The sequence below is a fragment of the Arthrobacter ulcerisalmonis genome (assembly GCF_900609065.1).
GTDB classification, from domain to species: Bacteria; Actinomycetota; Actinomycetes; order Actinomycetales; family Micrococcaceae; genus Arthrobacter; species Arthrobacter ulcerisalmonis.
The window spans coordinates 111,279-168,949 of record NZ_UXAU01000020.1; the positions used below are offsets into that span (position 1 = coordinate 111,279).

Sequence of the window (57,671 nt, forward strand, 5' to 3'; positions counted from 1 at the left end):
GAAGGCTCCCCGATGTCTGAAACAACTGATCGCACGTTCCCGCTGCTTCCCATGCTCGGCCACACCAAAGGCAAGCGCAGTGCCGTGACCTGCGCCCTGAAGTGCGACAACGCCTGCGCCAACGACGTGTGCAACACCAGCTCCAACGCCTACTTCCGCGACATCGCCTCCGCGACCCTGTCCCGCCGCTCCGCCCTCGGATTGGGCGCCGCCGGTGCAGTCGCCGTCGTCCTCGGTTCCGCCGTGACGTCCGCAGAACCGGCCTCCGCCGCCGGACTGTCTGCCGCAGCCAAAGACGGCTACGGGAAGTCCAAGCTCAAGTTCAACGCCATTGCCTCGATCGATGCCAGCGTGGATGCTGTGACGGTCCCGAAGGGCTTCACCTGGCAGCCGGTGATCCGCTGGGGCGACCCAATTTTCAAGAACTCGCCTCGTTTCGATGCGAACAACCAGACTGCGGCGGCCCAGGAGGGGCAGTTCGGTTACAACAACGACTACACCGACATCCTGGAAATTCCCGGCAGCAAGGGCAGGCGCGCGGTGTTGTTCGCCAACCACGAATACACCAACGAGAACATCATGTTCCCGGCCACCATGCCGGCGGGCGACGTGCGGGCCGTGGGGGCAGCCGCGCACGGCCTCTCCGTCGTGGAACTCGAGCGCAAGAACAGCAACAAGCCGTGGAGCTACGTCCAGGGCGCACGGCTCAACCGCCGCTACCTGAACAACACCAAATATGAGCTGACCGGTCCGGTAGCGGGCTCGCCGCTGGTCCGGACCGTCCAGGATCCGGCCGGGCGCACCATCCTGGGGACCCTGGGCAACTGCTCGGGCGGGACCACGCCCTGGGGCACCATCCTCTCCGGTGAGGAAAACTTCAACGGCTACTTTGTGGCACCCGGAACCTCAGCCGGCGATGCGCGCTACGGGCTCAGCGCCAAGCCGACCGCCCGGCAGTGGGAGCTCGACGACCCGCGCTGGGACACCCGCAACGCAGGCTACGAAAACGAGGCCAACCGGTTCGGCTGGATCGTTGAGGTTGACCCGTTCGACCCCACCTCGACCCCGAAAAAGCACTCATCCTTGGGCCGGTTCAAGCACGAAAGCGCCAACGTCATCGTGGCCAAGTCCGGTCATGTGGTGGCCTACTCGGGCGACGACGAGCGCTTCGACTACCTTTACAAGTTCGTCTCTGCCCAGAAGTACCGGGAGGGCGATCGCAAGCACAACATGACGCTCCTGTCCGCAGGCAACCTTTACGTCGCGAAGTTCACGGGCAACTCACCGGCCGCCGAGATCACCGGTACGGGTGCGGTCCCGGCTGACGGATCGTTCGACGGCGTCGGCGAATGGCTGCCGCTGGTGGTGGATGGCAAGTCCGCCGTTCCCGGCATGAGCGTCGAAGAAGTCCTGGTCTACACCCGCCTGGCCGCCGACAAAGTGGGCCCCACCAAGATGGACCGCTGCGAAGACGTGGAACCGAGCCTCCGCACCGGCAAGGTCTACGTGGCCTGCACCAACAACTCGGACCGCGGCACCGGCACCAAGGAAGCCGCCACCGAGGTCAACCCGCGCAACCAAAACCGCGACGGCCACATCGTGGAGATCACCGAAACCGGCGACCAGACGTCCACGAAGTTCCAGTGGAACCTGCTGATGGTCTGCGGGGACCCAGCCCAGGGCGACGTCACCTACTTCTCCGGCTTCCCCGTGGACAAGGTGTCGCCGATTTCCTGCCCCGACAACCTGGCCTTCGACTCCGTGGGCAACCTGTGGATCTCAACGGATGGGGCGCCGTCGGGCATTGGCCGCGCGGACGGCCTGTTCAAGGTCACCCTGGACGGTAAGGAACGCGGCAGGGTGGAACAATTCCTCGCCGTCCCCCGCGAAGCCGAAACCTGCGGACCCATCGTGCACGACGACGAGGGCAGCGTTTTCGTCGCCGTGCAGCACCCGGGGGAGAACGGTTCGTTCGCGGCCCAGACGTCGTACTTCCCGGATTACGTGCGTGAAGGCGCCAAGCCGAAGCAGGGGCAGGCCCGGATTCCCCGTCCCGCCGTCATCCAGGTTTTCCGCGGCTAGCTGTACTGCTGGCCGACGCTCCCGGAGATCTGGTGGGCTCTCGCCCGCAGGATCTCCGGGAGGGATGGGCTCTTGCCTGCGGGTTCTCCGGGAGGGATGGGCTCTTGCCTGCGGGTTCTCCGGGAGGGTTGGCCGGGTGGGACACTGGAGTAGTGACTTCGCGCAACGAACCAGCCCCCCAACCTACGCCCGAATTGCCGCAGCTCAGTGCCATGGAAGCGGCGCGACGTGCCGTCGAAACGCTGCTCGACGGCGGTGTGCAGCACGTGGTGGTCAGCCCGGGTTCGCGGTCCGCACCGCTGGCATATGCGCTGGCGGAGGCGTCGACCGCGGGTCGGGTTGAGCTGATGGTCCGCATTGACGAGCGGGCCGCCGGGTTCACGGCGTTGGGCTTAGCCCTGGCAACGGGCTCCCCGACGGCGGTGCTCACCACGTCTGGGACCGCCGTCGGGAATCTCATCCCGGCCGTCATGGAGGCAAACCACGCCGCCGTGCCGTTGCTGGTGCTGTCCGCTGACCGGCCGGACGAATTGCGCGGAACGGGAGCCAACCAGACCACGGTGCAGACCGACCTCTTTGGCGACCATGTCCGGTTCGCCGCAGATATCGCTGCTGGTAGCGATCCCGAGCGGGCAATCCGGACTGGCCTGTCCGCCGCCACGGGAGCCCTCGCCACCATCCCGCCCGGGCCTGTCCAACTGAATCTCGCCTTCCGGGACCCGCTGGTACCCGGCACCGGCGACACCCTTCCCGAGCAGGCGGCCAGGCAAAGGTTCCGGATCGCCACGGAACCCCTGGTCATGAACCTGCCGGCCGCCTCGACGGGGCTTCCGGTCCGGCGGACGGTGGTGCTGGCCGGACACGACGCCGGTCCGGTCGCCGAGGCCTTCGCCCGGGCGCACGGCCTGCCGCTGCTGGCCGAGCCGTCGTCCAACGCGCGTTTCGGTCCCAACGCCGTGGGCCCGTACCGGCTGCTCCTGGAGCACTTCGGCGATCGCGCCGCCCAGCCGATCGAGCGGGTGATCCTCTTTGGCCGGGCGACCCTGACCCGTCCGGTGGCCTCACTCCTTGCGCGCGCCGAGATTCCGTCGGCCCTCTATGCGCCCGTTCCCGTGGCCTGGTTTGAACCGGGCCGGCGGACGGAGCTGGTACTGGAAAGCCTTGCAGACCTGGCGGATTTCGCCGGTCGAGGAGCGCCGGAGTGGCTCGATGCGTGGCTGCTTGCCGGGTCGGCAGCTCAACATGCCCTTGACGGCATACTTGCGGACACGGCGGCGGCCACCGGCCCATCCGTGGCGGCGCTGGTCTGGAAGCATGCCCGGGGACAACTCCTTCTGGGGTCCTCCAACGGCATCCGGGACGTGGACCTGGCTGGCGTGCCCGCGACGCAACCTGCAGCGACCGTCTTTGCGAACCGGGGACTTGCTGGCATCGACGGCACGATCTCTACCGCCACGGGAATCGCGATCGGCGCCGACCAGCCCACCACGGCGCTGATGGGCGATATCACTTTCCTGCACGACGCCGGTGGGCTCTTCCTGGGCCATGGCGAGGACCAGCCAAACCTGCGGATCGTGGTCCTCAACGATGCCGGCGGTGCCATTTTCGACCTCCTGGAGCACGGCCAAGTCTCGGCAGCGGGGACGTACGCGGGCGCCGTCGAACGGCTGTTCGGAACCCCGCACGCTGTCAACCTCGCGGCACTCGCGGCGGCGTACGGCGTCGAGCATTCCCTGGTCACCACGACGGCGGGGCTGGCGCAGGCTTTGGCGCGTCCCGTTTCGGGGCGGAGCATCATCGAGGTCCAAGCGGACCGCAGTGCCCTGCGCGCCCTCCATGCCAACATCTCCCAGGCCGTAGCCGTGGCGGCTGAAGGCGTACTGCCAGCGCGCTGAAATGGCTAAACGCAAAAAAGCGGGACTGCTATGACCGGCAGTCCCGCTTTTTCTTGTGACGAGGTTGTTAGAGCACCCGGCCCAGGAATTCCTTGGTGCGGGCGTGTTGGGGGTTGGCGATGATGGCGCGGGGGTCCCCCGATTCCACCACAACTCCGGCGTCCATGAAGGTCAACGTGTCGCCCACTTCGCGGGCGAAGCCGATCTCGTGGGTCACCACAATCATGGTCATGCCGGACTCGGCCAGGTCCTTCATCACGGTCAGCACTTCACCCACCAGTTCGGGGTCAAGCGCAGACGTTGGTTCGTCAAAGAGCATCAGTTCAGGCTCCATGGCCAATGCGCGGGCAATAGCTACTCGCTGCTGCTGGCCGCCGGAGAGCTGGGACGGGTAGTGCCCCGAGCGATCAGCCAAGCCCACCCGCTCCAACAGCTCAAGCGCTTGTTTCCGGGCAGCGGCCTTGTTGACGCCCTTGACTTGAACGGGTGCCTCCATGACGTTTTGCAGGGCGGTCTTGTGCGGGAAGAGGTTGAATCGCTGGAACACCATGCCGATTTCCCGGCGCTGGGCAGCGATCTCCTTGACCTTGCGGTCGTGCAGCCGACCGTTGACCTCACGGTAGCCGATCAGTTCGTCGCCCACGGTGATGCGGCCTGCACTGATGGTCTCCAGCAAGTTGACGCAGCGGAGCATGGTGGATTTACCGGAGCCGGAGGGGCCAATGACCACTGAGACTTCGCCGCGGCCAACGGTCAGGTCGATTCCGCGCAGCACATGGTGGTGGCCGAAGAACTTATGGAGACCCTCGATCCGGACAAGGGGCTCACGGTCAGCAACTGTCATTTTGTGGCTTCCTTGGGGAGGTCGTCGCCGGGACCAACAGCGGCGCGGTGGCCGGCCTTGGTTTTGTCCGGTTTGATAGCGGCCGGCGCCAGGTTGTCGACGCCACGGCCGTAGTAGGCCTCAATGTAGTGCTGGCCCACCATGAGGAGGCTGGTGATGACCAGGTACCAGATGGCGGCCACGATCAGCAGCGGAACAGGCAGGTAAATCCTGTTGGCCAGGGCGTTCGTGGCGAATGTCAGGTCCAAGGTGAAGGGAACTGCCAGGACCAGGGACGTGGTCTTGAGCATGCCGATCGTTTCGTTCCCTGTGGGGGGAACGATGATGCGCATGGCCTGGGGCAGGATGATCCGCCACATGATCTTGGTGTCACTCATTCCCAGGGCCTGTGCCGCTTCTGTCTGGCCTTTATCCACGGACTTCAGGCCAGCCCGGAAAATTTCGGCCAGGTAGGCAGATTCGTTCAGGCCAAGGCCCAGGATGGCCGCCACCAAGACCGTCACCACGGTGCTGGTATCGATACTGAACAGCTCTGGACCGAAAGGAACGCCAGCACTGATCTTCGGGTAGAGGACCGAAATCAGGCCCCAGAAGGCCAACTGGGTGTAGACGGGGGTGCCACGGAAAAACCACACCCACAGCCATGCCGTGTAGCGCAGCACGGGGTTTCCGGACTGGCGCATCACGGCAAGCACAATGGCCAGCACAATGGCGATCAGCATCGACGCGACCGTCAGGATCAGCGTCCAGCCCACCCCCTGCACCACTTTGACGTCCAGGATGTACGTCCCCACCACGTCCCAGCGGAAGTTGGGGTTGGTGAACATGCTCTGGATAAGCAGGAACAGGACACCAATAATGACGACGGCGCTGATCCAGCGGCCAGGGTGACGAACCGGTACTGCGTTGTTCAGCTCAGGCGCCGGGTTTCCTGCCGGAGGAGTCCCCGTGGCGGGCTGGCTCAAGATTGGGCCGCCGGGTTAACTTCAGACGTGGTGATGGCACCAGCCTCGTTGCCCCAGCCGGTCAGGATCTTTTTGTACGAACCGTCGTCCATCATCTTGGTCAGCGTCTTCTGGATCAGGGTGGCGAGTTCGGTGTCAGCCTTCGCCACGGCGATGCCCTGCGGCGCTCCGTCGTAGACATCGCCGAGCTTCTCGATCTGGCCGTTGGTCTGGGTCAGGGCGTAGCCAATGATGGGGGAGTCGGCGGCCATGGCGTCGATGCTGCCGTTGACCAGGCGGGTGGTAACGTCCGTCTGGTTTTTCAGCGTGACAATGTCGATTGCCTTCTTGCCGTCTGCAACACACTTGGCGGACCGCTCGGCCAAGTCCGGATCTTCCTGGACGGTGCCGGTCTGGACGCCCACGGACTTGCCGCAGACGTCGTCGAGGGAGAAGCTCTTCGGGTTACCCTTCTGGACAGCCCACTGGGTGCCTGCGTTGAAGTAGCTGACCATGTTGACGGCTTCAAGGCGCTCGGGGTTGATGGTGAAGGAAGAAATGCCAAGGTCGTACTTGGGGCCGAGCGCAGGCAGGATGCCGGTGAACTCAGCGGTCTGCACCTCCACCTTCAAGCCCAGCGTGGCGCCGATGGCCTTGGCAATGTCCACGTCGTAGCCAACGGGCGTCTGGCCGTCAGTGCCCAGGAACTCGGCAGGCGCGTAGGAGGTGTCTGAACCGACCGTCAGGGTGCCCTTGGCTTTGATCGACGCGGGGACCATCGCTGCAAGCGAGTCGTCCTTCTGGACGGTGGTGGGGTCAAAACTCGCGCTGGCACTGCCGGACGGGCCGGGGTTGGTGCTGCCCTGCTCGGAAGCGTTGGTGCAGGCCGTGAGGGTGAGGGCGCCGACGGCCAGGAGTGCTGCTGCCTTGGCGGTTACTTTGGCCGCGGCCAGGGACTTGAGCTGCATGTTTCTTACCTTTTGTTGCAGGAGTGTGCGGTACTAAATCGGTTCATAGTGTAGCGCCCATCTTGAGATGTACGTCACAGGAAACATCGATTCACTATTGGATAACTAAATCACAACCGATTTCAAGACCTCCTGAGAGCCGGTGTCTGTAATCCCGTATCTCCCCCATAAGGGGGTGCGGACGTCAGCGGTTAATCCCCAACGCCTCCAGCATCGGCCGGAACTTAGCCCAAGTCTCCGCAAGCTCCATCTCCGGCACGGAACCCTCCACGATGCCGCACCCGGCATACAAACGCACGGTGTCAGCGGATTCGATAACGGCCCCGCGCAGCGCAATGCCCCATTCGCCATTGCCTGCAGCGTCCAGCCAGCCCACCGGCCCGGCATATGGCCCACGGTCCATATGTTCGAGCTTGCGGATCAGGGCACCTGCAAGCTGGGTAGGTGTACCGCAGACGGCAGCAGTTGGGTGCAACGCGTTGATCAGCGCCAGGCACGTGGGCACATGGCCCTCCACTTCGGCGAGCTCAGCCTTCACATCGGACGCCAGGTGCCAGACGTTGGGAAGTTCCAGGATGAACGGCTCGTCATGGGCATTCATGGCCTCGGAGAACGGGGCCAGCTGGGTGGTCAGCGATTGGATAGCGATCTGATGCTCGTGCCGTTGCTTCTCGGACCCCGCCAAGACGCGCTCGGCAAAATCCATGGGCGAGCCGGGCATGCCCTCGGCGTCGCGTCGGTCAAGCGTCCCCGCCAGGACCCGTGCCTGCGCGGTTCGCCCCTCCACCTGGATGAGCATTTCCGGAGTAGAGCCCACCAGCCCGTCGACGCCGTATGTCCAGCATTCCCGGTAGCCACTTGCCAGCTGGCGCAGCACCTCTGCCGCGCTGACGCCATCGGGCAGTGTGGCCACCACATCGCGGGCCAGCACCAATTTTTCCAACGCGCCAGTCCGGATTTCGGCCACGCCAGCCGTCACGGCAGCCATCCAGTCGGGCTCGCTGAGGGACCCAGATTCCAGTTTCGGCTGCACCACAGGTTCGCTGCCGGACTCGTTGACGCGGACGACGCCGGCACCAGGCGCCGCGGCCACCGCACCAGCGGGAAGCTCAGCGCCGCCGCCCAGATCGGGCGCGACGGCACCCACCTGGCCCTCACTGAGCCAGCGCTGCAGGGCGGCGAGTGCGCCGGCCTCGGTGAGCGGGCCGTCGTCGAACGTTAATTGGGTGAGCCAGGCGCGGCCATCACGCACGCCCACCACGATCTCCGGCACGATCAACCGGGACCTGTGCGCGGAGGTTTTGGAGAAGGCGAAGGAGCCGAAAGCCATCGGCCCGGTGCCGGGGAGCTGGACGGCGTCGGCGACTTCAGCCTCAAGGACCACGTGCCGCCACCAGATGTCCGCCTCCAGGAAACGGTCGGGGCCGCTGGCGGTGAAGCGGGTGATTTCGCCGAAGCCCACCAGGCCAGCTTCGCGCCGGGTCCAGCAGAGGATGTCGTCCCGGACCAGAAATGACGGCAGCCCCGCTGTGAGGGTTTTTCCATCCAGGGGGACTGTCAGGGTGCGGAGCGTGCTCGTCATGATGAGACAACACTACTCCCGCGTGCCATGCCGCCTGACGGGACCCGCGAGCGGGCAGGAATTCGCGTTGGTCCGCAGCTGGCCGAAGATTTGAGACAATAGGAACGTGAACCGAGCATCCTTGGATAAGCGTCCGGACGAAGTAGCCACAATGTTTGACGATGTCGCACCTAAGTACGACGTCGTCAACGATGTCCTCTCCATGGGGCAGACCCGCCGTTGGCGGAAGATCGTGGTCGATGCGATGGAAGTCTCCAAGGGCCACCGCGTCCTGGATCTGGCCGCCGGAACCGGCACCTCCAGCGAGCCATATGCCGATGCCGGCATAGACGTCATTGCCTGCGATTTTTCCTTGGGCATGCTCAAAGTAGGCAAGCGCCGCCGCCCAGACATTAACTTTGTGGCAGGCGACGCCACCAACCTGCCCTTCGCAGACAACACCTTTGACGCCAGCACCATCTCCTTCGGGCTGCGCAACGTCAACGAGCCCCGCAAGGCATTGGCGGAGATGCTGCGCGTCACCAAGCCCGGCGGCCGCCTGGTCATCGCCGAATTCTCACAGCCTGTGGTGCCGCTCTGGCGCACCATGTATACGGAATACCTGATGCGCGCCTTGCCGGCCATTGCCGTGAAGGTCGCCTCCAACCCGGACGCCTACGTCTATCTGGCAGAATCCATCCGCGCCTGGCCGGACCAGGACCACCTCGCAGCTTGGCTGCAGGAATCAGGCTGGGAAAGCGTCACCTACCGGAACCTGACCGGTGGCATCGTCGCCGTCCATCGCGCCTCCAAGCCCGTTGATACCGCACCGGACTCCGCTGCCGCCGCCATCGCCGCGCACAAAGGCCCCGTGGCCAAGCTTCGCCGCAACATCGTTCGCTAAATCATGAACGTACTGATTGTCGGAGCCGGCCCCGCTGGATCCACTGCCGCCTACTACCTGGCTAAGGCCGGTATCGAGGTGACTGTCCTCGAAAAGACCAGTTTCCCGCGGGAGAAAGTCTGCGGGGACGGGCTGACGCCCCGTGCGGTCCGGGAGATCCAGCGTCTTGGCCTGCCGCACCCAGAATCGGATGGTTGGCGGCGCAACAAGGGACTGCGCCTCATCGCTGGCGGCAGGACCATCGAGCTCCCGTGGCCAGAGGTTTCCGATTTTCCGCAGTACGGATTGATCCGGACCCGGCTCGGTTTTGACGAGGAACTGGCCCGGCACGCACAGGGCGCCGGGGCGGAAATCCTGGAGCGGCACAGCGTCACCGAGGCCCTCCGCGACGAAACCGGCCGCGTGACCGGTGTCCGCGCAGCGCTCCTGGATGGGTCAGGACGCAAGACGGGCGAAACGCGCGACTTCCGGGCCGACGTCGTGCTTGCCGCGGACGGCAATTCCACCCGCACCGCCGTGTCCTTGGGGATGCACAAGCGCGACGACCGGCCGCTCGGCGTGGCCGTGCGCACCTACTTCACCAGCCCGCGCACCGACGATGACTGGATGGAGGGCTGGCTGGAACTTCCCGGCCGCGACGGCAACCTGCTGCCCGGCTACGGCTGGATTTTCGGCGTCGGCGATGGCACCTCGAACGTTGGCCTGGGCATCCTGAACTCGTCCAAGGAATTCGGCAAACTGGACTACAAGCAGGTCCTGCGCGAATGGACCGCCGGCATGCCCGCCGAATGGGGCTTCACGCCGGAAAACCAGGTGGGCGAGATTCGCGGCGCGGCGCTGCCCATGGGCTTCAACCGCACCCCGCACTATTCGCCCGGGCTGCTTTTGCTGGGTGACGCCGGCGGTATGGTGTCGCCCTTCAACGGCGAGGGCATCTCCTACGCCATGGAATCGGCCCGGTTCGCCGCGGAATTCATCATCGACGCGTCCTCGCGGTCGGCCTCCCTGGGCTCGGGGCTTGCCGGGACGTACGACGCCGATGCGCACCTTTCGCGGTACGCCGACCACGTGCGCGGGCAATGGGGGTCCCACTTCACGTTGGGGCGCGCCTTCGCCGCCCTGATCGGGAAACCGGCCATCATGAAGCTCGCGTTGCGGACCGGCATGCCCATCCCGATGCTGATGAAATTCGTGGTGCGGCTGCTCGCCAACCTGACGGATCCGGCAGCGAAGGGCTTCGAGGACCGGGTCATCCGGGTCTTGGAATCCCTGGTGCCCGCCACATCCAATACCCCCTCTGCTTCGAACCAGCGGTATTCGCAACAAAAAGTTAGGGTTAACCCGTGACCAACCCCGCAGACCACAGCTGGACGCATGCCGGACATGGCAGTTCCAACGTTGAGCCGTCCCTGAACACCAGCGCCATTGCCACCGGGCTGCAGCTCCCCGCTGGCTTTGCTGCGATCGCCGAAGACGCCGATCTGGGTCCAGCCATCACCAACAACCTGGCCAAGGTGGAGAAGAAGCTTCGCGAGGCCATCGCCAACTCGGACCCGCTGGCCGATGCTACCTCCCGTCACCTGGTTGAGGCCGGGGGCAAGCGCATCCGGCCGCTGCTGACGCTCCTGTGCGCGCACTTGGGCGACGCCTCACTGCCTGCCGTGGTGCAGTCTGCAGTGGTGGTCGAACTGACCCACCTGGCCACCCTGTATCACGACGACGTCATGGACTCAGCGCCCTTCCGCCGCGGCGCGCCCACAGCCCACGAGGTGTGGGGCAACTCCGTGGCGGTGTTGACCGGTGACCTCATCTTTGCCCGGGCGTCCATCCTGGTCTCCGAGCTGGGCTCCCGTGCGCTCGGCATCCAGGCCCGCACCTTCGAGCGGCTGTGCTTGGGCCAGCTGCATGAAACCGTTGGTCCGCGCCCCGATGAGGATCCAGTGGAGCATTACCTCTCGGTCATCGCGGACAAGACCGGTTCGCTGGTGGCGGCCTCAGGCCAGTTTGGTGCGATCTTCTCCGGCGCCGATGAGGCCTACGAGGAAGTCCTCGTGGAGTACGGCGAAAAGGTGGGAGTAGCCTTCCAGCTTGCGGACGATGTCATCGACGTGACCGGTGTGAAGGTGAAGTCCGGTAAGGCACCCGGTACAGACCTCCGCGAAGGAGTCCCAACACTGCCTGTCCTGTTCCTGCGCCGCGATGCAGCGGCAGGCGACCAGTCCGCCGTCGACCTTTTGAAGCTCATTGACGGCGACCTGACCTCTGACGAGGCCTTGGCCGCTGCTGTTGCCGGGCTGCGCGAGCACGCGGTGACCGCTGAGTCTTGGGTGGTGGCCCGAGGGTGGGCGGCCGAAGCCATCGCCGCGTTGGCGCCGTTGCCCGAGGGCGTGGTCAAGTCCTCGCTGGAAAACTTTGCCTTGGCCGTGGTGGACCGCGCCAGCTGATCATTTTTCGCGTAGTGGGCCCGGTTGCCGAGTGGCACCGGGCCTTTTGCGTTCCCGGGCTTCATTAAATGCGACGATTTCTTAAATGCGACAGCCCCGGTTCGGTGCAACACTACGAGCTGGTGGTGCGTGAACCGGGGCTGTCTCTCCGTTCGCATCAGATCCGCCGGAGGCGTTTAGCGGATCCGTGAATAGTCTATGACAACTTTGTCACAGCGCGCAAGATGCTTGTTACGGGGCGTGTCATCAAGGTCTGGCGCTGAGATTCCTCTGCTTTGAATCCGGCACCTGCCAACTCGCCGGCCAAAACTGGGGGACACGCCGTCGGGCCGGCCAAACCTGAGGAGTTTCAGCGCCGGGACCTGCCTAAAGCTGAGGAGTTCCAGTGCCGGGTTGTGCACATAGGGAGGTGCGGACCTGTCAGTTGCGGGTTGAAGCGCGTCTGCTGGAGGGGTGACGTTGAATCAGTTCTTAGGCCGGAGCGGCTCCGTCGCCCGCACCGCCACTGTTCGTCGGGCAGGATTCTCAGACCGGGACATCCGCAACGGCGTGTTGGCTGGCCGGATTGTGCGGCTGCGCCACGGGGTACTGGCACTGCAAGGAGCAGCTCCGGACCTGGTGGCAGCAGTTCTGGGCAACGGGCTGCTGACCTGCGCCTCAGCCGCAGCCTACCGGCGCCTGTGGGTCCTGTTTCCACCGACCAGACTTCATCTGTTGTGCCGGCATGCAGGTCCCGCGAATGCCGTCGTCCACAGGGAGTCGTGGGTTCAGGCCAGAGAGCCCATCCCTGTGGCCAGCACCGCGGATGTCCTCTTGCACGCGCTTCGATGCCTGCCCGCCGTCGAGGCCGCAGTGATGGTGGAGTGCGCAGTGAATCAGGGCGTGACCACGCTGGAGTACCTCCGGGCCAAGCTGCCGGGCAATCGCAACGGGGCTGCCCGGAGGGTCTTGGACCTGGTGGACGGCACCGCGGACTCACCCATTGAAGTGGTGGGCCGGTTGATGTTCAGGGCCAACGGCATCTTCACGGAAACCCAGGTGGACCTGCCGGGAATCGGCATTGTGGACTTCCTGCTGGAGGGTTTCCTGATCGTGGAGTTGGATGGCGCCACGCATCTGGAGCCGCGCCAGGTCCTGAAGGACCGGTCGCGGAACAACGCCAGCATTCTCAGTGGATACGCTGTGCTGCGCTACGGGTACGCGGACGTGGTGCACCACCCGGATCGGCTGCTCCGGGAGGTCCAGCAGGTGCTGCGAGGGAGGGTGATCCGCTGAGTCTCCCCACCTTTGGATCCCGCACCTGCCGACCGGCCGGACAAAACTGGGCGACACGCCGTCGGCAGCCCAAACTTGGGGAATTCCAGCGGAGCGGCGAGTGAGGAAAGAGAAGGGCTAGTCCTCGTCGTCCTGGAAAGCCCACTCGAACATGTCAAAGACGAACTCGGAGAAGGTGCCTTCTTCCGACTTCCACTGTGCCCGGGCATTGTTACGTCGGTAGACAATGGGGTCCGGGACGCCAAGATCGGCGGTGCGGAAGCCCCAGGTGAACTGTTCCTCTTCATCCTCGAGGAACATCAGGAAGCCCTCGTCATCCACCTCAAGCTCTTCCGGGTCCCAGAAGTAGTGGTAGGCCTCCATGAGGTCCTCGCAGCCGCCCAGCGCCAGGTAGAACTCGCGCAGGACCAAGGGGATCTCGAACTGGTGTTCAGCCAAGGCGGCATCCAGGTCCTCCGCGGGCAGGCCGTCAGCATCCTGCCATTCGTCCTCGAGATACTTTGGAACGAGCGCGCGGAACTTCTCGAGGAACATGTCAGTCATGCTCTAATCCTAGCTAATCGCCGCCCTGCCGTTTGCCGCCGCCGGCTGTCCTCCGCACCCATCCGTTGACTGCCAACGGTGCCGTCCAGGACCATCTCCACGCGGCCAGCCGGAAACCAAATACCAGGGCTGCCGTGATGCAGGCGGTCGCCCCGTTGAACGTTCCCGTCAGCCACAGAACTGTGGTCAGGGATGCTCCGGTGAACGCAGGCAGTGCGTAGAGGTCCCTGTTGTTGAAGAGCTGCGGCACCACATTGGCGGTGATGTCGCGGAGCAGCCCGCCGCCTACAGCCGTGGTGACGCCCAGCAGGATTGCCGAGAACGGGTTCATCCCCAGCGACAAGGCCTTCACTGTGCCAGTGATGCAGAACAATGCCAACCCGCCGGCATCGAACAAGACCAACAGCGAGGTGAAGCGCTGGACGCTGGAAAACAAGAAGTAGACCAGGACGGTTGCCAGCACCGGCGGCAACAAGTAGGCAGGGTTGGTGAACGCCGCCGGCACGGTGTTCAGGATGATGTCCCGGATCACGCCACCGCCCAGGGCCACCAGCGATGCCAGCAAAAGCGACCCCACAATGTCGAATTCCTTCCGCGCCGCCAGCAAGGACCCCGACACGGCGAAAAAGAAGACGCCGGCCAGGTCAAGCCAGACCGAAGCAACGTCGAAGGAGAATGTCATGCGGCATCCCGGGAATTCAAAGGAGGTGGACAGGGCGGCTCCAACGTTACGCTAGCCCCCATGAACACTCCGATCCTGATTGCCTGTGCCCATGGAACCTCCAGCGACGTCGGTGCCGCCGAGGTCAACGGCCTGCGCGCGGCGATGCTTGCCCTGCGCCCGGAGCTCGATATTCGCGAGGCGTACGTGGATGTGCAGCAGCCGGACTTGGTGGATGTGGTGGCCGGACTGCCCGACGGCGACCCCGCCGTGGTGGTCCCGCTCCTGCTCAGCGTGGGGTACCACACCAAAGTGGACATTGCGCGGGCTGTGGGCTCCCGGCCCCACAGCCTGGCGTCCGCGCCGCTGGGGCCAGATCCGAGGCTGGCCCAGGTCCTCGACGCGAGGCTGCGGGAGGCCGGCATCACCGAGCACGACGCCGTGGTGCTGGCCGCCGCCGGATCGTCCAACCCGGCTGCTGCAGTCAGCGTCCAAGAGATCGCGCGGCAGCTCAGGAAGCTGCTGCCCAACAAGGTGGTGGTGGCGTACGGGGCGGCGGAAAAACCCACCGTCCCGGAGGCTGTTGCAGCCCTCAGGACAGCACACCCGGGCAGCGCAGGAGGAGAGGGCTCCGGGCGGGTTATCATCGCTTCCTACCTCCTGGCCCACGGCTACTTCCACGACCAGCTGGCCAAGGCCGGTGCGGACGTGGTGGCCGAACCGTTGCTGCCCTCCGAGCTCGTGGCCCAGGTGGCGCTGGACCGCTACACCACAGCGATTGCGGGCCATCCGGTGGACGCGGCAGAACCTGCTGGGTCACCATCCCCTGCAGGACACGCGGCGGCGGCGAACACCACGCAACCGGTTTCGGAACCGGTGACGGGCAACCCCGAGGCACCCACCAGTCCAAGCCCGGCAGCAGCAGCTACCGGTTTGAAAGCGCGGCTGAAGCGGCTCGTGACGAAATATTTCCCTAGGTGACCTCGCGTTTCTCTGCCTTGTGACGCGAAAGTGGCGGCCCCTAAAGTCGAGCCATGACTGAAACAGCTCTAGCCGGAGCGTCTGCCGAGTCGGCCGGCTCATCGCGGCCGACCCGTCCCTCCCGCCCCGCCGCAAAGCCGCACGGACAGTGGAAAGTGGACGGCACCGCGCCGCTGAACCCCAACGAAACCTGGAAACAGGAAGATGACGGCCTCAACGTCCGTGAACGGATCGAGACCATCTACGCCCGGGACGGGTTCGACTCCATCCCCAGCCAGGACCTGCACGGCCGGTTCCGCTGGTGGGGTCTCTACACCCAGCGCAAGCCAGGGATCGACGGCGGTAAGACCGCAACGTTGGAACCGCACGAACTCGAAGACAAGTACTTCATGCTCCGGGTCAGGATCGACGGCGGCGCCCTCACTACCGAGCAACTGCGCGTCATCGGCCAGATCTCCGTCGACTTTGGCCGCGACTCCGCAGACCTCACCGACCGCCAGAACATCCAATTGCACTGGATCCGGGTGGAAGACATCCCCGAAATCTGGACCCGGCTCGAGGGTGTGGGCCTGTCCACCACCGAGGCTTGCGGCGACGTTCCGCGTGTCATCCTGGGCTCACCCGTGGCAGGCATCGCCAAGGACGAACTGATCGACCCCACCCCGCTCATCGCGGAGCTGGGCGAGCGGTTCATCGGCAACCCACTGCTGTCCAACCTGCCCCGCAAATACAAGACGGCTATCACCGGGCACCCCAGCCAGGACGTGGTCCACGAGATCAACGACTTCGCGCTGGTGGGCGTCAAGCACCCGGAACTAGGCATCGGCTATGACCTGTGGGCCGGTGGCGCGCTATCCACCAACCCGATGTTGGGCAAGCGACTCGGAGCCTTCGTTACCCCCGAACAAGCAGCGGACGTGTGGCTCGGCGTCACCAGTATCTTCCGTGACTACGGCTACCGGCGGATGCGGACCAAGGCCCGCCTCAAATTCCTGATGGCAGATTGGGGGCCGGCGAAGTTCCGCCAGATCCTCGAAGACGAATACCTGGGGTACCAGCTGGCAGACGGTCCTGCTGCGCCGAAACCCACCACGCCCGGTGACCACGTTGGCGTGCACGAGCAGAAGGACGGCAAGTTCTTCATCGGCGCCACCCCATTGGCAGGGCGGCTCTCCGGCGCGGCCCTGGTCCGGTTGGCTGACACCCTCGAAGCCCGTGGCTCGTTCCGACTGCGCACCACCCCGCACCAGAAGCTCGTGGTCCTGGACGTGGCGAAGGAGCAGGTGGAACCCCTGGTGGCGGAACTTGACGCCCTGGGCCTGTCCGCCCGACCCTCGGTCTTCCGCCGCGGCACGATCGCCTGCACCGGGATTGAGTATTGCAAGCTGGCCATTGTCGAAACCAAGCTGACGGCGGCTACCGCGGTTGCCGAACTGGAGCGCCGCCTCGCTGATCTTGCGCAATCCGGCGAGCTCCCGCAGGCCCTGTCCCTGCACATCAACGGCTGCCCCAACTCCTGCGCCAGGATCCAGACCGCCGACATTGGCCTCAAGGGCATGATGCTGCCAACGCCCGACGGCGATCCCACCCCGGGTTTCCAGGTCCACCTGGGTGGCGGGCTGGCGTCGAACAGCCGCGAAGAAGCCGGCCTGGGCCGCACCGTTCGGGGGCTCAAGGTTTACGTGGACGACCTGCCGGAGTACGTGGAGCGGGTGGTCCGCACCTTCGTGGCGCAACGCACCGAAGACCAGACCTTCGCGGAGTGGGCCCACGCCGCTGAAGAGGGGGCACTCCAGTGAGCACCCAGCCACGCACCAGCCTCGCACGCCCGGCCGAGGAACCCGGCACCCTGAGGTCCCATGACGAGTTGAAGGCCCTCGCCGAATCGGGCGCCGCCGAACTGGGCTGGGATGCCCCCGCTCGCGACGTCATCGCCTGGGTTGAACGGAACTTCAGCCTGTCCGCGGTGGCCGTGGCCTGCTCCATGGCCGACGCCGTCCTGCCGGCGTTGGTCGCGGACCAGCTTCCCGGCGTCGACGTCTTGTTCCTCGAAACGGGGTACCACTTTCCCGAAACCCACGCCACGCGAGCCGAGGTGGCAGCAAACCTCCGCGTGACCGTGGTGGACGTTCTGCCGGAGCACACCGTCGCCGAGCAGGACCAGCTGCTGGGCAAGGACCTCTTCGCCCGCGACCCCGCGCAATGCTGTGCCCTCCGCAAGGTGGCGCCGCTGCGCCGGACCCTGGCTGGCTACGAACTGTGGTTCACCGGCGTTCGCCGCGACGAATCTCCCACCCGCACCAACACGCCGTTGGTGACCTGGGACGAAGCCAACGGTTTGGTCAAGGTCAACCCGGTGGCCGCCTGGACTTTCGACCAACTGGTCCAGTACTCCGACGACAACCTCCTCCCGGTCAACCCGTTGCTGGCGCAGGGCTACCCATCGATCGGCTGCCAACCCTGCACCCGTAAGGTAGCGCCGGGCGATGACCCCCGCGCCGGCCGCTGGGCGGGAACCGACAAGACAGAATGCGGACTACACACATGAGCAATGTTGAGACTTTCGCGGCCGTCGACCCCGATGCCGCCCCCGCCCCTGCGCCGCACGGCATCCGTCCTTCGGACGATGCGCGCGGCTCCGACAGGCCCGATGCCACTCCCTGGGCGGCCTCGGGGCCGACGACTGAGGCTCGCGTGAGCTCCCCGGGTCGCCTTTCGTCGTTGGACACCCTTGAGTCCGAGGCGATTCACATCATCCGCGAGGTGGTGGCCGAGTTCGAGAAGCCAGCGCTGCTGTTCTCCGGCGGCAAGGATTCCGTGGTGATGCTGCACCTGGCCACCAAGGCGTTCTGGCCTGGCAAGGTGCCGTTCCCCGTGCTGCACGTGGACACGGGGCACAACTTTCCCGAGGTCTTGGCGTTCCGGGACCGGACGGTGGAGCGGCTGGGGCTTAAGCTCGTCGTCGGCAGTGTCCAGGAATTCATCGATTCCGGCGAGCTGACCGAGCGCGCCGACGGCACCCGCAACCCGTTGCAGACCGTCCCGCTGCTGGACGCCATCCAGCGCAACAAGTTCGACGCCGTTTTTGGTGGCGGCCGCCGGGACGAGGACAAGGCCCGGGCCAAGGAACGCATCCTGAGCCTCCGCGACGAGTTTGGCCAGTGGGACCCGCGCAACCAGCGCCCCGAACTGTGGAACCTCTACAACGGCCGCCACACCGTGGGCCAGCATGTCCGCGCGTTCCCCATCAGCAACTGGACCGAGCTGGACATCTGGCGCTACATCGAGCGCGAAAACATCGAACTGCCCGGACTCTACTACGCCCACGAACGCGAGGTGTACGCCCGCGACGGCATGTGGCGGGCGGTGGGCGAGGTGTCCCTGCCCCGCCCAGACGAAACAGTCATCACCAAGACGGTCCGTTACCGCACCGTGGGCGACATGTCCTGCACCGGCGCCGTGGAGTCCAACGCCTACACCGTGGCGGACGTGGTGGTTGAAGTTGCCGCCTCCACGCTCACCGAACGGGGCGCCACCCGCGCCGACGACAGGATTTCCGAGGCCGCCATGGAAGACCGCAAGAAAGACGGGTATTTCTAAATGAGCACCGACACACTGGCAGCTGATCTCGAAACAGCCCTGCCCACCACACTTTTCCGGTTCGCCACCGCGGGATCGGTCGACGACGGCAAGTCCACCTTGGTGGGCAGGCTACTGCACGATTCCAAGGCCATCCTCGCGGATCAGTTGGACGCTGTGGCCCGGACGTCCGCGGATCGCGGCTTCGGCGGCGCCGGTGCCACGGGCACGCAGGCGATCGACTTGGCGCTGTTGACCGACGGACTGCGGGCCGAGCGCGAGCAAGGCATCACCATTGATGTCGCGTACCGCTACTTCGCCACCGACCAGCGCAGCTTCATCCTGGCCGACTGCCCCGGGCATGTGCAGTACACCAAGAACACGGTGACGGGCGCGTCCACGGCGGATGCCGTCGTCGTGCTCATTGATGCCCGCAAGGGCGTCCTTGAGCAGACCCGCCGGCACCTGTCCGTGTTGGGGCTGCTGCGGGTGGCGCACGTGATTGTGGCCGTGAACAAGATCGACCTGGTGGACTTCAGTGAGAAGGTGTTCCGCGAGATCGAGGCTGACGTGCAGCAGGTGGGCCGCGAACTGGGGCTCGGCGCCGACGGTATTTCTGACCTGCTGGTCATCCCGGTTTCCGCGCTCAACGGCGACAACGTGGTGGACCGCTCCGACAGGACCCCGTGGTACTCAGGTCCGGCGCTGCTGGAAGTCCTCGAGACCCTGCCCGCGGCCGACGAGCTCGAAAGTCATCTGGAGAGTTTCCGTTTCCCCGTCCAGTTGGTGATCCGGCCGCAGGGTGCGTTGGCTCCCGACGCCGTGGCTGCCGGGCTGGATGTCGAGGCGCACCGCGATTACCGGGCCTATGCGGGCCAGATCACTGAGGGATCGGTCCAGCTGGGCGACCAGGTGTCGGTCCTTACCCCTGGCCAGGCGCCGCGCACCACCACCGTGATCGGGATTGATTTCGCTGGTGAGGCGTTGGCCGAGGCTGCTGCACCGCAGTCCGTGTCGCTGCGGCTGGCGGACGAATTCGACGTGGCCCGCGGGGACACCATCGCCGCAGCCGGCACCATCGGTGAGGCCTCCGCGGACCTCTATGCCTCGCTGTGCTGGCTCTCGCCCAAACCGTTGCGCGAAGGGGCAAAGGTGCTGGTCAAGCACGGCACCCGCACAGTGCAGGCGCTGGTCCGGAATGTCACGGGCAAGCTGGACCTGGCCACGTTCCAGGTGGCAGACGCGTCGTCACTGGAGCTGAACGACATTGGCCACGCGCAGCTGCGCCTGGCGGCTGCCCTGCCGTTGGAGACGTACCAGCGGCACCGCCGGACCGGGGCGTTCCTGGTGATCGACCCGCAGGACGGCAATACGCTCGCCGCCGGCCTGGTCCGCGATCACCCAGGCGATCACGAGGACGAGGGCTACTCGATCTGAGCGGCGTCATCCGGCTGCCGGGGGCGGCGTCATCTGGGGTGATTGTTGCCGTGAATGTGACGCCGAATGAACCCCGGTGACCCCACGTTGCTGCAGCGTTGAGCGGCCGGAGGCGGCTCTTTAGGGTGAAGCAATGACCACTTCGCAACCCCGTGAGAGCACACGCCCACGCCGGCGGACCATCGAAGCGCTGCTGGCTATCGGCCTGGTGCTGCTGATCGTGCTGGGCGCCGTGGTGGCCTCGGCAGTCAGCGGCGACCACAACGGTGAACCGGCAGGACTGACTCACACCACTAGGTAAGGACGGGCAGGATGCCAGTCGTACTGGAACATTTAGGCAAGAGCTTCGGCGACGGCGATCCCGTGTTGGACGACGTCAACGCGTCGATCGGCAAAGGCGAGTTTGTGGCGCTTCTCGGTGCGTCCGGCTGCGGCAAGTCCACCCTGCTGAACATCATCGCGGGACTGGAGCCGCCGTCGTCGGGCGCCCTGGAGGTACCCAGCGACGGCGCGGCATTCATGTTCCAGGACGCGGCCTTGTTCCCCTGGCTCAGCGCCCGGGCGAACGTGGAGCTGGCACTCAAACTCAGGGGCGTGGGGAAAGACGAGCGCCGCGCGAAGGCGCAGGAGCTCCTGGAACTCGTGCACCTGGGCGCGGCGGGGGACAAACGGCCGCACGAACTTTCGGGCGGCATGCGGCAGCGGGTCTCGCTGGCACGTTCCTTGGCGCAGGACCGGCAGCTGCTGCTGATGGATGAACCGTTTGCCGCACTGGACGCGATTACCCGCGACCTGTTGCATGACGAGCTGGAGCGGATCTGGAAGGAAACCGGGCGCACCATCGTGTTCGTGACGCACAACGTGCGGAAGGCGGTCCGGCTGGGGCAACGCGTCCTGCTGCTGTCCTCCCGGCCCGGCCGCGTGGTCCGCGAATGGCGGGTCACCCCTGAACAGCGCTCCGACGCCACCCTGGCCAGCGAATTGACCGGCGCCATCACCGCCCGACTGCGCGAGGAGATCCGCCGCCATGCCAAGTAACCCTGCACCTTCGGTCGGCGACAGCCCGGTAGACGTGGTGGAACGGAATCCCAGCGCCGCGACCCAAGGGACCCGCGGCCGCGACGACCTCCGCGAGTTGGAAGCCGGCCTGGATTCGTTGCAATCCGATAACCAGCGGGTGCACCGGATCGACTGGAGCAGAGTGTTGCTGCCCATCGTCGCGCTGGTGGTGTTGGTGCTGATCTGGCAGCTGTATGTGTGGATGGGCTTCAAACGCCGGGACCTGGTGCCCGGCCCCCTCGACGTGGCAGGCCAGATGGGGGCCCTGTGGAACGAGGGGCGGCTGCAGGAAGCGATGTGGACTTCACTGCAGCGCGGCGTCCTCGGCTTCCTGATCTCGGTGGCAATCGCCACGCCGATTGGGCTGCTGCTGGCCCAGGTAGCTTCGCTGCGTCGCGCGTTTGGGCCGCTGATTTCCGGGTTGCAGGTGCTCCCGTCGGTGGCCTGGGTGCCGGCGGCGATCATCTGGTTCGGCCTGACCGACGCCACCGTCTACTTCGTGGTGCTCATGGGCGCGATTCCCTCCATCATCAACGGGCTGATTTCCGGCGTGGACCAGATCCCGCCACAGTTCCGGCGGATGGGCACCGTCCTGGGGGCATCGCGGCTGCAAATGGCCCTGCAGGTGGTCCTGCCTGCAGCACTTCCCGGCTACCTTGGCGGCCTCAAACAGGGTTGGGCCTTTTCCTGGCGCTCGCTGATGGCTGCGGAGATCATCGCGGTGGGCGGCACGATCGGATTCGGCCTGGGCTCCATGCTGAACCAGGGCCGCGATCTTTCCGACATGACGTTGGTGATGTCGGCGATCCTGTTGATTCTCGCCGTAGGAATCCTGATTGAACTGCTGGTTTTCGGGCCGATCGAGAAGCGCCTGCTGCGCAACCGGGGTCTGCTCACAGGCAGCACCCGCTAGCTGCGTTATTTCGCTGATGCGTGGCTGTAGCTGCCCCGCATCAGCTGTTTAAGCCCGTCATTCCGGGCCTGGATGTGACGCCGCGTTACCCTGCATGAACGGGTGTTTCCGGGCCGTTGTTGTGGCCTGCGACGCCGCCCTACCGTTGGTCCATGGCAATTTCGGACATTTACCCCACCGCCCTGCGGCTCCTTGGCCGCCCGGTGCTGGTGGTGGGCGGCGGGCCTGTCGCGGCTCGCAGGGCCAAGGGCCTGCTCGACGCCGGGGCTCGGGTCACGGTGGTGGCTCCTGTTGCGTGCGACGCGCTGGGTCGGCTCTCCGCTGCTGGTCTCCTCACCTGGGAGCCGCGGAAATACGTCGGCTCAGATGTGGACGGCGCCTGGTTCATCCAGACTGCAACGGGCGATGCAGGCGTTGACGCGCAGGTAGCAGCGGATGCTGAGGCGCAGCGCATCTGGTGTGTGAACGCGTCCGATCACGAAGCTTCAGCGGCGTGGACGCCTGCCGTGGCTGAAGTGGATGACATCAAGATTGCCGTCAACGCCGGTGGGGATCCGCGTCGGGCCATGGCAGTCCGTGACGCCGTGGCCACCGCGTTGGAGACCGGCGACCTGCCGCTTCGGCGTCGGCGGCAACCAGTGGCGGGCGCCGCCGTCGTCCCGGGCTCGGTGGCGTTGGTGGGTGGTGGGCCGGGTGACGTTGGCCTCATTACCGTGCGGGGCCGCCGGCTCCTGGGCCAGGCCGACGTCGTGGTGGCAGACCGGCTTGGGCCGCGCGAGCTGCTGGCCGAGCTGGCCCCGGACGTGCGCGTCATCGAAGTTGGTAAAACCCCTGGACACCACCCCGTGCCGCAGGTTGAGATCAACCGCATTCTTGTCGAGGAGGCCCTGCGCGGCCAGCGTGTGGTGCGGCTGAAGGGCGGCGATCCCTACGTTCTGGGCCGGGGCGGTGAGGAAGCGGAATACTGCCGCCAGCACGGTGTGCCCGTGGAAGTGGTCTCTGGCGTGACGTCGGCGATCTCCGTGCCTGCGGCTGCCGGGATCCCTGTGACGCACCGTGGGCTGGCGCGGGGCTTCAGTGTGGTCACCGGTCACGACGAACTTGCCGAGGTCCCGGCCCGGGCGGACCACACCGTGGTGCTGCTGATGGGTGTGGGTCAGCTCCGGGCATCGGCAGCCGCCCTGGGCGCAGCGGGTCTGCCCGGCGACACTCCAGTTGGTATTGTGGAAAACGGCTACCTGCCGGAGCAGCGCGTCACGATTGGCACCTTGGATTCCATCGCGGACCAGGCCGATGCCGCCGGCGTCGCAAATCCTGCAGTCATTGTCATCGGTGACGTGGTGCGTGTGAGCCCCTTCGCGCCCGCGCATTTCCGCACCGCTGACTACAGCACCACCTGTCCCAACCACCCCCGAGTCCTCACCACCTAGCCCCCTTCCCCAACTAGGTAGCAGTTGTTGTCGTTTTGACCGCTCAAAACGACAACAAGTGCGAGTCAGTTGGGTGGGAACGAACAAAAGGAACACCGTCGTGTCATCAAGCACCCCCGTAGGTTCTGCTGAGCGTCCGTTGCGCGTCGCCGTCGTGGGCTCCGGCCCGGCTGGCGTGTATGCCGCGGACATCCTCACCAAGAGCGAGGCCGTCAAGAGCGGCGAGCTGACCGTCAGCATCGACCTCTTCGACCGCTACCCGGCACCGTATGGCCTGATCCGCTACGGCGTCGCCCCGGACCACCCCCGCATCAAGGGCATCGTCAACGCCCTGCACAAGGTCCTGGACCGCGGCGACATCCGCTTCTTCGGCAACGTGGACTACGGCACCGACATCTCCATTGATGACCTCCGCACCCACTACGACGCCGTCATCTTCGCCACCGGCGCCATCAAGGACGCTGACCTCAACATCCCCGGCATCGAACTCGCAGGCTCCTTCGGCGGTGCCGACTTCGTCTCCTGGTATGACGGGCACCCGGACGTGTCCCGCGAATGGCCGCTGGAGGCAACTGAGATCGCAGTGATCGGTAACGGCAACGTGGCCCTGGATGTGGCGCGTGTCCTCTCCAAGCACGCCGATGACCTCCTGGTTTCCGAGATTCCGGACAATGTCTACGCCGGGCTGAAGGCCTCGCCGGTCACCGATGTGCACGTGTTTGGCCGCCGAGGTCCCGCGCAGGTCAAGTTCACCCCGTTGGAGCTGCGCGAGCTGAGCCACTCCAAGGACGTGGACATCATCCTTTACGCCGAGGACTTCGAGTTCGATGAGGAATCGGACCGGCAGATCCAGACCAACAACCAGACCAAGACCATGGTTGCTACGCTCACCAACTGGATCGCCGAGCAGCCCGAGGATCTTTCCGAGCTCACGGCGTCGCGCCGCCTGCACCTGCACTTCCTGCACAGCCCGGTGGAGATCGTTGAGGACGCTGCGGCCCCCGGCAAGGTGGCCGGCATGCGCTTTGAACGCACCGAACTGGACGGCACCGGCAACGCCCGCGGCACCGGCGAGTTTGTGGACTACCCCGTCCAGGCCGTGTACCGCTCCATCGGCTACTTCGGGTCCGCCCTGCCGGACATCGAATTCGACCACAAGAAGGGCGTTGTGGTGAACGACGGCGGCCGCGTCCTGGATGCCCACGGCACCCATGTGCCGGGCATCTACGCCACGGGCTGGATCAAGCGCGGACCTGTTGGCCTGATCGGCCACACCAAGGGCGATGCGCTGGAGACCGTGACGTATCTGCTGGAAGACCGCGAAAACTTGCCGGTGGCAGCGGTCCCAGAGGCGGACGCCGTCGTCGAACTCCTGGATGCCCGCGGCGTCCAGTTCACCAGCTGGGAAGGGTGGCTGGCGTTGAACGCCCACGAACTGGCGCTCGGCGCAGCGGCCACGGAGGCCGGCGGCTCACACGGCGTTGAGGTCCAGCGCGAACGCATCAAGGTGGTGCCGCGCGAGGACATGGTGTCCATCTCCCGCGAAGGGGTCACCGCGCAGGTCTAGCAGCACATGAGCGACGGGGTCACGAAAGTGGCCCCGTCGCTGTTTAAGCCGGCAACGTACCCCCGCTGGGCATGAAGAGGAGGGCTGTGGTCGAACACGATCGTAAGTAGGCTTACTATAGAAGGGGAAGATCTTACGGCTGGGGCCTAGGTACGCAGCCGACGTCCTTCCGCCAACAGTCCGACGTTAGGAATGCACATCATGGCAGGAAACCTCATTGCCCGGTCCGTTCACGATCTCACCGCAGCAGCCTGGTTTGGCGGTTCCCTGATGGGTGCCATCGGCCTGAACGGGGCCACCGCGGAAGCCAAGGACCCGGCCGAGCGCACCCGGCTGTCGAGTGCAGGCTGGCTCAAGTGGGCTCCGGTTGCTGCCGGCGCCTTGGGCACCCACCTGGTCGCAGACCTGGCCATCGCGTGGGAAAACAAGGGCAGGATCGCCAAGCAGCATGGCGTCGCCAGCAACACGGTCATCAAGACGACGGTCACGGTAGTAGGTGCCGCCGCGACGCTGTACTCGGGCCTGCTCGGCCAGAAGGTGGACAAGCTCGCCAGCGAAGGCGCGGAGGGCGCCACGGAGCCCTCGCCTGACGCTTCCGAAGAACTGAAGTCTGCTCAGCAGCAGCTCAAGATCCTGCAGTGGACCATCCCGGCCTTCGCGGCTGCGGTCATCGTCCTTGGTGCTCAGCAGGGCGAGATGCAGCGGCCCAAGAACATCCTGGCTGGCCTGCACCGCTAGCCTCACTCGCCCCTGACCAGGGGGGAACGGTCGACGGCGGCCCCGCACCTTTTTCGAAACGGGGGGGGGCCGCCGTCGTGCGTGCGGGAGTGCGGCTACTTTGCCGGCGTATCCGCGGTTGGCTGGTGGTCGGCGTTGTCCGAGGTCCAGACCTTGATGATGGTCCACGCGACGGCGGTGATGGGGACAGCCAAGACGGCACCCACGATGCCTGCCAAGAGGGTGCCAGCGGTGAGGGCCAGCAGGATGACCAGCGCGTGCAACTGCAGGGACTTGCCCATGACCACCGGCTGCAGGAGGTTGCCCTCGAGCTGGTTGACGGCCACCACCACGGCCACGACGATCAGCGCCACCACCGGGCCGTTGGCCACCAGCGCCACCAGCGCGGCGAGGATGCCCGCCATGGTGGCGCCAACAATCGGGATGAACGCGCCGATGAAGACCACCATGGCCAGGGGGAGGGCCAGCGGAACCTGCAGGACCAGCAACGCAGCGCCGATCCCCACCGTGTCTACCAGCGCCACGATGGCCGTGCCGCGGACGTAGCCGCCCAGGACTTCCTGGCTGCGGGTACCAACACGGCGGAGGCGGCTGGCGCGCTCGCCCTTGAAGGGGCTGATCAGGAAGCTCCAGATCCGCTGGCCGTCTTTGAGGAAGAAGAACAGGATGACCACCAGGAGGACGGCGCCGGTCAGGAACTCTGTCACCACCGACAGCCCGGTGATGGCGCCGGAGCGGGCCTGGCTGCTGGTGGCAAAGTCCACGATCGCCTGCCGGGCCGCGTCGATTTGTGCCGCGTCGATGGGGAGCGGCCCGTTCAGGAGGAACTCCTGGAGCTGGTCAACACCCGAACTCGCCTGCTCCACCAGGTCATCCCATTGGCTCCGGACGGAGAAGTAGATGACGGTGAACACCCCGCCCAGGATAACCAGGATTGCCACGAAGGCGGTGATGGTGGCCAGCGCATCGTTCACGCCGCGACGCTTGAGGACGTTCACGAACGGGCTGATCGCGGCGGCCAGGATCAAGGCGATCAGCATGGGAATCACCAGCAGCTTGACTTGCAGGAGCGCCAACACAGCCACCACTGAGACGGCCAAAATCAGCAGGGTCTGGGCGGCCCGGATGCCCACGCGGCCGTACCCGTCACCCCAGAGCTGCTGGGGGGTTTTACTGCCATTTTCTGGGACGGCGGCAAGTCCGTGCTCGGAACAGGCGTTGCGGCGATGGCGGGAGAACAGTGCCATCGGGTGGCTCCTCAAGGTCAACGGAAACCACCGGGGCGTGGTGGGCGAGCAGGACTGGGTCAGCTAGTAAGCCTACTGACCGGCGCGCCCCCGGCGAAACGGGTCGTTCAGCCAGCCAACCAGGCAGCGCAGGACGCCAGATTGTGGTTCACGGTCTGGACCGCGGACTCGGCATCGCCACGTTCAATGGCATCGACCAGAAGGCCATGGCCTTCGGGGGAGAGCCCCGCAAAACCGGGGCGGTGGATTTGTTGGAGCAGGTCACGGTGGAACTCCGCACCAAAGCTGGCATACAGCTCGTGCAGCAGGGGATTGCCGGAGGCTTGTGCCACACGCTCGTGGAAGCCCCAGTCGGCGGCAGCGTAAGACTCCACATCGCCGTTCTGCCACGACTCATCCCTGTGGCGAAGGAGTGTCCGGAGGGCTTCGATGTCTTCCGGGGTAGCCCGGGTGGCCGCCAGCCGGGCCGCTTGGGTGTCGATGCCCAACCGGACTTCGAGGATGTGCTGCTCCGAGTAGTCCAGGTACATGCGCCGGGCTGCCCCGGAGATTTCGCTGGTGGCCCTGACGTAGGTACCGTCGCCGCGGCGAACTTCCAGGATGCCGCTGTGGGCGAGGGCCTTGATGGCCTCCCGGAGGGTGCCACGGGAAATGCCCAGCAGTTCCGTCAGCTCGGGTTCGGCGGGGATGCGGTGGTTCAGCGGCCATTCGCCGGACTGGACCATGGCCCGAAGCTTGTCCATGGCCTCGGCGGCGAGGGGCTGGCGGGGAGAGGGGGTCAGCGCCATGGCCTACGCCTGCTTTCGAGTGATGAGGTGGCCCACCGCAATTTGGGCGAGCGCCACGGCCAGCAACAGGGCAAGCGGCAGGGTCCAGTCCCCGGTGGCGCTGTGGAGAAGTCCCATGCCGAATGGACCCATGGTGGCAATCAGGTAACCCGTCGATTGGGCAAGGGTGGAGAGCGCGGTGGTCTCGGCGGTGGAGGAGCCACTCTTGCTGATCAGCACCATGACCAGCGGGAAGATCCCCAACCCGAAGCCGCACAGCACGGCGGAGATCACGGCAAGTTCAATCGGAAGGACCAGCAGTCCGGCGATTCCCGCGGTCATGGCGGCGCAGGCGGCGTAGAACGCTGGCCGCAGCATGCCGGGCCGGGCGCCGATGGCGATCAGGATCATGCCTGCGGGCACCGATACCAACTGCATGAGCCCAAAGAGGAGTCCGCCGTCCACCGCACTCATCCCTTTAGTGGTGAGGAGGTACGGAAACCAGCTCAGCAGCGAGTAGGCAAGCAGGGACTGTAGCGAGAAGATGGCGGTGAGGAGCAGGCCCTTCCGGGTGCGCAGGAGCGGCCAGGGTGAGATGCGGGCCGTGCTGGTGGCGGGCTTGTTCCGGTGTGCGTGCAACGCCACCGGCAGGAAGCCCAGGAACGCTGCGGCCGCCATGAAGCCAATGGTTCCCACTGCTGCCGACGGCGAACCCATGGCCTGAGCCAGCGGCACCACTGCCACTGCCGTGACCGTAGCCCCCGTGGTCATGGTCACCGTATAGACGCCGGTCATCAGTGAGGTTTTGTCCGCGAAATGCTCGCGGATGAAGGACGGCATGGAGACGTTGCAGATAGCCAGCCCCGACATCCCCACGACGCTTCCCGCCACCAGCATGCCCGTAGCCGGGATGCCGCGCAGCAACAAGCCGCCGGCCAGCAGCGCCAGCGAGAGCAGGATCGCCTTTTCCACGCCCAACCGTCCGGTCAGCCAGGATGTTCCCGCGCCGGCCACGGCGAAGCACAGCGTGGGAATGGAAGGGATGATAGCTGCCACCAAGGCCCCGTAGCCCAGGACGTCCTGCAGGTCGTGGAGGAGTGCCGACGCGCCGGTGATGCCGGCGCGCAGGTTCAGGCCGATCAAGACCAGTGCAATGACGGCGAAGACGACGGCGGACCGCGGCTTGGGGGCCGCGGAAGGCGTTGCGTGTGGGCTGGCGACGGTCGTCTTGGGGGCAGGGGTGGTGGCTGGCATGGTTCCATCTAAACATTAGACGTTTGATGTTTCAGCATTCTGTGGCGAACCTCTCCGGTTCATGTCCAGGGCATAGACTGCCATGCACTGGCTGGCACGTCCCGGCTGGGCAGAAGCGTGAAAGGACGGCAGTGAAGGCAAGCGAAGGACTCGAGGTCGAGAAGAAGTACGACGTCGGCAAGGACGCCCAGGTGCCGCATCTGACGGACATCGAGGTGGTTGCCCGGGTGGGCGAACCGCACACGGCAACGCTCACCGCCGTTTACTTCGATACCGCCGCGCAGGAGCTGGCCGGCCGCAAGATCACCCTCCGGCGCCGCACCGGTGGCGCCGACGCGGGCTGGCACCTGAAACTTCCGCCGGCAGCAGCGGCCGGTTCCGAGCCCGCCGCCCGGCGTGAGCTGCATGCCCCGCTGGGCCAGGAAGGGGTGGTACCTGACGCGCTTCTGACGTACGTGCAGGTGTACCTCCGGGGCGCCGCCGTAGCCCCCGTGGTGCGGCTCGAAACGGTCCGGACTACCTACCCGCTCTACGCTGCGGACGGTCAGCACCTGGCCGACCTGGCCGACGATCACGTGAGCTCGGAGCGTCTGGGCACGGCGCTCGCTGCCGAGGCAACAAATCATTCCGACGCATCCCTGCAATGGCGCGAATGGGAGCTGGAACTGGTGCACGGCGAACCCAGCCTCTTCGCAGCGGCCGAGGAGGTCCTCGAAGCGGCGGGAGCAACGCCGTCGGCCCATGCCTCCAAGCTGGGCCGCGCTTTGGGTTCGGGGCCCACGTCTGCCCGCCGTCGCGCCCCCGGCACCGCGTCCCTGCTTGCGGGCAAGAAGGCCCCGGCCGCCGCGGTGGTGACCTTATATGTGGCCGAACACGTTGACCATATCCTTGCGCTGGACCCGGCGGTTCGTCTCGCCGAGCCGGATGCGGTGCACGACCTGCGCTCGGCCACGCGGCGGCTGCGGTCCGTGCTGACCGCCTACCGCTCCCTGTACTCTGCGGTGCGGGTGCGGCGGTTGTTGGCAGAGCTGAAGTGGCTCGGCGGCGAACTGGGCGCCCCTCGGGACGCGGAGGTGATGGCGGCGATCCTGCGCGGACCCCTCGCAGCCTTGCCGGACGACGCCGGCTCGCAAGCCGTGCGCCGGCGGGTCCACCGGCACACAGAGGCAGTTTTTACTGCCGGCTACCGGGAATTGCTCGCTGCGCTGGTGTCGGGGCGCTACTTCAGGCTGCTGGATGAACTGGAGAGTTTCCGCACCGATCCGCCGCTACGGGCCGTTGCCGTCGTGTCGGGCCGGAAGGCGACCGGTAAGGCGATAGAGAAGTCGGCGGCTCGGCTGCGCAGGTCGCATCGGGCAGCCGCTACTTCTCGAAAGGGACCGGAGCGGGACGAGGCGTTGCACCAGGTCCGTAAGGACGCCAAACGGCTGCGGCACGTGGCAGAGTCCGCTGTGCCGGTCCACGGGAAGCGGGCAGCCAAGGTAGGGAAAGCAGCGCAACGCCAGCAGGCACACCTGGGCGAGTTCAACGATGCCGTCCTGGCGAGCGGATTGCTGGCGAGCCTGCGCCAAGCCAATGACCAGCCCCAGGTGGTGGCCGCGTTCGACGCCTTGGTCGAGGAACAGGCGGCGTTGATGGTTGCTGCCCTCGCCAAGTACCGCAGGGCGAGGAAGAAGTCCCGGCACCTGCTGGGCAGGGGAATCATCTAAGGTTCGTGGGAACGGCGTCGAAGAGCGCTTCCAGGCCCAGTTCCACCACCGGCACGCCCGGCATGACAGACAGGGCCGCGAGATAGCCCGACGGCGCCGCAACAGGAAACGCGGTCAGGCCATCAATGCGGGGCTGCCCTGGGCTGTGGGCGCGCAGCAGCGCGACGCCCGGTTGGACCTGCTCCAGGTGTACGTCTGCGGGCGGCACGGCCAGTCCCAGCCCTGCCGCCTTGAGGATCGCTTCCTTGGCCACCCAGAGACGGATGCGGGCCGGGACATCGTCCGCTGGCAGGTTCTCGCGTTCCGTTGCTGAGGCAACGTACTGGTCAAAGCCGTTGAAGACAGTTGCTGGGATTTGCTCGATATCCGCCCCCACCGGCATCTGGGCTGGTCCGGCAGCCGCCAACACCGTTCCGTAGCTTCGCGACAGGCTGAGGCTCAGGCCCGCGATGGCTGGTTTTCCATGCTCGGTGCTCCCGCAGCCGACGCAGAGCCGCGCGACACTGAGGTGCTGGGCGTCCGCGGCTGTCCTGCCCAAGCATCGGGCCGCAAGTAGCCTGAACAGGGCATGCGATGCAGCGTAGTCCAGCCGGTCGCCCGGGCGGGTGAACCGTTCGGTGGCTTGGTCCTCGGCAGGGGAGAGGAAGGCGCCCAACCCGCCAGCAGGGGCGCAGGCCTGCTGAATATCACGGGCCGACGCGCTGATGAACACAGCGTGTGGTGCGGCCGGATCGAAAACGCCGTGAGCCGAACCAGTCCCCGCGCCGACGGCGGGAGGGGCAGCCAGGCCGCCTTCCGTCGTCGTGCTTGGGCGGCTCATCGCCGGCTGATGCGACGGTATTGTGCGATGGCCAGCGGCGCGAAGACAGCGATGATGGCCACGCTGCAGAGCACCGAGTAGAGGATGGCGTTGTCTGCAGCCCAGCCGCCCGGCACGCCGAAGCCCGCCGGTGCGGTGTTACCGAAGAGTTCACGGGCCGAGGTGGCCACAGCGGTCACCGGGTTCCACTCGGCGATGGTCCGCAGCGGTCCCGGCAGCGTATCCACGGACACGAACGCGCCGGAAATAAACGTCACGGGGAACAGCCACACCAAACCGAGGCTCTGGGCAACTTCCACGCTCCGGGCTGTCAGCGCAATGACGGCGCCGATCCAGGACACGGCAAAAGCGAATAACAGCAGTAGGCCCAGGGCGGCCAAAGCCGGCCCCACGCCGCCGGTGATGCGCCAGCCGATCGCCAGCCCACACACCATGGTGGCCACAATGGACAGCACGCTGGTGCCCAGGTCGGAGGAGGTCCGGCCCAAGATCACGGCCACCCGGGACATGGGCAAGGACCGGAACCTGTCGATCAGCCCCAGCTGCAGGTCTTTGGCCAGGTACACGGCCGTGAAGGACGCGTTGAAGGTCAAGGTCTGTGCCAGGATCCCGCCGATCAGAAAGCTGCGGTACTGGTCCCCGCCCAGGGTTCCGCCGAACACGAAGCCCAGCAGGAGGACAAACATGATGGGCTGGACCAGGCCGGTGACCAAGGCGCCGGGGGTGCGCAGGACGTTGAGGAGGTTGCGCCGGGCAATGACGGAGCTGTCGCGGGCGGCAGCGGTGAGGACGCTCATGCGGGCACCTCAGCGTTCCGGTGGCGCGGGCCAGCAGAGGAGGCAGTGCCGGAATCTGGGCCTGAAGGGGCGTCAGATCCGGACTCTGGTTTCGCTTCCGAGTCAGTGTCGGCGCGTTCGGCGGCATGGCCGGTCAGCTGCAGGAAAACATCGTCAAGGGTGGGCCGGCGCAGTGAGGCTTCCTCGACAGGCAGGCCGCGTTCGTCCAGGTCGGAAAGGATGCGTACCAGGGTGCGGTGTCCCTGCGGGGCGGCGATGGACACGCCCAGGTTCTGCGGATCAATCTCGGGCCGGACGCTGGGCCCGGCGGCCGCAGCGAGCACGGCTGCAGCGGCGGGAAGGTCAGCGGCGTGGCGCATCACGACGCCGATGCGTTCCGTACCGGCGCCCTGCTTCAGTTCAGTGGCCGTTCCCTCAGCAATGACCTTGCCGTGGTTGATGACGGCGATGTGGTCTGCCAGCCGGTCCGCTTCTTCAAGATATTGGGTGGTCAGGAGCACCGTGGTGCCGTCCGCGACGAGCCGTGACACGACATCCCAGGTGTCCAGCCGGCCGCGCGGATCGAGTCCGGTGGTGGGTTCATCCAGTACCACCACCTTGGGCCGCGCCACAATAGCGCCGGCCAAGTCCAAGCGCCGCCGCATGCCGCCGGAGAATGTTCCGGACCGTTTATTGGCGACGTCGGTGAGCCGGAAGTTTTCCAGCAGCTCCGTGGCGCGTGCCGCAGCAGTCTTGCGGTTCATGCCGTAGAGCCGGCCCACCATATGCAGGTTCTCGTAGGCGGTGAGCTTCTCGTCCACGGCCGCGTACTGGCCGGACAAGCCGAGGTTCCGGCGCACCATCGCGGGTGCTGCCAGCACCGAGTGCCCAGCGACCCGGGCGTCCCCACCGTCAGGTGCCAGCAGGGTAGTGAGGATCTTGACGGTGGTGGTTTTGCCGGAGCCATTGGGTCCCAGCAGGCCCAGGACGGTTCCCTCAGCTGCATGCAGGGAGAGCCCGTCCAGGGCGGTGAAGCTGCCGAAGGTCTTGGTGACGTTCTCGATCCGGATCACTGCGAAGCGGCGAGTTCGGCAACCTTGCGCGGCGCCATGTCGGTCCAGGTCCGGGCCACGTAGTCCAGGCAGGCCTCGCGGTTGTCCGGTCCAAACATGGCGACCCAGCCCTGCGGCACGGCCGCGAATTCCGGCCAGAGGGAGTGCTGCTGAAAGTCATTGACCAGTACGGAGAACGTTGCGGATTTGTCATCGAAGGGGTTCGTCATGGCGACCTTTCCTGTCGGTTCTGTCGTAGGAGGAAGCGCTCCCTTTGCACCAGGAGCATCAGAAGTTATTCGGCTCCGGAGCCTAAGCGGATGGTTACCGCGGGCATGATTGTGCTGAGAGCTTTGTCACTGAGTAGCTGTGAGTGCCGCTCCGGCACGGGGATGTCCGTGATGGTCCCGGTGACGTAGGGTGCCCAGGACGAGCTGCCCGGAGTTCCGGCCGGCACCTGTTCGGTGGCCCGGAAGAAGAGCAAGTCACCGTGGAATACCTGCGGGCCTTCATTCCGGATCGGCTGGGCCAGTGCAGGGAAGTTCTGGGCCATGGCCGCAACGGAATCGGCGGGAACCGTCCCCAGCGGGTTGTGGTTTTCGCGCAGGATTTCCTGGGCCCGGTGGATGTCCACCGTGGCCAGGTCTTCGCCGGCGAGATCGTAGCCTTGTGCTTCAAGGTAACTGGCCCACAGCTGCGCCCCGCTGCCTACACCCGCGTTGTTCTCCTGGCCCTCCGGGAACGCATCCAAGATGGCGAGGAACGCCACCTCCTGGCCCGTCTCCTGGAGCCTGGTGGCGATGCGGTGGGACAGGTAGCCGCCAAAGGACCACCCCAGCAGGTGATAGGGACCCTCGGGTTGAACAGAGCGGATCTGCCCGATGTAGTCATCCGCCAGTTCGGTCAGCGACTGCGCCTCCACCGGGTGCGTGTGGCCGGGCTCCATGCCGGGCATCTGCAGCCCGATCAACGGCCGTTCCGGGTCCAGCGCGCCCAGCATTGAGGCGAAACCCCAGCCAATGCCCGACGCCGGGTGGACGGCAAACAGCGGCGCCTTGCTGCCGGCGCTCCGTAGTGGCAGCAGCTGCCGCAGGTTGTCCGCGACGCTTTCGGCCGCACCTTTTGCGGCCTCGTGCAGCAGTCCGGTCACCGTGGGTGCCCGGAAGAGCGACTGCACCTGGAGGTCGGTGCCCAAGGCGGCGTTGACCTGCGCAATCAGTGGTTGCGCCAGGAAGGAGTGGCCACCGAGTTCGAAGAACGACTCATCCACGCCGGCCCGCTCGAGCGACAACACGCTGGCAAAGATGCCGGCCACGGTGTTCTCCTGCGGCGTCCGCGGTGCCAAGCCAGCCGTCCTGCTGGCTGCCCCAGGATCAGGCAACGCGCCGAGGTCCACCTTGCCGTGCGGCGTCAGCGGAATCTCCGGAACGAGGATGACAGCTGCCGGCACCATGTAGTCGGGCACCAGAGACCGCACATGGCTCCGGACGGCGTCGGGCATCCCGTCATCTTGCTGGTCCGCGGGGTTCGCCGGGACCACGTAGCCCACCAGTCGGGTGGCGTCGCCAGTGCCCACGGCGCGGACCACCGCAGCCTGGACGCCGGGAGCGCTACGCAGGGCAGACTCCACCTCGCCGAGCTCCACCCTGAAACCACGGATCTTCAGCTGGCCGTCGTTGCGACCGGCAAAAACGAGCCTGCCGTCCGCGGCGCGGTACACCACATCCCCGGTCCGGTACATGCGTTCGCCGGCGCCGTGGAAGGGATCGGGCACAAAGCGTTCAGCGGTCAGGTCCGGCCGGCCGCGATAGCCACGCGCCAATTGGGCCCCAGCCAGATACAGCTCGCCAGCGGCACCGGGCAGCACGTGCTGCAGCCGGTCATCAAGGACGTAGAGCCGGGTCCTCGGCGTGGGCCGGCCCAATTCGGGGCCGTCACTCTCAGCCACCAAGGCCACCACGGTGTCAACGGTGGCCTCGGTGGGCCCGTAGAGATTCCAGGCCCGCACCCCGGGGAGGGCGCGCACATCAGTCCAGAGGTCGACGTCGAACGCCTCACCCCCCAGCGCAAGGCTGAAGGCGTCCGCACCCGGGGCGTGGCCGGCCAGCAGCTCGGCGAAAGCAGGTTCGGTCAGGAGCTGCCGCAGGTATCCCGGCGTGGTTTCCCACGCGCCGATGCCATGCTCCGCGAAGTAGCTGGCCAGTCCGTGCGCGTCGCGCCGCAGGTCATCGGAGATGAGGTGCAGCTCGTGCCCGGCCACCAGCCAAAGGATGGGATCCCAGGACGCGTCGAAGCCAACGCCGGTGGTGTGGGCCACCTTGCGGCGCGATATGCCTGCCAGCAGCGTCTCCCTGTGGGCGGCCAGCAACGCGGCGAGGGCGCCGTGGCTGACCTCCACACCTTTGGGCCGCCCCGTGGAGCCGGAGGTGAACATGATGGAGGCCAGCTCACGGGGATCCCAGAGTGTGGCGGCGGGCTGGGCTGGAAGGTCACTGGCAAGCAGGTCTTCCAGGAGCAGGATCTGGGGCGTGAGGGCCACACCGTCCAGGACTTCGGTCAGCCGCTCCACCATCGCCGCGCAGGTCAGGACCACGGGCGGTGCCGCGTCTTCCAGGATGGCGGCCACCCGTTGGTCAGGGTACTCGGCGTCAATCGGGTTGTATGCCGCACCTGCACGAAGCACACCCAGCAGGGCTTGGACGGTGCCGGCCGAGCGGGGAAGCAGCACGGAGACCACCTGGCCTGCAGTGTCGGCGTCGGTGAGCCCGGCTGCCACCTTGCCCGCGGACTCGGCAAGCGCAGCGAAGGTGAGGGCTCCGCCGTCGGCCACCACAGCGGTGGCGTCAGGGTGCTCGCGGACGGTCGCGTCGAATACTGCCAGAATATCGGGGTCTTCGGTGGTTGTCTCGACAGCCTGGGAGAGGCTGCCAGCGGTCGTGGCGGCGAGTGCTCGCGTGTCTGCGGCCGTCAGGAGGGGAAGATCGGACACGGCCGTGTCTGGCGAGTTCGTGGCCAGGCGGAGGAGCCGGCCCAGGCCATCAACCAGCCGCTGGGCGGTGCCGTCCAAAAACATGGCTGAGTTGTAGTCGAGGGTGCCCAGAAGGGCGCCATCGGCGTCCGGACGGAAGGTGAAGGACAGATCGAACTTGGCTTCCCCGGACCCAGTTTCCGGTTCGGGGACCACGCTGACGCCGGGGAGTTGCGGAACGGTGGGCATCTCGCTGTCAACGGTCAGCATGGTCTGGAACAGCGGGTGCCGGCCCAGTTCACGGCTGGGCGCCAACGCCTCCACGAGCCGCTCAAACGGAACGTCGTCGTGATCAAACGCGGCCAGGATGCTGGCGCGGGACCTGCTGATGAGGGTGCGCAGGCTCGGATTGCCCTCGGCGCTGACCCGTAGCGGCAGGGTATTGACGAAGAAGCCCACCAACGGGGCCAACAGCGGATCGGTCCGGCCCGAGGTGGGCGACCCGATCACCAGATCGTCACCGGCTCCGGCGCGCTGCAGGAACGCAGCCAGCCCGGCGTGCAGGGCCATGAACACGCTGGCGTTCGACGCCGACGCCACCTTGGTCAGGCTGGTCACCGTCTCCGCGGGGATGCTGAAGGAGACTTGCCGGCCGGGTTGGCGAGAGTCGCGGGGACGCCGCTGGTCGGCCGGGAGCGTCAGTTCTGCCGGGATCCCGGCCAAGGCGTGCTGCCAGTGCTCCAGCTTGCCGGCCATGGTGGGGCCGGCCAGCTGTTCGCGCTGCCAAGAGCTGAAATCGGCGTACTGCAGGGGCAAGTCCGCTGCGGCTGCGCCGGAATCCATGGCAGCGTTGCCTTCCGGGGCAACACCGCTTTCGAGGGCTGTGCCTCTTTCCAGGGCAGCGCTGTAGGCGGTGGACAGGTCGTGGACCAGCGGCGCAAGGGACGCGCCGTCGCTGGCGATGTGGTGCATGACCAGGTGCAGGACCCACTCGCCGCTGACGGGTGCGTCTGACGTGGTGTCCCCAGCGACGGCACCTCCAGTGGCACCGACCAGCCGGATCAGGTGGGCTCGCAGGGGCAGGTCGGAGCGGACATCGAAGCCACGCCCGGCCTGGGCCGCCACCATCTCGCGGACAGCCGCTTCCGAGTCGGCGCTGGCCAGCGACAGGCGCATCGCACCGGAGTGCTCGCCTGTGGCTGGCTCGCTGGCCGCGGAATCGAACACCGCGTTGCCAGCCACGTCACCAGCCAGGACGACCTGTTCGGGGACGCCGTCCGTTTCCGGGTAGACGGTCCGCAGGACCTGGTGTCGACGGAACAATTCCGCGACAGCTGTAGACAGCGCAGCCTCGTCCAAGACGCCGGTGAGCCGGACAGCCAGCGAAATGTTGTAGTCGGCCGCGCCGGGGTCCAGACGGTTGAGGAACCACATCCTGGACTGCGCAAACGACAGCTCAAGCCGATCGGGGCGCTCGTTTTCGCGGTCCACCAGCCAAGCACTGAGGGGCACCGGCTGCCAGTCCGACGACGGCACGTCGGCTCCGGAACTGCCGGAACCCGCCGCCGTCGTGCGTTCTGCAGTGGTTGTGCCGACCCCGCCAGTCGAGGCCGATCCGGCTGCGCCGACCCCGGCAGCCGTGTCCGTTCCAGCCACGGCTACACCAGCCGGACGGACCGTCGCCAGCAGCCCAGCAGGGGTGGGGGAATCGAAGAGCGCGCGCAGGGGTACCCCGGCGCCGAAGGCCTCGCGGATCCGGCCCATGATGTCGATAGCCAGCAGGGAGTGGCCGCCGAGCGCGAAGAAATCGTCGGCCATGGACACGTTGTCGGCATTGAGGACCGCGGCGAAAATGTCCGCCATGGCGTGCTCGTCAGGTGTCGACGGTGCCGCGCCGGAGCCGGTTCCACTGGCGGTGGGGGCGGGCAGGGCTTTACGGTCAAGCTTGCCGTGCGAGGTCAACGGAATCTCCGGGATGGCCATGATGATGGCCGGGACCATGTAGTCCGGCAGGCGTTGGGCAGCCACTGCGCGAACGTCGTCAGGGCTGGCTGTGCCGGTGAAGTAGGCCACCAGGCGCTGGGCGGGGTCGCCGTCGGGCAGGACCACTGCGCGATCCACGGCGGGGTGCGCGGAGAGTGCTGCCTCCACCTCGCCGAGTTCGATCCGGAAGCCGCGGACCTTGACCTGCTCGTCGTTGCGGGAGATGAACTCGAGCGTGCCTTCGGCGGTCCGGCGGTCCGGCGGACCAGGTCCCCGGTCCGGTACATGCGGCTACCGTCGGCAGCGAACGGGTTGGCGACAAAGCGGGACGCGGTCTCGCCGGGGCGTTGATCGTAGCCTTGCGCCATGCCTGCGCCGGCCAGGTACAGCTCACCGGGGATGCCTGCAGGCACCAGCGCCAGGTGCTGATCCAGGACCAGCGTGTCGGTGTTGCCGATGCCGCGGCCAATGGTCGGCGCACCCGCGCCGATTTTCGCCGTGACGGAATCAACGGTGAACTCCGTGGGTCCGTAAAAGTTATGCGCGTCCACCCCGGGCGTGGTTGCCAACTGCTCCCACAGCATGGGGTCCACGGCCTCGCCGCCCAGCAGCAACAGCAACGGGGAACGGTCGACGCCGGAACTTACCCCTGCGAGCAGGCCCAGCTGGAGCAGTTGGCTGGCGTAGGAGGGGGTGGTTTCTAGGACGTCGATGGAGTGCTGGCTGCAGTAGCCGATCAGGGCCTCGGCGTCGCTGCGGACCGGCTCTGGCACCAGGTGCAGCTCAGCGCCAGCCACGAGCCAGAGCATGGGATCCCAGGCTGCATCGAACCCGAGCCCGGCAATGTGGGCCACCGCAACGGCCGAGCCGTTGGCGGCTTCGAAACGCGGTGCGTACAGGGTGCGGTGGTGGTGGGCGTACAGGTTTGCCAAGGCGCCATGCTGGACGGCTACGCCCTTCGGTCGGCCGGTGGAGCCTGACGTGAAGAGGACGTAAGCGAGATCTTCGGGGCTGGGAGCGCGCCCAGCCAGCTCCTCTGCTGACACGCCGGACCCGGCAGCGAGCAGTGCGTCGATGTCAGTCTGGACGGGCTGGCATACTGGGGTGCCTTGGTTTCCCGGGGCGCGCGGGGTGCCTTGGTTTCCCGGGGTGCCGACGGCGGCGTCCCCGGCTTCCCCGAGCGTAAACCCGGGTGCTGCGATCACCACGGCTGGGCCGCCGTCGTGCAAAATCATGGCGATCCGCTCGGCGGGGTACGCCAGATCTACCGGGATGTAGACGGCGCCGGCAGCGAGGACAGCGAGGGCGGCGGTGGCCACGTCAGCGGATCGGGGGAGGGCCACGGCCACGCGGTCGCCTGGCTGAACGCCCACGGCCACCAGGCCCTTGGCTACCGACGTCACCCGGTCCTGAAGCTGCGCGAACGTGAGCTCGGAGAGGGGCCCGGCGGTGTCCACCACGGCGCGCCGGTTGGGCTGCCGGGCAGCGGTGTCGGCGAACGCTGCCAGCACTGACGGCTGCGGCTCGGAGGTGCAGGTGCCCTGGCTTTGCGCCAGGACCTTGGCGTACTGCTCTGGGCTTTGGATCTGCAACCGGTCCAGGGTGATGGCCGGATCAGCAGCAAACTGTGCCGCCACGGCCTCGAAGCCAGCAGCAAGTTGCTGGGCGGTAGCGAGCGTGAACAGCGCAGGGTCAAACATGAGGGAACCGGTGAGGCCGTCGGCCTGCTCGTTAAAGTCGAGCAGCAGATCGAACTTGGCGCCGGCGCTTTCCTGCCCCTGGTCCGCGGTGGCTTCCAGGCCGTCCATCGAAAGCCGCGCGGTGGCGGTGTTTTGCAGGGTCAGCATGACCTGGAACAGCGGGTGCCGGTGCTGCGACCGGGTGGGGTTCAGCTCCTCCACCACGCGCTCAAACGGCGCGTCCTGGTTGGCATAGGCGTGCAGGTTGGTGTATCTGACGCTCTCCACCAACTCCCCGGCCGTGGGGTTGCCGGAGGTGTTGGTCCGCAGCACCAGGGTGTTCACGAAGAAGCCCACGAGCTCTTCCAGTTGCGTGTCAGTCCGGCCCGCAACGGGCGTGCCCACCGGAATGTCGACGCCGGCGCCCGACTTGGTCAGCAACGCTGCCAGCGCCGCCTGCAGCACCATGAAGAGGCTGGCCTTGTGCGTCCTGGCCAGCGCGTTCAACCGTTCTGCGGTGTCCGCGCCGAGGGCGATGGGGACGGACGACGGCGACTGGCCGCCGTCGTGTGTTCCCGCACCTGGTGCCACTCCGAGCGCCGCGGCAGGGGTGCCGCGGACGTAGTCGAAGGGGAGTTGGAGTTCTTCGGGGGCGCCGCGGAGTTCGCGCGCCCAGAAATCGAGCTGTCGGGAAATGGGGCTTTCGGCGTCGTGTTCAGAGCCCAGTTCTGTGCGCTGCCACAGCGTGTAGTCAGCGTATTGGATGGGGAGGGCCGGAAGATCTGCCGCCTGACCTGCGGAAATGCGGTTGTACGCGGTGGAGAGATCGTGGGCGAGCGGCGCCAGCGACCAGCCGTCGGCCGCGATGTGGTGCAGCGTGATGGCCAGGACGTGGTGGTCTGGAGCCAATTGGAACAGGACGGCTCGGAGCGGCAGTTCCTGGCTGAGGTCGAAGCCACGTCCGGTTTCTGCGGCCAAGGCTGCGGGCAGGTGGTCGGCGGAGCAGAGGACAGCGGTCATGGCCGGTGCACCAGCATCGACGGACAATACCTGCTGCGTCGGTTCGCTGCCCACCAGCGGGAACAGGGTCCGGAGCGATTCGTGCCGGGCGCTGACCTGGCCAAGTGCGCCCTCCAGTGCGGCCACGTTGAGGGTTCCGCGGAGGTCGAGGACCACGGGGATGTTGTAGGCGCCGGATTCGGGGTTGAACCGGTTGAGGAACCAGAGCCGGCGCTGCGCGAAGGAGAGCGGGAGCACAGCCGGCCGGTCGGCGGGGAGGAGTGGGCTGGCGCCGGCGGTGCCCAGCTCCAGGGTTTCGGCTAACGCTGCCACAGTAGGCTTTTCGAAGACGGTCCGGAACGCCGGGGCGGTGCCCGTGCGGTCCCGGAGCAGGGCCACCAACCGGGTGGCCAGCAGGGAATGTCCGCCGAGGTCAAAGAAGTCGTCCTCGACCCCTACGACCTGCAGGCCCAAGACGTCTTTGAACGCCTGGGCCACCATCGCTTCGCGCTCGTTCCGCGGTTCGGTGGCTGTGGTTTCCTGTTCCGGCACGGGGAGAGCACGGGCATCCAACTTGCCATTGGGGGTGAGCGGAATTGCCGGGATTTGCGTGATGCTGGTGGGGATCATGTAGTCAGGCAGGTGCCGGCGGGATTGCCGCCGGAGTTCGCCCGTGTCCAGGGCTGCTTGATCGTGGCCATCCGTCGATGGTGCCTGTGTGACGTAGCCCAAAAGCTGGTCGTAGCCCGCGCGGTTGCGCCCCACCGTGATGGCAGCATGTTCCACCCCTGGAAGGGACAGCAAGACCTCCTCGATCTCTGCCAACTCCACCCGGAAACCCCGGATCTTGACCTGGGCGTCGAGCCGGCCGCGGAACTCAAGGGTTCCGTCGCCTTGGCGGCGGACAATGTCTCCCGTCCGGTACATCCGCGAGCCGTCCAAGGCGAACGGGTCGGCCACGAACCGCTCGGCGCTGAGGCCGGGCTGGGCAAGGTAGCCGCGGGCCAGGTTGACGCCTGCCACGTAGAGCTCTCCCACGGCGTTGTCCGGGACGGGGTTGAGGCCTGAGTCCAGGATGTAGTGCCGGGTGTTGGCCACCGATCCGCCCAAGGTTGGTTCGGTGCCGGGTTCCATGACGGCGGTCAACGAATCAACAGTGGTTTCGGTGGGGCCATAGAAGTTGTAAGCCACCAGGCCGTCGCGGCCGGCAAGCTCGTTCCAGAGCAGCGGGTCCACAGCTTCGCCACCCAAGGCAACCACCGAGGGGTGCTGCTCCTGGTCGAAGAGGCCACCGGCCACCAGCACCTTGGCGAACGACGGCGTGGTCTCAATTGAGTCGATACCCTCGCCTGACAGGTAGGCGCTGAGGGCCTCGGGGTCGCGGCGGGTCTGGTTGTCCACCATGTGCAGTTCGTGGCCACCGATCAGCCAGAGGATGGGATCCCAGGAAGCGTCAAAAGACAGCCCGGCAGTATGCGCCACCCGGAGTTTCCTGCCGAGGCGGTTTTCGGCTGGCAGGAAGATGGCGTCCCGGTGGGACGTGTAGAGGTTGAGGAGTGCCAGGTGTTCCACTCCCACGCCCTTGGGCCGGCCGGTGGAGCCGGACGTGAAGATCACGTAGGCCAGATCCTGCTGGCCGGCGGCCGGGAGCGGTGCGGACGGGTCCTTGCCTGCCAGGCAAGCCTGCATGAGCGCGGAGTCCAGTACGGTCACCGGCACGTCGGTGCTGATTTCTTGGTGCCTCGCGTCGGCGCCGGACGCACCGGTAGATGCTCCGGGGGAGGTTCCCGTGGACGTTTCGCTTGAGGCTTGGCTTGTCGCGTCGGTGAATGCTCCCATGAACGCTCCGGTGGTGAGGAGTCGGACCGGGGCGGCGTCTTCCAGCATGCCCTCCACCCGGCCTGCTGGATAGTCAGGGTCCAGGGGAAGGTAGGCGGCACCGCACTTTAGGACCGCCAAGAGAGCCACGGGGAGCAGCACGCCGCGGTCCAGCCGGACAGCAACAGTGTGGCCGGGCCCAGCGCCGTGGCTGGTCAGGAACCGGGCCAACTGATTCGACTGGGCCTCCAGTTCGGCGAAGGTGAGGGTCCCGTCGTCGGCCACCACAGCGGTGCTCAACGGCCGGGCAGCGGCGTTGGCCTGGAATTCCTCAACAATCGTGTGGCCCGGCAGCGTCTGGTTGGCTGCCTCGCCGGCCGCCAGCAGGATCAGTTCCTCGGCGTCGGTGGTGACCGTCAGGTCGGCCAGGAGCGCCGATGGGCGGGTGGCTACCCCCGCGAGCAGGCGCACGAAGCGGTGCAGGTGCTCTGTCAGCTCGACCTCGGTGTAGAGGGCGGCATTGGCCTCGAACTGGACCGTGGGCAGGCTGCGCTGAGAATCGACGCCGGCGCCTTCGCCGAGGCCGTGGACCACCATCGAGAGATCATCGATGGGGCCGGTGGACAGGATGGTCAGGGTGCCTTGGGCTGGGCCAAAGGTGATCTGGTCCAAGACTGGGAGGATGTTGACCGACGGTCCCAAATAGCTGCCCTGGGTGGGCAGGTCTTCGTAGCGGAACCTCTGGTGGACAAGGGCGCCTCGAAGACTGCGACCCACCGCTGCGACAGTGTCCTGCACCGTCGCGCTGGGGTCCACACCGTGCCGGACGGGAACGATATTGGACAGCATGGACGGCGTTGACTTGGCCAGGTTGCCGCGTCGGGCAGTGACAGGCAGGGCCACGGAGACATCGCGCTCGCCGGTAATCCGGTGCAGGTACAGTGCGGCAGCCGTCACCACCAAGGCGGGGGCGGTGGCTGCCGCGGATGTTAACGCTGATGCGGCGGCTTCGGGGAGCGCCTGGGCCACGCGCACCAGCGAGCTTGCTGCGCCGTCGGGCCGGCCAGCCAAGCCGGTAGCTGGGGCGGCGTCGGCCAGGGTTTCAGTCCAGTAGGCCCGGTCAGCTTCGGCAGCAGCAGAGTCCGGGTAGGCGCCCTCGCCGGCCAGGAGTTCCTGGAGCGGGCCGAAAGCCTGGGGTGGTTCGGCGGCCGGTGTTCCGGCGTCGGACGCTTTGGCAGCCAAAAGGCTGTTGTACAGCTCGGCGACGCGGCGCAGCACCAGCACGGCAGAGTAGCCGTCCAGCAAAAGGTGATGGACCCGCTGGTAGAAGTAGTGTCGCTCAGGAGTCAACCTGATCAATTCGGTGTGGAGGAGCTGATCCGTGGCGGTGTCACGGGGGAGCGCCAGGTCGGTATCCATCAGAGATCGGGCCTGGGTCTCCGGGTCAGCGGCCGCGGACAGGTCCGTGACTTCGAGGGCTGCCGGCTGGGGGCGGGCGACTTGGTAGGGGCCATCGGCGTCTGCGGCGAATGCCATGGACAGCGCGTCCGTTCCGGCTACCGCCTGGGCCAAGGCTGAGCGGAGAACAGCCTCATCCAACGGGCCCACGATCTCGATGAACTGGGCGATCTGGAACATCGGATTTTCCGGCGCCAGTTGCTGCGCGTACCAAATGCCCCGCTGTGCCGGCGTCAGCGGCAGCCGGGCAGCGGCGTCGTGGTCGGCGGAAGTCAGGGAATCGTGGGACATGATCCTTCTCAGGGTTGGGTGGCCTCAGGGCGCGCGGATGCACGGTAGGCCGAGGTGAGCCAGCAGGGTGGCGTCGGCGGAGGTGCCCAAAGGACACGACGGGGGTGCCCGGAGGGCATGGAAGTCCCGCGGGCCGGACGTACGTCTCAGCCCGCGGGGATCAGCGGGAGGTTACTGGAACTGCCCGAACTGGAACGGGCCAACGTTGCCCAAGTTCACCAGCGGGCCGTTGATGAGCGGTCCATTGATCAGGCCACCGCTGAGGAGGCTGTTGTTGGAAACGCCGTTGCCCAGGAGTCCGTTGAGTAGGGAGACGTTGCTGGCGGGGGCGGGCTGACTGATGGCGGTGCTTGCCTGCGTGGGTGCGGCAGCCTGGGCCGGCAACGATGTTGCAGCGAATGCACCCAAGGCCAGCATGGATGCGGCGGCGGTGCGGGTTACGGTCTTGGCAGTCTTGTTCACGGTTATCTCCAGTTAGGTAGCAATAGTTTCCACAATGCGTTCGTCACAGGAGATTCGGACCCAAACTGTATCCGGATTGGCGAAGCAGGCTACCTTCCCTGCCGCGCCGTCAATCGGGAGACGGAGAGCGCCAGCCATAGTTGGACGCGGTCGCTGGTCAGGGCCGGGTCGTACCCGGTCAGTTCGGTGATCTGCCCGAGGCGGTAACGCACAGTGTTCCGGTGCAGGGTGAGGTCCTCTGCCACGGCTGCCACTGAGCCGTTGTTGGTGAGGTAGCTTTCCAGCGTTGCCACCAGTTCGGCGCCGTGCGCGGCGTCAAAGCTGCGGAGCGGGTGCAAGGCCTCGTGCGCCATGTCGGCCAGTGGAACGTCTTCGCTGGCGAGCAGGAGTGAGGTGAGGCTCAGCCGTTCGGGTTCGTTGACGGGCAGGCCGTGGCTGACCGCATCGCGCGCCTCAAAGTAGCTCCACCGCAGTCCGTTCGGCTTGGTGTAGGCACCGCCGATGCCGATGGTCGCGTGGATCCCGGCCTCGGCGAGGTGGGTGCTGAGGCGTCGTGCCAGCGCTGGTGCCGTCCCGCCGTCGTCGTTGATGACCAGCATCAGGTCCCGGCCCACGACGGCGGCCACCGCCTTGTCGAGTTCCGGCGGCACCGCACTGCGGACCAGCGCCTTGTGGTGGGCTTCGGAACTGGCCAGCAGCACCACGTTCTTGCGGGTGCTGTTCACCCCTACGCTGGCAAGCCGCCGCTGGGCCTCACTGGTTTCCAGGGACCCCTGGATGACGTCTTCCAGCACCTGCCCGCAGAGCGCCCGCTGGGCCTGCCGCTGCTTGACCATGTTGTTCAGTTCCACGCTGATCAGGTTCTGCGCGTAGCCAATAATGCCGTTGTCTTCAAAGGGTTGCCGCACCCACAGAGTGCAGGCGTCCCGCCGCCCGGTGGGAATGGGATAGGCGGACCACAGATCGGCGGTAGGGGGAGAGTTGGTGCTGTTGTAGAGCTGCGCCGTGAACTGGCTCAAGGCGATGTCTGTGCGCAGCATGCCGCCGAGATGCTTGAGGAGTTCCGCCACTCCGCCGCCGGTGAGCAGTGCCTTGGCGAGTACCTGATGGCCGGCAATGAGGCGCTCGAGCTTGGTGTAATGATCGGCCGAGTGGGCGTCCGCCACCAGTTTGCCGATCGCAATGAACGGCGTTTCATAGGGTACCTGCACCACCGGTAGGCCCCACCGGTTCGCCTCCGCTAAGAGGGCAGCAGGCACTGCTTCATGCGACAGCCCGGTGCCGAAGCCGATACCCACCGCACCTGCGCGCTGGACTTGGCGGGCAAATCGGCGCTGCTCGGGCGCGGAACGCAGCCGCAGACCCGTGGTCAGCACTAGTTCGCCGCCGTCGAGAAAGCGCTGTGGATCCTCGAGTTCGGTGACGGCCACCCAGCTGATGTCCTGGTTTAGGGTGCTCTTGGCCGCGCCAACGTTCGTCAGTTTCAGCGAATCCACGCCCACCAGGGCAGCAAGGGAGATGGCCATGGAGCAAGGATAGCCAAGCACTAGGCAACCGCACTAAAAATAGTCAAAGACGGTGTGCAGGTGGCCATTCACGAGCTAGGGGTCCTGGCATAGGCTCAAGGCAGTTCACCCTGCCGCCAGCGGTCCCACCGCCGGCCCCTAGGAAAGTGGTTGCACACCGTGGTCCAAACCTTGCAGAACTTCATCAACGGCGAATTCGTCACTCCGGCAGGCACCGATCTGCTGGACATCGTCAATCCCACCAATGGCGAGGTGGTGGCGCAGTCTCCAGTGTCCGTTGACTCTGACGTGGATGCGGCCATGGCGGCGGCAAAAGCAGCCTTCCCCGCCTGGAAGCGGGTCACCCCAGGGCAGCGCCAGCTCATGCTGCTCAAGCTCGCCGACGCCATCGAAGCCAACAGTGACGAACTTGTCGAGGCCCAGCACCGGAACACCGGCCAGGTCCGCTCGCTGATTGCCGCGGAGGAAGTTGCCGCCGGCGCAGACCAGATGCGCTTCTTCGCCGGTGCTGCCCGCATTATGGAGGGCAAGTCTGCTGGCGAGTATTTCGAGGGCCATACCTCCTACGTCCGCCGCGAACCCATTGGCGTGGTGGCCCAGGTGGCACCGTGGAACTACCCGTTCCTGATGGCCATCTGGAAGATCGGCCCTGCGCTCGCCGCCGGCAACACGATCGTGCTCAAGCCGTCCGACACCACGCCCGAGTCCACCCTGGTCTTGGCTCGAATTGCCGGCGACATCCTGCCGGCAGGTGTACTCAACGTGGTCTTGGGGACAGGGGCCACAGGTTCCCTGATGGTGGAGCACAAGGTTCCCGGTCTGGTCTCCATCACAGGCTCGGTCCGGGCTGGTATTGCCGTGGCCACCGGCGCTGCCAAGGGCCTCAAGCGTGCGCACCTGGAACTTGGCGGCAAGGCGCCCGCCATCGTGTTCAAGGACGCAGACATCGCCAAGAGCGCAGCGGCCATCGCCGAGTTCGCCTTCTTCAACGCCGGCCAGGACTGCACCGCCATTACCCGGGTGCTGGTCCAGGATGAAGTGCACGACGACGTCGTGGCCGCCATGGTGGCGCACACCAAGACCCTGCACACCGGCTCGCAAAACGACGAAGACAACTACTTCGGCCCGCTGAACAACGTCAACCACTTCAACGCCGTGAGCTCCGTGGTGGAACACCTGCCCGCCAACTGCAAGATTGAAACCGGTGGGCACCGTGTTGGCGACAAGGGCTTCTTCTTCGAGCCGACCATCATCACCGGCGCCAAGCAGACCGATGACGTGGTCCAGCAGGAAACGTTCGGCCCGGTTATCACTGTGCAGCGCTTCAACACCGAGGAAGAAGCGCTGGAAATGGCCAACGATGTGGACTACGCCCTCGCAGCCAGCATCTGGACCACCGATCACGGCACGGCCATGCGGCTCAGCCGCGACCTGGACTTCGGTGCCGTGTGGATCAACACCCACATCATGCTGACCGCCGAAATGCCGCACGGTGGCTTCAAGCAGTCTGGCTACGGCAAGGACCTCTCCGTCTATGGCGTGGAGGACTACACCCGCATCAAGCACGTCATGAGCGCCCTGGACGCCTGACCTTCCCCGCTCCTCCTCATCATCACGCTGCACCCGAAAGGCCCATCATGACCACCACCGCATCAGAGATCACCTACCGCCTGGAGCAGAAGCGCAACGTCCAGGCTGACTTCCCCGGCCCCAAGTCCGTGGCCCTCACCGAACGCCGCAAGGCAGTCGTGGCAGCTGGCGTCGCCTCCAGCGTCCCTGTTTTCGTTGCCGACGCGGACGGCGGGATCATCCAGGACGTGGACGGGAACTCGTTCATTGACCTGGGTTCAGGCATTGCGGTGACCAGCGTGGGCGCGTCTGATCCCGCCGTCGTGGCCGCCGTGAAGGCCGCCGTGGAGCACTTCACCCACACGTGCTTCATGGTGACCCCATACGAAGGCTACGTTGCGGTCGCCGAGCAGCTGAACCGGCTCACCCCGGGCGACCACGAAAAGCGGACGGTGCTGTTCAACTCCGGCGCCGAGGCAGTGGAGAACGCCGTCAAGGTGGCTCGCCTCGCCACCGGGCGCGACGCCGTCGTGGCTTTCGACCACGCCTACCACGGCCGCACCAACCTGACCATGGCGCTGACCGCCAAGGCCATGCCGTACAAGACCAACTTCGGCCCGTTCGCGCCCGAGGTCTACCGCATGCCCATGAGCTACCCATACCGCGAGGAAAACCCGTCGATCACCGGTGCGGAGGCGGCCAAGCGCGCCATCACCATGATCGAAAAGCAGATCGGCGGAGACCAGGTCGCCGCGATCATCATCGAACCCATCCAGGGCGAAGGCGGATTCATTGTCCCCGCCGAGGGCTTCCTGCCGGCGCTGGCAGCGTGGGCCAAGGAAAAGGGCATCGTCTTCATCGCCGATGAGGTCCAGTCAGGCTTCTGCCGCACCGGTGAATGGTTCGCGGTCAACCACGAAGGCGTCGTTCCGGACATCCTGACCCTCGCCAAGGGCATCGCGGGTGGCCTGCCGCTCTCCGCCATCACCGGCCGGGCAGACCTGCTGGACGCCGTCCACCCCGGTGGCCTCGGCGGCACCTACGGCGGCAACCCGGTGGCCTGCGCTGCGGCCTTGGCGTCCATCAGCACCATGGAGTCGCTGGACTTGGCCGGACGTGCCCGCCACATCGAGGAACTCGCCGTGGGTCGCCTGACTGAGTTGCAGGGCGAGCTTGCCGACGCCGGATCCGCCGTCATTGGCGATGTCCGCGGACGTGGCGCCATGCTGGCGATCGAATTGGTCCAGGCCGGTTCGAAGGAGCCCAATCCGGAGCTGACCAAGGCCGTTGCCGCTGCCTGCCTCAAGGACGGCGTCATCATCCTCACGTGCGGCACCTACGGAAACGTTATCCGCCTGCTGCCGCCGCTGGTCATCTCGGACGATCTCCTCAACGACGGCCTCGACGTCCTCGCCGCCGCCATCAAGGCCAACGCATAACGCACACTGCATAACGCGCGACGCCGGCGCCAACCTTTGGTGCGCTGGTTTGCGGTAAAGGCGGGTCAGCTCAGTGCTGGCCCGCCTTTTGCGTGTCCGGCGGGCAGGCTGGGCTGCGGCTACGCCCTGCCTACGCCACCACTGCTGCTGCCGCTACGCCACCACTGCCGCTGCCGCTACGCCACCACTGCCGCTACGCCACCACTGCCGCTACGCCACTACTGCTGCGGCGTCAGCGCGGCGGGAGATGGCGTTGCGCCGGGCGGCCAGCACCATGTCCACGGTCAGTAAGATCAATGCCAACCACACCACGCAGAACCCGATCCACCGTTCCGCGGGCATGGCCTCGTGGAACACCACCAGTGCCACGATGAACTGCAGCAACGGGGCGATGTATTGGAGCAGGCCGATGGTGGTCATGGGGAGCCGTCGGGCGGACGCGCCGAAGAGTAGGAGCGGCACGGCGGTGATGACTCCGGATGCGGCAAGGATCCAGAAGTGGCCGGCACCGTTGGTAGCCAGGGTGGCGGTGCCGTTGACTGCGAGAATGATCATGGTGATGGCAGCCAAAGGGGCCAAAACAGCTGTCTCCACGCTCAGGCTGGTGAGGGCGTCAACGCGCGGACCCACGCGCTTCTTCAGGAACCCGTAGAAGCCGAAGCTGAAGGCCAGCGTCAGGGCGATCCAGGGGAGCTTGCCGTACGAGAAGGTCAGGATTCCCACGGCGACGAAGCTGATTCCCACGGCTACCCATTGGAGCGGCCGGAGGCGTTCCTTGAGGATGATGACGCCCAGAAGTACGGAGACCAGCGGGTTGATGAAGTAGCCCAGGGAAGCCTCCACCGCTTGCCCCGAGGTGACGCCGTACGTATAAGTGAGCCAGTTGATGCCGATCAGCACGGCCGCCAGTGCCAACGTGCCGCTGACGGCTTTGTTCCGGAACGCCGTGCGGATGGCTGGCCACGACCGGGTCAGCGTGATCAGTAGGGCGCAGAAGAGGAGTGAAAACAGGATGCGGCCAGCCACAATTTCTACGGGACCAGCGGGAGCCACGGCCATGAAGTAGAGCGGCAGTAGCCCCCAGAGTGTGTAGGCGGACAATCCCATGAGGATTCCCGCCGTCGACTCCTTCTGGGCAGCTGCCAGAGTCGTGTTGCGCGTCGTGCTGGTTGGAACTGAACTCTGGGGCGTAGGCACGAACACCATAACAACAGGTTGCGGGTCGATATTCCAACCAGCACCCAAACCGGCCAATAGTCAGTACGCTTGCTTTCATGACGTTTTCGCAGGTCGATCGATGAGGCTTCGGCACAGTAACGCGGCTGGCCGTGGATATCGGCGGGTGCCTGCCGGATCGGGATTCAGCTACCGCGACCTGGACGGTTCCACGTTGCCCGCGGGCGAGCTTCGGGATCGGTTGGCGGGGATCGGTATTCCGCCGGCCTGGACTGATGTCTGGATTGCTCCGTTCGAGAACGGCCATATCCAGGCCACCGGCGTCGACGCGGTAGGGCGGCGGCAGTATATTTATCATCCGCAGTGGCGGGAGCGGAAGGATCGGCTGAAGTTTGATCGTTCCCTGCAACTTGCCGAGTCGCTGCCCGCGGCCCGGCGGTTGGTTACCGTTGACCTCCGGGGCGAGGGGTTCGGCCGGGAGAGGGTGCTGGCGGCAGCCTTCCGGATGCTGGACAGCGGCTCCTTGCGGGTGGGATCCGAACGCTACACGAACGAAAATGGCAGCCGCGGGCTGGCCACTCTGCTGTGCGCCCACGCCCGGGTCCGGAAGGACACGGTTCAGCTGGCGTTTCCCGCCAAGAGCGGCAAGGACTGGGAATCGGAAATTGACGACGCCGACCTGGCCACCTTGATCCGGCAGCTCAAGAAACGCGGTGGCAACGCGAGGCTGCTCGCCTTTAAAGACGGCAGGACCTGGCACCCGCTGACCAGCGCCGACATCAATACTTATGTCAAAGAGCGCACCGGAGCCGACTTCACCGCCAAGGACTTCCGGACCCTGCGGGGCACGGTGGCTGCCGCCAGCAGCTTGGCCCGAACCGGACCGAAACCAAAGGTTTCGCAGCGAAAGCGCGCCATCAGTGCAGCTATGAACGACGCTGCATCAGTTCTGGGAAACACGCCCAGCATCGCCCGGAAGAGCTACGTTGATCCGCGGCTGGTGGACCACTATTCTCACGGCGAGACCATCGACCCGAAGCGCCCAGACTCGGCGGAATCGGAACTGCGGGCCTTGCTCTACCGGGAAGGCGCAGTCGTTCCACTGGCCTCGAAAGGCTAGGTTCGGGGCGTCGTCGATGCCGTACCGCTGGGATCTGCATGCGGTGGCTGCCCGGCGTCGCTGTCGAACCGCAGGCTATCCACGGGCGGTGACTGCCGGCGCCTCTGTTGGACAGGCATGAGCCTGGTAAAGCTTAAGAAGCTGGTTCGTCGTCGCTATACCGACAGTCGGCTCGGCAAAATGTCAGACCCCCTTTCTAGACTGGGAACATGGCAAGCAAAGCGGCATCCACCGCATTGGAATCCAGATCTGATGAGGCAATGGATGCTGCTCTGGCCGTGCTCTACGCCGGGATGACCGAGCCAGCTCTCGGGGACGGAGCTCTCGGGGACGGAGCGCCCGGGGACGGGCATCCAGGGGACGGACGGTGCCCGGATCCGTTGGCCGCCGTCGCTGATGGCTGCCTGGATGTGTTGGCCGCCATTGCCCGGAGCGAGGCCAAGCTCGCGGCCGCAAAAGCCGTAGCCGTCGCAACCTACGCCGAGAGTGTCCGGGCCGCAGCTCCTCCGGAAACGCCCGTTCAAGCACGAGAAATGGCCATCGCGGCCGAGATCGGCTGCGTGCTGGCGATCGGTGACCGCGCCGGAGCCGTCCTTCTGGCAGATTCCTGCACCCTGGCCAGAAACCTCCCACGTACGCTCACGGCGTTGCGGGCCGGAACGCTGTCGTGGCGGCACGCCAAAGTCATGATCGACGAAACCAGCACACTGACACCAGCTGCTGCTGTCCTGCTCGAAGCCCACTTCCTGGACCCTGAGGATCCGCACCGAGCCAAGGGTTGCCCCATCGGGGAGATGCCAGCGTACCGGTTCCGGCAGAAGGCCAGGATTTGGCGTGAACGCCACCACCCTGACAGCATCGAAAAACGCCACTCCAAAGGCTTTGATGACCGGTGCCTGGACCTTACGTCTGAACCGGATGGCATGGCCAGGCTCTCCGCTTACCTCTCAGCGGACGCCGCCACCGCGATCTGGAACCGCCTCACCGCAACAGCCCGTGGCCTCCAGGGCCCTGCCGAAGCTCGGACCCTCACTCAACTCCGCGTGGACCTCTTTGCCGCCGCCACACTCCGCACCGGTAGCCCGGCGCCCGCGGCCAACCCTGGCGGCGCTTCGGCTGCCGGGTTGGCGGATGTCCCGGCGCCCAAAGCCGACGTGCTGGTCACAGTGCCGGTTTTCGCGCTTCTGGGGTTGACTGATGAGCCGGCCATGCTGGACGGTTACGGACCGATTCCGCCGTCGATGGCCCGGGATCTCGTCGCCGGCGGTGCGTCGTCTTTCTACCGGGTACTCACCGATCCCAGGGACGGGGCACCCCTGGAAATTGGTCGCACGAATTACCGGCTGACCAAACCAATGCGGAGCTGGTTGCGGCTCCGAGACGGTAAATGCCCGTTTACCGGCTGCAGCAATCACTCTCTCGACAACGAGGCAGATCACATTTTGTCCTGGCACCAGGGCGGAACTACCGGAATCACCAACCTCGGGAGTCCGTGCCCCAAACATCACCGACTCAGACACGCCAGCGCCTGGAAACCCACCCCTGCCACACTCACCGAACCACCCGGCTGGATAGCACCCTCCGGGCGGACATACCCGAGCGAACACCAAGACTGGGAAGCACCCCAATGGCCTGCCCCACCTCTGCGGGAGCGAAAGGCCGAGCCAGGAAACTGACACCCGCCGAAACGCCGAGGCCAAACGAGCTGCCCTGATTTTGGGCTCGTCTAGACTTGGGGAACTGTGCGCCGATGCGGCGCGTCAGCCGCCTTCAGAAGGGCTTTCGGTGACTCACTCCAGCGATTCCGCCGCCACCCGTCCCCTCCGTGTCGCGATTGTGGGCGCCGGCCCCGCTGGCGTGTATGCGGCGGATATCCTGACGAAATCCAGTGGCGTCAAGGACGGGGATTTCGAGGTCAGCATCGATTTGTTCGAGGCGTATCCCGCGCCTTACGGGCTCATCCGCTACGGCGTCGCGCCGGACCATCCCCGGATCAAGGGCATCGTCAACGCCCTGCACAAGGTATTGGACCGGGGCGACATCCGGTTTCTTGGCAATGTCACTTATGGCCGCGACCTGACCCTCAGCGACTTCCGCGCGTTTTACGATGCGGTGATTTTCTCCACCGGAGCCATTAAGGACGCCAGCTTGGACCTTCCCGGCATCGACCTGCCTGGATCGTTTGGCGGTGCCGACTTCGTCTCCTGGTATGACGGGCATCCGGACGTCCCGCGGGACTGGCCCTTGAACGCCAAGGAAATCGCCGTGATTGGCAACGGCAACGTTGCCCTGGACGTAGCCCGCATGTTGGCCAAGCACCCTGAAGAGCTCCTGAGCACCGAAATCCCGGATAACGTCTACGAAGGGCTGAAGTCCTCGCCAGTCACCGACGTGCACGTCTTTGGCAGGCGGGGTCCGGCGCAGATCAAATTCACGCCCCTCGAACTGCGCGAACTGAGCCACATGAAAGACGTGGACATTGTGCTTTACCCGGAGGACTTCGAATTCGATGCTGCCTCGGATGAAGCGATCCGCACCAACAACCAAATCAAGACCATGGTCAACACCCTCACCAACTGGCTGGTCGAAGATCATGCAGAGTCGGAGACGCCTTCCTCCAGGCGCCTGCACCTGCATTTCCTGCACAACCCGGTGGCGCTGGAGGCGGGTCCGGACGGCGCGGTAGCGGGGGCCCGGTTCGAGCGGATGCGGCTGGACGGCACCGGCAACGTGGAGGGAACGGGCGAGTTCGTGGATTATCCGGTGCAGGCCGTCTACCGGGCCATCGGTTATCATGGCTCCGCCCTGGCCGAACTGGAGTACGACGCAGCCAAGGGCGTCATCCCCAACGAGGGTGGCAGGGTCCTCGATGCCGACGGCGCACCGGTGCCCGGAATCTACGCCACGGGCTGGATCAAGCGCGGTCCCGTGGGCCTGATCGGACACACTAAAGGTGACGCGCTTGAAACTATCGGCTTCCTGCTGGAGGACCGGCTTTCGCTGCCCACAGCCACAAACCCGGATCCGCAGGCCATCCTTGATCTGCTGGCAGAGCGGGGCGTCGAGTACACCACCTGGGTTGGCTGGAACCGGCTCGACGCCCACGAAGCGCAGTTGGGGAATGACTGGACGGCGGACCGGCGAGAGGTAGTCCGTGAACGGATCAAGGTGGTCCCGCGCGAAGAGATGGTCCGGATTTCGCGAGGCTGAGGACGCGCACGATAGACAAGAGGATGCGATCACCACGACGCCGTCGGATGCCCGGGCGGCGCCATCGCAGGGACCCAGGCAACCCACCGAGAGTGGGGTTAGACTGGCCGAGCCGGCAGCCAGATGCCGGCCACCGCAACGGGGAGTTCGATGACGAACGTGAGCCAGCCAACCGGAGCTGCCGCCGGCCAGCGCGCGGCCCTGACCGGGCACGAATACCTGGAAAGTGGCTGGGCAGCAGGAACGCCCGAAATCCCCGGACTCCGTCGCCTGATCCGGGACTCGTGGCAGCGCTCGGCAAGCCTACGGGCCGATCCAGACAACCTGGCTGCGCCTTTGGCCATGGACCGGGACGAACTGGAGCAATATCGCAGGCAGCACCCGTTGGCGGCCATCATGCCCATCATCAACAGGCTCCTGGTTCAACCCAGCCATGACAGTGGCCTCCTCATCGCGGTGGGTGACGAGGTGGGCAGGTTGCTGTGGGTGGAAGGCGATCCAGCGTTGCAGCGCAAGGCCGAGGGCATGATGTTCGTTGCCGGCGCGGACTGGTCTGAGGCCACCGTGGGAACCAGCGCCCCGGGCACTGCCCTTGCCTTGGGCCGGGGGATCCAGATTGCCGGGGCGGAGCACTACCAGCGGGCGGTCCACGCGTGGAGTTGCACCGCCGTGCCGTTCCACGATCCAGACTCCGGCGCCGTCCTCGGCGTCGTTGACATCACCGGCAAGGAAGCCGCCGTAGCGCCGCATACCCTCTCCCTGGTCGAGGCCACCGTGGCAGCCGCGCAGGCCCAGTTGCGGGTGGAGCGGCTGCAGTTGGCCGTGGCGTTGGCGAGCAAGCCGGTCAGGCGCCGGTCGACGTCGGCCGCGAAATTGGTGGGCGGACCTGGCAGTCTCTACCGGAACAGCTTGCAGTTGCTGGGCAGGGACCAGGCCTTGCTCAGCATTGAGGGCCGCACCGTGGCATTATCCGCCCGGCACAGCGAAATCCTCGCCCTGCTCAGCACGCATCCGGCCGGGCTGAGTGCCGAGGAGCTCAGCGCCCTCCTGTACCCGGGGGAGGGGTCCACCATGACGTTGCGCGCCGAAATGGTGCGCCTGCGCAAGGTGGTCCAGCAGCTCCATGCCGACGCTGTGCCAACATCCCGGCCGTACCGCCTGCCTGTGGACCTGGTCCCGGACAGCGGCCAGGTCCTCAGCTGCCTCCAGCGCGGTGCCCATCGGATGGCCTTGAAGATCTACCGCGGCGCCGTCCTGCCGCATTCGGAGGCGCCCGGCGTCGTGTCCCTGCGGGAGAAGGTTTCGGCCCAGCTGCGGGAAGCAGTCCTCACGGACGGCAGTGCCGAGTCGCTGCTGCGGTACGCCGAACTGCCTGAGGCAACGGACGACGTCGGGGTCCGCCGTGCGGCGCTCCGCCTCCTCCCAGCCCGCTCACCGCGGCGCGCCGGCCTGGTGTCCGACCTGGAACGGATCGATACCGAACTGCGGGCCTGACGGGCCACCGTAAAGGTTGCAACCTGCCTGCAACCTTCGCGCTCCTACGCTGGCAGCAACGGTGACTGCCATGTCCGGGCGGTCGCCCTCCGCAAGCAAAGGAGCTAGCAATGACTGTTTACGCACAGCCGGGTACTGAAGGTTCGAAGGTCACGTTCAAAGATCGTTACGAGAACTGGATCGGTGGGGAGTGGGTTGCTCCCGTCAAGGGCGAGTACTTCGAGAACATCACTCCGGTGACGGGGAAGACTTTCTGCGAGGTGGCCCGCGGGACGGCGGAGGATATTGAGTTGGCGCTCGATGCTGCGCACAAAGCGGCACCGTCGTGGGGGAAAGCCTCCGTGGCTGAGCGTGCAGCTGTCTTGAACAAGATTGCGGACCGGATTGACGAGAACGTTGAGCTGCTCGCGGTGGCCGAGTCCTGGGACAACGGCAAGCCGATCCGGGAAACCCTGAACGCTGATATTCCCTTGGCCGCAGACCACTTCCGCTACTTCGCCTCGGCCGTCCGGGCACAGGAAGGCCGGTTGTCGCAGCTGGACGATGACACGACTGCCTACCACTACCACGAGCCCCTTGGCGTCGTCGGTCAGATCATTCCGTGGAACTTTCCCATTCTGATGGCCGTCTGGAAGTTGGCGCCCGCGCTGGCTGCAGGCAACGCCGTGGTTCTCAAGCCAGCGGAGCAGACACCGTCTTCGATTCTGGTCCTCATGGAACTGATCGCCGACATCCTGCCGGCGGGCGTGGTGAACGTGGTCAACGGCTTTGGTGTTGAGGCGGGAAAGCCGCTGGCATCCAGCCCCCGCATCCGCAAGATCGCGTTCACCGGTGAAACCACCACCGGTCGTCTGATCAGCCAGTACGCCAGCCAAAACCTGATTCCGGTCACGTTGGAGCTCGGTGGCAAGAGCCCCAACATCTTCTTCAACGACGTGGCTCAGGAAGACGATGCGTTCTACGACAAAGCCCAGGAAGGCTTCGCTCTGTTCGCGTTCAACCAGGGCGAGGTCTGCACCTGCCCGTCCC

General features: G+C 66.1%; 42 protein-coding genes and 1 pseudogene (1 of these 43 only partly in view). 25 read left to right on the forward strand and 18 right to left on the reverse strand.

Going from position 1 to position 57,671, the window contains the following annotated elements; translation table 11 throughout:
• Positions 1–12: 12 nt before the first annotated feature.
• Both PSET11_RS07150 and menD read left to right on the forward strand, forming a co-directional pair.
• Positions 13–2,082, forward strand: a complete 2,070-nt coding sequence (locus PSET11_RS07150; protein ID WP_124091413.1) for a PhoX family protein — start codon at positions 13–15, stop codon at positions 2,080–2,082.
• A 212-nt stretch (positions 2,083–2,294) separates the two neighbouring features.
• Positions 2,295–3,977: a 2-succinyl-5-enolpyruvyl-6-hydroxy-3-cyclohexene-1-carboxylic-acid synthase gene (menD, locus tag PSET11_RS07155; RefSeq protein WP_124091479.1), complete on the forward strand. Its 1,683-nt coding sequence runs from the start codon at positions 2,295–2,297 to the stop codon at positions 3,975–3,977.
• Between the two features lie 67 nt (positions 3,978–4,044).
• Here the strand turns inward: menD and PSET11_RS07160 are convergent, their stop codons facing one another.
• The 4 genes from PSET11_RS07160 to PSET11_RS07175 all read right to left on the reverse strand — a co-directional run bounded on the left by PSET11_RS07160 (position 4,045) and on the right by PSET11_RS07175 (position 8,315).
• Complete coding sequence (locus PSET11_RS07160; protein ID WP_124091414.1) at positions 4,045–4,821, reverse strand: amino acid ABC transporter ATP-binding protein; 777 nt, start codon at positions 4,819–4,821, stop codon at positions 4,045–4,047.
• Positions 4,818–5,786: an amino acid ABC transporter permease gene (locus tag PSET11_RS07165; protein WP_124091415.1), complete on the reverse strand. Its 969-nt coding sequence runs from the start codon at positions 5,784–5,786 to the stop codon at positions 4,818–4,820. The genes PSET11_RS07160 and PSET11_RS07165 overlap by 4 nt, the downstream gene beginning before the upstream one ends.
• A complete protein-coding gene (locus PSET11_RS07170) occupies positions 5,783–6,733 on the reverse strand; it encodes an ABC transporter substrate-binding protein (RefSeq protein WP_124091416.1) in 951 nt (316 codons plus the stop codon). Before PSET11_RS07170 ends, PSET11_RS07165 begins: the two co-directional genes overlap by 4 nt.
• Positions 6,734–6,917: 184 nt before the next feature.
• Positions 6,918–8,315 (reverse strand): isochorismate synthase, encoded by a 1,398-nt coding sequence (locus tag PSET11_RS07175; RefSeq protein ID WP_124091417.1) that lies wholly within the window; start codon positions 8,313–8,315, stop codon positions 6,918–6,920.
• A 106-nt stretch (positions 8,316–8,421) separates the two neighbouring features.
• Here PSET11_RS07175 and PSET11_RS07180 point away from each other — a divergent pair, with 106 nt between their 5' ends.
• From PSET11_RS07180 to PSET11_RS07195, 4 genes are all read left to right on the forward strand, one after another.
• Entirely contained in the window at positions 8,422–9,198 is a 777-nt protein-coding gene (locus tag PSET11_RS07180) for a demethylmenaquinone methyltransferase (protein ID WP_238989069.1), read from the forward strand.
• 3 nt (positions 9,199–9,201) lie between these two features.
• Positions 9,202–10,545: a geranylgeranyl reductase family protein gene (locus tag PSET11_RS07185; RefSeq protein ID WP_124091418.1), complete on the forward strand. Its 1,344-nt coding sequence runs from the start codon at positions 9,202–9,204 to the stop codon at positions 10,543–10,545.
• A complete protein-coding gene (locus tag PSET11_RS07190; RefSeq protein WP_124091419.1) occupies positions 10,542–11,642 on the forward strand; it encodes a polyprenyl synthetase family protein in 1,101 nt (366 codons plus the stop codon). The genes PSET11_RS07185 and PSET11_RS07190 overlap by 4 nt, the downstream gene beginning before the upstream one ends.
• 453 nt (positions 11,643–12,095) lie before the next feature.
• The gene (locus PSET11_RS07195) at positions 12,096–12,917 is read left to right on the forward strand and encodes a type IV toxin-antitoxin system AbiEi family antitoxin domain-containing protein (protein WP_124091420.1); all 822 of its coding nucleotides are present in this window, start codon (positions 12,096–12,098) and stop codon (positions 12,915–12,917) included.
• A 117-nt stretch (positions 12,918–13,034) separates the two neighbouring features.
• On the opposite strand, the gene PSET11_RS07200 is transcribed toward PSET11_RS07195, so the two are convergent.
• Positions 13,035–13,460, reverse strand: a complete 426-nt coding sequence (locus PSET11_RS07200; RefSeq protein ID WP_124091421.1) for a hypothetical protein — start codon at positions 13,458–13,460, stop codon at positions 13,035–13,037.
• A 13-nt stretch (positions 13,461–13,473) separates the two neighbouring features.
• Entirely contained in the window at positions 13,474–14,142 is a 669-nt protein-coding gene (locus PSET11_RS07205; protein ID WP_124091422.1) for a trimeric intracellular cation channel family protein, read from the reverse strand.
• A gap of 60 nt (positions 14,143–14,202) precedes the next feature.
• Between PSET11_RS07205 and PSET11_RS07210 the strand changes: the two genes are divergently transcribed.
• From PSET11_RS07210 to PSET11_RS07260, 11 genes are all read left to right on the forward strand, one after another.
• Positions 14,203–15,102, forward strand: a complete 900-nt coding sequence (locus tag PSET11_RS07210) for a sirohydrochlorin chelatase (RefSeq protein WP_124091423.1) — start codon at positions 14,203–14,205, stop codon at positions 15,100–15,102.
• A 53-nt stretch (positions 15,103–15,155) separates the two neighbouring features.
• Positions 15,156–16,901, forward strand: coding sequence for a nitrite/sulfite reductase (locus tag PSET11_RS07215; RefSeq protein WP_124091424.1), 1,746 nt, complete (start codon positions 15,156–15,158; stop codon positions 16,899–16,901).
• A complete protein-coding gene (locus tag PSET11_RS07220; RefSeq protein ID WP_203415925.1) occupies positions 16,898–17,650 on the forward strand; it encodes a phosphoadenylyl-sulfate reductase in 753 nt (250 codons plus the stop codon). The genes PSET11_RS07215 and PSET11_RS07220 overlap by 4 nt, the downstream gene beginning before the upstream one ends.
• Positions 17,647–18,702 carry a sulfate adenylyltransferase subunit CysD gene (gene cysD / locus PSET11_RS07225; protein WP_377947165.1) on the forward strand — a complete coding sequence of 352 codons (1,056 nt, stop codon included), beginning with the start codon at positions 17,647–17,649 and terminating at the stop codon, positions 18,700–18,702. Before PSET11_RS07220 ends, cysD begins: the two co-directional genes overlap by 4 nt.
• Positions 18,703–20,118 carry a sulfate adenylyltransferase subunit 1 gene (locus tag PSET11_RS07230; RefSeq protein WP_124091425.1) on the forward strand — a complete coding sequence of 472 codons (1,416 nt, stop codon included), beginning with the start codon at positions 18,703–18,705 and terminating at the stop codon, positions 20,116–20,118.
• Positions 20,119–20,251: 133 nt separating this feature from the next.
• Positions 20,252–20,419, forward strand: a complete 168-nt coding sequence (locus PSET11_RS07235; RefSeq protein WP_282432669.1) for a hypothetical protein — start codon at positions 20,252–20,254, stop codon at positions 20,417–20,419.
• An 11-nt stretch (positions 20,420–20,430) separates the two neighbouring features.
• Positions 20,431–21,156, forward strand: a complete 726-nt coding sequence (locus PSET11_RS07240) for an ABC transporter ATP-binding protein (protein ID WP_124091426.1) — start codon at positions 20,431–20,433, stop codon at positions 21,154–21,156.
• Positions 21,146–22,090 carry an ABC transporter permease gene (locus PSET11_RS07245; protein WP_124091427.1) on the forward strand — a complete coding sequence of 315 codons (945 nt, stop codon included), beginning with the start codon at positions 21,146–21,148 and terminating at the stop codon, positions 22,088–22,090. The genes PSET11_RS07240 and PSET11_RS07245 overlap by 11 nt, the downstream gene beginning before the upstream one ends.
• Before the next feature lie 152 nt (positions 22,091–22,242).
• On the forward strand, positions 22,243–23,520 hold the full coding sequence (cobA, locus tag PSET11_RS07250) for a uroporphyrinogen-III C-methyltransferase (RefSeq protein ID WP_124091428.1): 1,278 nt from the start codon (positions 22,243–22,245) through the stop codon (positions 23,518–23,520).
• 100 nt (positions 23,521–23,620) lie between these two features.
• The gene (locus tag PSET11_RS07255; RefSeq protein WP_124091429.1) at positions 23,621–25,087 is read left to right on the forward strand and encodes an FAD-dependent oxidoreductase; all 1,467 of its coding nucleotides are present in this window, start codon (positions 23,621–23,623) and stop codon (positions 25,085–25,087) included.
• Between the two features lie 201 nt (positions 25,088–25,288).
• Positions 25,289–25,825: a hypothetical protein gene (locus tag PSET11_RS07260; RefSeq protein ID WP_124091430.1), complete on the forward strand. Its 537-nt coding sequence runs from the start codon at positions 25,289–25,291 to the stop codon at positions 25,823–25,825.
• 95 nt (positions 25,826–25,920) lie between these two features.
• On the opposite strand, the gene PSET11_RS07265 is transcribed toward PSET11_RS07260, so the two are convergent.
• The 3 genes from PSET11_RS07265 to PSET11_RS07275 all read right to left on the reverse strand — a co-directional run bounded on the left by PSET11_RS07265 (position 25,921) and on the right by PSET11_RS07275 (position 29,093).
• Positions 25,921–27,072 carry an AI-2E family transporter gene (locus PSET11_RS07265; protein ID WP_124091431.1) on the reverse strand — a complete coding sequence of 384 codons (1,152 nt, stop codon included), beginning with the start codon at positions 27,070–27,072 and terminating at the stop codon, positions 25,921–25,923.
• A 107-nt stretch (positions 27,073–27,179) separates the two neighbouring features.
• A complete protein-coding gene (locus PSET11_RS07270; RefSeq protein ID WP_124091432.1) occupies positions 27,180–27,860 on the reverse strand; it encodes a FadR/GntR family transcriptional regulator in 681 nt (226 codons plus the stop codon).
• Positions 27,861–27,863: 3 nt separating this feature from the next.
• A complete protein-coding gene (locus PSET11_RS07275) occupies positions 27,864–29,093 on the reverse strand; it encodes an MFS transporter (RefSeq protein ID WP_124091433.1) in 1,230 nt (409 codons plus the stop codon).
• Positions 29,094–29,224: 131 nt separating this feature from the next.
• On the opposite strand from PSET11_RS07275, the gene PSET11_RS07280 reads away from it, so the two are divergent.
• Positions 29,225–30,802 (forward strand): CYTH and CHAD domain-containing protein, encoded by a 1,578-nt coding sequence (locus tag PSET11_RS07280; protein WP_124091434.1) that lies wholly within the window; start codon positions 29,225–29,227, stop codon positions 30,800–30,802.
• Here PSET11_RS07280 and PSET11_RS07285 read toward each other — a convergent pair.
• From PSET11_RS07285 to PSET11_RS07315, 8 genes and pseudogenes are all read right to left on the reverse strand, one after another.
• A complete protein-coding gene (locus PSET11_RS07285) occupies positions 30,795–31,622 on the reverse strand; it encodes a 4'-phosphopantetheinyl transferase family protein (RefSeq protein ID WP_124091435.1) in 828 nt (275 codons plus the stop codon). The genes PSET11_RS07280 and PSET11_RS07285 overlap by 8 nt on opposite strands.
• Positions 31,619–32,419, reverse strand: coding sequence for an ABC transporter permease (locus PSET11_RS07290; protein WP_124091436.1), 801 nt, complete (start codon positions 32,417–32,419; stop codon positions 31,619–31,621). Before PSET11_RS07290 ends, PSET11_RS07285 begins: the two co-directional genes overlap by 4 nt.
• Positions 32,416–33,471 (reverse strand): ATP-binding cassette domain-containing protein, encoded by a 1,056-nt coding sequence (locus tag PSET11_RS07295; RefSeq protein WP_203415926.1) that lies wholly within the window; start codon positions 33,469–33,471, stop codon positions 32,416–32,418. Before PSET11_RS07295 ends, PSET11_RS07290 begins: the two co-directional genes overlap by 4 nt.
• Positions 33,468–33,680: an MbtH family protein gene (locus tag PSET11_RS07300; protein ID WP_124091437.1), complete on the reverse strand. Its 213-nt coding sequence runs from the start codon at positions 33,678–33,680 to the stop codon at positions 33,468–33,470. The genes PSET11_RS07295 and PSET11_RS07300 overlap by 4 nt, the downstream gene beginning before the upstream one ends.
• A 65-nt stretch (positions 33,681–33,745) precedes the next feature.
• A complete protein-coding gene (locus PSET11_RS16880) occupies positions 33,746–38,569 on the reverse strand; it encodes a non-ribosomal peptide synthetase (protein WP_238989070.1) in 4,824 nt (1,607 codons plus the stop codon).
• Positions 38,570–38,814: 245 nt separating this feature from the next.
• Positions 38,815–44,646: pseudogene (locus tag PSET11_RS16885) on the reverse strand (amino acid adenylation domain-containing protein); the annotation flags it as partial.
• 171 nt (positions 44,647–44,817) lie between these two features.
• On the reverse strand, positions 44,818–45,108 hold the full coding sequence (locus tag PSET11_RS07310) for a hypothetical protein (protein WP_124091438.1): 291 nt from the start codon (positions 45,106–45,108) through the stop codon (positions 44,818–44,820).
• Positions 45,109–45,197: 89 nt separating this feature from the next.
• Complete coding sequence (locus PSET11_RS07315; RefSeq protein WP_124091439.1) at positions 45,198–46,634, reverse strand: PucR family transcriptional regulator; 1,437 nt, start codon at positions 46,632–46,634, stop codon at positions 45,198–45,200.
• A 159-nt stretch (positions 46,635–46,793) separates the two neighbouring features.
• Here PSET11_RS07315 and PSET11_RS07320 point away from each other — a divergent pair, with 159 nt between their 5' ends.
• Positions 46,794–48,224: an aminobutyraldehyde dehydrogenase gene (locus PSET11_RS07320; RefSeq protein WP_124091440.1), complete on the forward strand. Its 1,431-nt coding sequence runs from the start codon at positions 46,794–46,796 to the stop codon at positions 48,222–48,224.
• 47 nt (positions 48,225–48,271) lie between these two features.
• The gene (gene gabT, locus PSET11_RS07325; protein WP_124091441.1) at positions 48,272–49,642 is read left to right on the forward strand and encodes a 4-aminobutyrate--2-oxoglutarate transaminase; all 1,371 of its coding nucleotides are present in this window, start codon (positions 48,272–48,274) and stop codon (positions 49,640–49,642) included.
• A 210-nt stretch (positions 49,643–49,852) separates the two neighbouring features.
• Here the strand turns inward: gabT and rarD are convergent, their stop codons facing one another.
• Entirely contained in the window at positions 49,853–50,749 is an 897-nt protein-coding gene (rarD, locus tag PSET11_RS07330; protein WP_238989071.1) for an EamA family transporter RarD, read from the reverse strand.
• Positions 50,750–50,939: 190 nt separating this feature from the next.
• Here rarD and PSET11_RS07335 point away from each other — a divergent pair, with 190 nt between their 5' ends.
• The 5 genes from PSET11_RS07335 to exaC all read left to right on the forward strand — a co-directional run.
• Positions 50,940–51,938, forward strand: coding sequence for a DNA topoisomerase IB (locus PSET11_RS07335; protein WP_124091443.1), 999 nt, complete (start codon positions 50,940–50,942; stop codon positions 51,936–51,938).
• A 209-nt stretch (positions 51,939–52,147) separates the two neighbouring features.
• Entirely contained in the window at positions 52,148–53,614 is a 1,467-nt protein-coding gene (locus PSET11_RS07340) for an HNH endonuclease signature motif containing protein (RefSeq protein ID WP_124091444.1), read from the forward strand.
• Between the two features lie 109 nt (positions 53,615–53,723).
• Positions 53,724–55,148, forward strand: a complete 1,425-nt coding sequence (locus PSET11_RS07345) for an FAD-dependent oxidoreductase (RefSeq protein ID WP_124091445.1) — start codon at positions 53,724–53,726, stop codon at positions 55,146–55,148.
• A 150-nt stretch (positions 55,149–55,298) separates the two neighbouring features.
• Positions 55,299–56,642 carry a GAF domain-containing protein gene (locus PSET11_RS07350; RefSeq protein ID WP_124091446.1) on the forward strand — a complete coding sequence of 448 codons (1,344 nt, stop codon included), beginning with the start codon at positions 55,299–55,301 and terminating at the stop codon, positions 56,640–56,642.
• Between the two features lie 110 nt (positions 56,643–56,752).
• Positions 56,753–57,671, forward strand: partial view of an acetaldehyde dehydrogenase ExaC gene (gene exaC, locus PSET11_RS07355; protein WP_124091447.1) — the 5' portion only. It continues 605 nt past the right edge of the window; only the first 919 of its 1,524 coding nucleotides appear in the window; its start codon is at positions 56,753–56,755; the stop codon falls past the right edge of the window.

Excerpts from the sequence above, each read along its gene's own strand:
- PSET11_RS07170 (WP_124091416.1), bottom strand. The coding sequence starts at position 6,733 with ATGCAGCTCAAGTCCCTGGCCGCGGCCAAAGTAACCGCCAAGGCAGCA.
- PSET11_RS07215 (WP_124091424.1), top strand. The coding sequence starts at position 15,156 with ATGACTGAAACAGCTCTAGCCGGAGCGTCTGCCGAGTCGGCCGGCTCA.
- PSET11_RS07150 (WP_124091413.1), top strand. The coding sequence starts at position 13 with ATGTCTGAAACAACTGATCGCACGTTCCCGCTGCTTCCCATGCTCGGC.
- PSET11_RS07230 (WP_124091425.1), top strand. The coding sequence starts at position 18,703 with ATGAGCACCGACACACTGGCAGCTGATCTCGAAACAGCCCTGCCCACC.
- PSET11_RS07240 (WP_124091426.1), top strand. The coding sequence starts at position 20,431 with ATGCCAGTCGTACTGGAACATTTAGGCAAGAGCTTCGGCGACGGCGAT.
- PSET11_RS07210 (WP_124091423.1), top strand. The coding sequence starts at position 14,203 with ATGAACACTCCGATCCTGATTGCCTGTGCCCATGGAACCTCCAGCGAC.
- PSET11_RS07350 (WP_124091446.1), top strand. The coding sequence starts at position 55,299 with ATGACGAACGTGAGCCAGCCAACCGGAGCTGCCGCCGGCCAGCGCGCG.
- PSET11_RS07265 (WP_124091431.1), bottom strand. The coding sequence starts at position 27,072 with ATGGCACTGTTCTCCCGCCATCGCCGCAACGCCTGTTCCGAGCACGGA.
- cobA (WP_124091428.1), top strand. The coding sequence starts at position 22,243 with ATGGCAATTTCGGACATTTACCCCACCGCCCTGCGGCTCCTTGGCCGC.
- PSET11_RS07235 (WP_282432669.1), top strand. The coding sequence starts at position 20,252 with ATGACCACTTCGCAACCCCGTGAGAGCACACGCCCACGCCGGCGGACC.
- gabT (WP_124091441.1), top strand. The coding sequence starts at position 48,272 with ATGACCACCACCGCATCAGAGATCACCTACCGCCTGGAGCAGAAGCGC.
- cysD (WP_377947165.1), top strand. The coding sequence starts at position 17,647 with ATGAGCAATGTTGAGACTTTCGCGGCCGTCGACCCCGATGCCGCCCCC.
- PSET11_RS07275 (WP_124091433.1), bottom strand. The coding sequence starts at position 29,093 with ATGCCAGCCACCACCCCTGCCCCCAAGACGACCGTCGCCAGCCCACAC.
- PSET11_RS07270 (WP_124091432.1), bottom strand. The coding sequence starts at position 27,860 with ATGGCGCTGACCCCCTCTCCCCGCCAGCCCCTCGCCGCCGAGGCCATG.
- PSET11_RS07260 (WP_124091430.1), top strand. The coding sequence starts at position 25,289 with ATGGCAGGAAACCTCATTGCCCGGTCCGTTCACGATCTCACCGCAGCA.
- PSET11_RS07340 (WP_124091444.1), top strand. The coding sequence starts at position 52,148 with ATGGCAAGCAAAGCGGCATCCACCGCATTGGAATCCAGATCTGATGAG.
- PSET11_RS07175 (WP_124091417.1), bottom strand. The coding sequence starts at position 8,315 with ATGACGAGCACGCTCCGCACCCTGACAGTCCCCCTGGATGGAAAAACC.
- PSET11_RS07245 (WP_124091427.1), top strand. The coding sequence starts at position 21,146 with ATGCCAAGTAACCCTGCACCTTCGGTCGGCGACAGCCCGGTAGACGTG.
- PSET11_RS07300 (WP_124091437.1), bottom strand. The coding sequence starts at position 33,680 with ATGACGAACCCCTTCGATGACAAATCCGCAACGTTCTCCGTACTGGTC.
- PSET11_RS07285 (WP_124091435.1), bottom strand. The coding sequence starts at position 31,622 with ATGAGCCGCCCAAGCACGACGACGGAAGGCGGCCTGGCTGCCCCTCCC.
- PSET11_RS07205 (WP_124091422.1), bottom strand. The coding sequence starts at position 14,142 with ATGACATTCTCCTTCGACGTTGCTTCGGTCTGGCTTGACCTGGCCGGC.
- PSET11_RS07315 (WP_124091439.1), bottom strand. The coding sequence starts at position 46,634 with ATGGCCATCTCCCTTGCTGCCCTGGTGGGCGTGGATTCGCTGAAACTG.
- rarD (WP_238989071.1), bottom strand. The coding sequence starts at position 50,749 with ATGGGATTGTCCGCCTACACACTCTGGGGGCTACTGCCGCTCTACTTC.
- PSET11_RS07185 (WP_124091418.1), top strand. The coding sequence starts at position 9,202 with ATGAACGTACTGATTGTCGGAGCCGGCCCCGCTGGATCCACTGCCGCC.
- PSET11_RS07200 (WP_124091421.1), bottom strand. The coding sequence starts at position 13,460 with ATGACTGACATGTTCCTCGAGAAGTTCCGCGCGCTCGTTCCAAAGTAT.
- PSET11_RS07160 (WP_124091414.1), bottom strand. The coding sequence starts at position 4,821 with ATGACAGTTGCTGACCGTGAGCCCCTTGTCCGGATCGAGGGTCTCCAT.
- PSET11_RS07335 (WP_124091443.1), top strand. The coding sequence starts at position 50,940 with ATGAGGCTTCGGCACAGTAACGCGGCTGGCCGTGGATATCGGCGGGTG.
- menD (WP_124091479.1), top strand. The coding sequence starts at position 2,295 with ATGGAAGCGGCGCGACGTGCCGTCGAAACGCTGCTCGACGGCGGTGTG.
- PSET11_RS07290 (WP_124091436.1), bottom strand. The coding sequence starts at position 32,419 with ATGAGCGTCCTCACCGCTGCCGCCCGCGACAGCTCCGTCATTGCCCGG.